Below are 56,215 nucleotides of genomic sequence, written 5' to 3' on the forward strand. Positions count from 1 at the left end.
GAGCGAGGTCATGGGTTCCTGGAAGACCATCGCGATGCGGTTGCCACGAATGCCCCGCAGTTTGTTCTCGGGTAGTTTCAGCAGGTCCTTGCCGGCGTAGTGGATGCTGCCGCTCGGGTGGCGGGCGAGCGGGTAGGGCAAGAGGCGCAGGATGGAGTGGGCGGTCACCGACTTGCCGGAGCCGCTTTCGCCTACCAGCGCCAGGGTCTCGCCCTTGCGGATGTCGAAATTGATGCCTTCGACTACGCGTTGGGCCTTGTCGCCGCTGACAAACTCGACGGAGAGGTCGCGGATTTCGATCAGGTTCTCGCTCATCTCACTTCCTCGGGTCGAAGGCATCGCGCGCGGCTTCGCCGATGAAAACCAGCAGGGTCAGCATGGCCGCCAGCACCAGGAAGGCGGAGATGCCGAGCCAGGGCGCCTGCAAGTTGGATTTGCCCTGGGCCACCAGCTCGCCGAGGGAGGGCGCTCCTGGCGGCAGGCCGAAGCCGAGGAAGTCCAGTGCGGTGAGGGTGCCGATTGCGCCGGTCAGGATGAACGGCATGAAAGTCATGGTGGACACCATGGCGTTGGGCAGGATATGGCGGAACATGATGGCGCCGTTCTGCATGCCCAGGGCGCGCGCAGCACGCACGTATTCCAGGTTGCGGCCGCGGAGGAACTCGGCCCGCACCACGTCCACCAGGCTCATCCAGGAGAACAGCAGCATGATGCCCAGCAGCCACCAGAAGTTCGGCTGCACGAAGCTGGCCAGGATGATCAGCAGGTAGAGCACCGGCAGGCCGGACCAGATTTCCAGGAAACGCTGCCCGACCAGGTCGACCCAGCCGCCATAGAAGCCCTGCAGGGCGCCGGCGATCACGCCGATGATCGAGCTGAGCAGGGTCAGGGTCAGGGCGAACAGAACCGATACGCGGAAGCCGTAGATTACCCGTGCCAGCACATCGCGGCCCTGGTCGTCGGTTCCCAGCCAGTTGTCCGCCGAGGGCGGCGCGGGGGCCGGCACCTTGAGGTCGTAGTTGATGGTTTCGTAGCTGAACGGGATGGGCGTCCAGATCATGCTGCCGCCCTTGGATTCGATCAGTTCGCGGATATAGGGCGTCTTGTAGTTGGCTTCCAGCGGGAATTCGCCACCGAAAGTGGTTTCCGGGTAGCGCTTGAGGAAGGGGAAATACCACTGGCCGTCGTAGTTGACCGCCAGAGGCTTGTCGTTGGCGATCATCTCGGCACCCAGGCTCAGGACAAAGAGGATCAGAAATAGCCACAGTGACCACCAGCCGCGCTTGTTGGCCTTGAATCGCTCGAAGCGCCGCTGGTTGATGGGGGAGAGGGCCATGCTCAACCCTCCCGGCTTTCGAAGTCGATACGCGGATCGACCAGGGTGTAGGTGAGATCGCCAATCAGTTTCACGACCAGCCCCAGTAAAGTGAAGATGAAGAGCGTGCCGAAGACCATGGGATAGTCGCGGTTCAGGGCTGACTCGAAGCTCAACAGGCCCAGCCCATCTAGGGAGAAGATCACCTCGATCAGCAGGGAGCCAGTGAAGAAGATGCCGATGAAGGCCGACGGGAAGCCAGCGATGATCAGCAGCATCGCATTGCGGAATACGTGGCCGTAGAGCACGCGATTTTCCGACAGGCCCTTGGCGCGGGCGGTGACCACGTACTGCTTGTTGATCTCGTCGAGGAAGCTGTTCTTGGTCAGCAGTGTGAGCGTGGCGAAGTTGCCGATCACCAGGGCAGTCACCGGTAGCGCCAGGTGCCAGAAGTAGTCGGCAATCTTTTCGGTGAAGCTAAGCTCGTCGAAGTTGTTCGAGGTGAGCCCGCGCAGTGGGAACCAGTCGAAATAGCTGCCGCCGGCGAAAAGCACGATCAGCAGGATGGCGAACAGGAAGGCAGGAATGGCATAGCCGACGATGATGGCGGTGCTGCTCCAGACGTCGAAGGCGCTGCCGTGGCGTACCGCCTTGGCGATTCCCAAGGGAATGGACACCAGGTACATGATCAGGGTGCTCCAGAGCCCGAGGGAGATGGACACCGGCAACTTCTCGATGATCAGGTCGATAACCTTGGCGTCACGGAAGAAGCTCGTCCCGAAGTCCAGCTTCAGGTAGCTCGTGATCATCAGCCAGAAGCGTTCCGCGGCGGGCTTGTCGAAGCCGTACATCTTCTCGATCTCGGCCACCAGTTCCGGGTCGAGGCCTTGGGCTCCGCGGTAGTTGGAGCCAGCAGTGGCAACTTCCGAACCACCTCCGGAGATCCGACCGGTGGCGCCGCCCGCGGCGGCATCGAAGCCTTCCAGCTTGGCGATCATCTGCTCGACCGGACCGCCGGGAGCGGCCTGGATGATGATGAAGTTGATCAGCAGGATGCCGAACAGCGTTGGAATGATCAGCAGCAGTCGACGGAGTATGTAGGCGAGCATTTACTGTGCATCCGGCTCGGAGGTGGGTTGCTCAGACTGGCTAGCAGTTTCCGTGCCCGGTTTCTGCCACCAGGTCATCAGGCCGAAGTCATACAGCGGTGTGCTGTCCGGGCGCTGGAAGTGGTTCCAGTAGGCGACGCGCCAGGTATCGACGTAGTAGTTGGGCACCACGTAGTGCCCCCACAGCAGTACTCGGTCCAGGGCGCGAGCGTGTTTCACCAGGCTCTGGCGCGAGTCGGCGCGGATCAGGCCTTCCACCAGTTTGTCGATGGCAGGGTCACGCAGGCCGATGAAGTTGCGGCTGCCGGCGCTGTCGGCACTGCGCGAATGCCAGTACTCCATCTGTTCGTTACCCGGCGAGTTGGACTGGCCCCAGGTGGCGGGAATCATGTCGAAGTCGCGCGAGCGCAGTCGATTGATGTACTGGGATACGTCCACGCGGCGGATCTGCAGGTCTATACCCAGTTCGGCGAGGTTGCGCTTGAAGGGGAGGATCACTCGCTCGAGGTTGGCCTGGGCGGTAAGGAACTCGAAGACCAGGGGCTTGCCGTCCGGGCCAACCATTTTGTCGTTCTCGATCTTGTAGCCGGCGTCCATGAACAGCTGGTAAGCGCGACGCTTTTGTTCACGGATGATGCCGCTGCCATCGCTGACCGGTGGCTGGAATACCTGGCTGAAGACTTCTGCCGGCACTTGGTCGCGCAGCGGTTCGAGAATCTTCAGTTCATCAGCGTCAGGCAGCTCGTGGGAAGCCATTTCCGAGTTCTCGAAGTAGCTGCTCGTGCGTTTGTAGGAGCTGAAGAAGAGTTGCTTGTTCGCCCATTCGAAGTCGAACAGCTGGGCGATGGCTTCGCGCACGCGACGGTCCTGGAATACTGGTCGGCGAATGTTGAAGGCGAAACCTTGCATGCCGGTTGGATTGTGGTTGGGGATAGCTTCCTTGAGGATCTTGCCGGCGCGCAGGGCGGGGCCTTCGTAGCCGGTGGCCCAGTCCTTGGCGGAATACTCCAGGTTGAAGTCGAACTGCCCGGCCTTGAAGGCTTCAAGGGAGACCGACATGTCGCGGTAGTAGTCCACTGTGATGGCGTCGAAATTGTAGTAACCGCGCGTCACTGACAGGTCCTTGGCCCACCAGTCCTTGACCCGCTCGTAGCGGATCGAGCGACCGGCGTCGACCTTGGCGATACGGTAGGGGCCACTGCCTACCGGGGGTTCCATGTTGGTCTTGCCGAAGTCGCGGCCTTCCCAGTAGTGCTTGGGCAGCACCTGGATCTGGCCGATGATCAGCGGCAGCTCGCGGTTGCCTGGATGCTTGAAATCGAAGCGCACACGTTGTTTGTCCTCCGCCTCCACCTTGGCGACGTCCGCATAGTAATGGCGGTACATGGGGTCGCCGTGCTCGACCAGGAGGTTGAAGGTGAAGACCACGTCTTCGGCGGTCACTGGCTGACCGTCATTGAAGCGTGCCTTGGGGTTCAGGTAGAAGCGCACGTAGCTGTTGTCCGGCGCTTTCTCGATCTTTTCAGCCAGCAGGCCGTACTCGGTGAAGGGTTCGTCCGGGGAGTGGAAGGTCAGGCTGTCGTAGATCAGGCCCAACTGGTCGGCTGAATTACCGCGGGGGATGAACGGGTTGAGACTGTCGAATCCGCCAACCCCGGCGAGGCGCAGTATGCCTCCCTTGGGGGCATCCGGATTGACCCAGGAGAAGTTCTTGAAGTTTTCCGGGTACTTGGCCGGCTCATCGTAAAGGGTGATGGCGTACTTCGGCTCGGCGATGGCGAGCCCGGCCAGGGATAGCAGCAGGGCGCCACAGCCTTGCAGGCAAAGGTTGCGTAGCGTTTTGCTCATCGGGCGTTCTCCGTGGGCTTCAGCCACCAGGCGCGCAGGCCCAGGGTGTAGGGCGGCGTGGTGACGAAGGCGAACCGGTTGCGGTACGCCAGGCGGTGATAGTTGATGTACCAGTTGGGGATGCCGTAGTGCTGCCACAGCAGGGTGCGGTCCAGTGCGCGTGCGGCGGCCAGCTGTTCGTCGCGGCTCTGGGCGCCGAGGAGTTTCTCGATCATCTCGTCGGCTACCGGGTTGGCGACGCCCGCATAGTTCTTGCTGCCCTTCACGCCTACCTGGCTGGAATGGAAGTAGAGGTATTGCTCCAGGCCGGGGCTCAGAGTCTGCGGCAGGGTCATGAGGATCATGTCGTAGTCGAAGTGGTCCAGGCGCTGCTTGTACTGGGCGCGATCCACCGTACGCAGGCTGACGTCGATGCCGATGCTGGCGAGATTTTCGCGGTAGGGCTGGAGGATGCGTTCAAGGTTCGGATTGACCAGCAGGATTTCGAAACGTAGCGGCTGGCCACGATCATTTACCAGGCGCTGGCCGGACAACTTCCATCCGGCTCCGGCCAATAGACCCAGGGCACGGCGAAGGGTTTCCCGCGGAATGCCTCGGCCTTCTGTGGTTGGCACCTGGAAAGGCTGAGTGAACAGTGGCTCGGGCAATTCCTGGCGATGCGGGGATAGGAGTAGCCACTCATGCCCCTCGGGCTTGCCCACGGCGCTGAACTCGCTGTTCGGGTAATAGCTGGCGGCGCGTATGTAGGCGTTGTTGAACAGCGTGCGGTTGGTCCATTCGAAGTCGAACATCAGCCCCATGGCTTCGCGGACCTTGCGGTCGCCGAACACTGCGCGTCGGGTGTTCATGAACAGGGCCTGTGTCTGGGTCGGGATCTGGTGCGGAATCTCCGCGCGGATCACATCCCCTCGGGCGATGGCTGGAAAACGATAGCCGTTGGCCCAGTTCTTCGCCTGGTGCTCGATGTAAAAATCGAACTCGCCGGCCTTGAAGGCTTCGAAGGCGACGTTGCTGTCTCGGTAGAACTCCACCTCAACCCGGTCGAAGTTGTACTTGCCGCGGTTGGCTGGAAGCTGTTCGCCCCACCAGTCCTTGACTCGCTCGAACACCAGGCTGCGCCCTGGCCTCACCTGGGTAATGCGATAGGGACCACTGCCCAAGGGCGGCTCGAAGCTGGTCGCCTTGAAGTCTCGGTTCTTCCAATAGTGCTGCGGCAGCACCGGCAGTTCGCCGAGGCGAAGAATCAGCAGCGGGTTGCCGGCGCGTTTGAGCACGAAACGGATGCGGTGGCGGTTGAGGATGTCGACCCGCTTTACTTCCTGAAGGCTGGTGCGGTACTGCGGGTGGCCATTCTTGATCAGGGTGCGGTAGGAAAAGGCTACATCGAAGGCGGTTATCGGCTTTCCATCGTGGAAGCGGGCTTCTTCGCGCAGGTTGAACACCACCCAGCTTCGGTCCTCGCTGTACTCGACGCTCTTGGCGATCAGGCCGTAGCTGGAGGCAGGTTCGTCGCCGGACGGGTCGTACTGGCCGGTGCCCACCATCAGCGGCTCGTTCAACTCGGTCACGCCGTACTGCTGGAAGTTCGGCGTGGACACCGGGCTGGTGCCCTTGAAGGTGTAAGGGTTGAGCGTGTCGAAGGTGCCGAAGGCCATCACCCGCAAGGTGCCGCCTTTGGGAGCGTTGGGGTTGACCCAGTCGAAATGGTCGAAATTGGCGGGGTATTTCAGGGCGCCGAACTGAGCGTAGCCGTGGCTTTCGGTCAGGTTGGCGAAGCAGGGTTGGGCCAGCAGGCCAATGAGCATGAACGCAAGACGACGCATCAGGCGGGGGTCCGATCCATGGATATCGTGTCGGGCATGTGGGTGCTGGCCTCGCTGGCGGGATGGCGCGGGCATCGGGCCGGCGAAATCGTGTCGGGGGTCACGCGCCGCGGGTGTCGGCGGTAACGGCTGGCAAGTACAGTAACAGCTTGTACAGGCAAGAAAAAAGGGCCAGCCTGCGGGTAGCTGGCCAGCATTCTGGCCACCATTCTGAATTTTGCGCAGGGGTGCCAATCTTGGGTGAACGCAGCCATGGTTTGCAGTCATGGATCGACCGCCTCAACGAGGCCGAATTACCCGCTCTGGCCGCGGTGGTGCAGGACCTGCACCAGATGGCCCAACAGGACAAATCCTCCGTTCAGCAGCTGGCAGATGTGCTGCTACGTGACGCGACGCTGACCTCCAAGGTGCTGAAGGTTGCCAACAGCGTCTATTACAACCCGTCCCAGGAAGCCATTCGCACGATCTCCCGCGCCATCGTGCTGATCGGTTTCGAGAACGTGCGCCTGATCGGCCTCTCGGTCAGTCTTATCGACAGCCTGCTGGCTCGAGGCCCGAGGGAGCAGTTACCGGAGATTCTGGCGCGCTCCTTTCACGCGGCGGTACAGGCCCGCAACATTGCCGGCTACCTCCTGGCGCGGAGCCAGGAAGAGGTGTTCATCGCCGCCCTGTTACACAACCTGGGTGAACTGGCGTTCTGGGGCTGTGGTGGCGAGCAGGCTGATGAGCTTGCTGCAGCGCTGGCGCAACCGGGAGTTGATGAAGAGCAGGCAGTGCGCGAAGTGTTGGGCACCAGCTTCCGCCAATTGACCCTGGGTCTGGTCCGCAGCTGGAACCTGGGTGAGCTGGCGAGTCTGGCGCATACCGGCTCCGCCCAGAGTGACCCGGCGGTGAAGGCCGTGAGCCTGGGGGTTCGGATCAGCGAGGCAGCCTTGCAGGGCTGGGACTCAGCCTCCATGACGCAACTTGTAGAGCAACTGGCCGGACTGGTCGGCCTGAGCCGGGAGGAGGCCATGCAGCAGGTGCTGGCCAGTGCCGATGAAGCGGTCAAGGTGGCCACCACATTTGGTGCCAGCAAGCTCTGCCACCTGATACCCCATACCGACCCGGAGCAAATCCGTCTGCAGAGAGAACAGCGCCAGGCGCGGCTGCTGCAACCGGATCTGCTGGTCATGCAGCAGGCCTTGCAGGAACTGGGAATGCTGGTGTCGCGCAAGGCGGACATCAATCTCGTGCTCGATACCCTGCTTCAGGGGTTGCACCAGGGGGCCGGGCTGGAGCGGGTGATGGTTGCAGTGCTGACCGACCAGCGCAGTCGCTTCACGGTGCGTCGGGCGGTGGGCGAGGGCAGCCAGCGCTGGCTCGACGGCTTCGTCCTGCCCGCCGGCCAATCAGAGCAACCCAATCTATTCAGCTACGTATTGCGTGCCCGCGAGACTCTCTGGATGGGTGTGCCCGCGAGTTATAGCCTGAGCGACCTGGTTACGCGGCCGATGCGCGAATGGCTGGGACAGGGGATGTTCTTCATTGCGCCGCTACTGGTGGGCAAGCGGGAGATCGGGGTGATCTACGCTGACTGCCGCCTTTCTGGACGGGCGTTACGGCACGAGCAGTTCGTGGCGTTCCAGCATTTCGCCCAGGCGGCGGGGCGCTGCCTGGAGGCGATGGCGCAGAAGAGTCAGGGCAGGTAGACCGTCAGGGTCTGGCCGGGCTTCAGGGCGCGGTCGCTGCGGGGGTTCCAGCGTTGAAGATGCTTCATCTCAACGTTGAAGCGCTTGGCGATCAGATAGAGGGAATCGCCCTGTTTGACCTTGTAGTAGGTCACTGACTCGCGGCCGTTGCTCTTGGACTTCCCCTTGCTGGTGGCGCTGGCGCTTGCGACCTGGGTGGCGCCGCCTTCAAGTTTCAGCACCTGGCCTGCCTTGAGGTGGTTGCCCTTGAGGTGGTTCCAGCGCTTGATGTCCTGCACAGTCACCTTGTACTGACGGGCGATGGTCGAAAGGTTGTCGCCCCTCTTGACCTTGTGGTTGCGTGCCGGGGTCGGCGCCGGGGCACTGGCGATGTTCTGGAAGAGCGGCTTGTCAGGTTTCAGTCCTGGCTCGACCGGGATGCTCAGCTGCTGGCCTACCCGCAGGTGGTTGCCGGAGAGGCCGTTGATCTCTTTCAGCGTCTTGACCGTGACGTGGTAACGGTTCGCGATGCCATGCAGGCTATCACCGTTGCGCACGCGGTACTGCTGCCAGTCCACCAGCATCTGGGGCTTCATCAGGGCAAGGTTGGCGGTCAGCAATTCGGCCTTGTCGGTGGGGACCAACAGGTGCTGCGGGCCATCCATGGTGATGCGTTTCTTGAAGGCCGGATTGAGCTGGTACATCTCATCGGCGTCCATGTCCGCCATCGCCGCCACGCGAGACAGGTCCAGGCGCTGCTGCTTGACTTCCACTACTTCGAAGTACGGCTCGTTGGCGATGGGGTTCAGGTTCACGCCATAGGCTTCCGGTGCCATCACCAGCTGCGACAGGGCCAGCAGCTTGGGTACGTAGTCCTGGGTTTCCTGGGGGAGCGGCAGGTTCCAGTAGTCGGTCGGCAGGCCGAGCTTCTGGTTGCGCTCGATGGCACGGCTGACGGTACCTTCGCCAGCATTGTAGGCAGCGAGGGCCAGCAGCCAGTCGCCGTTGAACATTTCGTGCAGGCGTTCGAGGTAGTTCAGGGCAGCGTTGGTGGACGCGGTGATGTCACGGCGGCCGTCGTACCAGTTGGTCTGGCGCAGGTTGAAGTGGCGACCGGTCGACGGAATGAACTGCCAGATGCCCACGGCATTGCTTCGCGAGTAGGCGAACGGGTTGTAGGCGCTTTCCACCACTGGCAGGAGGGCCAGCTCAAGGGGCATGTTGCGTTCTTCCAGGCGCTCCACAACGTAGTGGATATAAAGGCTGCCACGGTCGCTGGCGCTTTCCAGGAAGGAGGGCTTGCTCACGTACCAGAGGCGCTGGCGCTCGATGCGTGGGTTGACGCCGATCTCGTCTTGCAGCTTGAAGCCGTTGCGCATGCGTTCCCAGATGTCCTGGGGTTCGCGCTCGGTCTGCGCCTCTTCCAGCCACTGGGCCTGTTGCTGCATGGCCAGTGCGCGGTCGGTGTCGCGGCCCTGGTCATCGTCCTTCTGACCCGTGCCGGAGCAGCCGGCAATCGTGACGGCGCACACCACCACAAGCGCGCGCGCGGCTCGTGCCAATGCATCCAGGTCGAGATTTCTGATCGGCGAAGACAACATTGGCTGTGAGGTTTTTCCGGCAAAAAAGTCCGGCGATTCTAGGAATCGACCTATGGTTGGTCAAGTTTTCACCAATTCGCCAGAGCCTGACCGAGTGCTCAGAATTGGTCTTTCCAGGCTCGAAGGGTCGCGAAGACCTCGGCTGGCGTAGGGTTATCCCGACCCGCCCGCTCGTCGGCCATTTGTTTAACGGATGTTTCAGTCACCCGCAGGAAGGGGTTGGTCGCCAACTCGAGGGCGATGGTTGATGGCAGGCTGATACCGCCTTGCTCGCGCAGCCGGGTGACCTCATCGAAACGCTTGGAAGTGGCATGGTTGCCGGGCTCTACGGCTCTGGCGAAACGCAGATTGCTGAGCGTGTACTCGTGGGTGCAGAAGACCTGGGTGGCCGCCGGCAGCGCCGCCAGGCGATTGAGGGAGTGATGCATCTGCTCCGGCGTTCCTTCGAACAGCCGGCCGCAGCCGGCAGCGAACAGCGTATCGCCACAGAACAGCAGCGGTTGCCTGGTTTCCCCATGGTAGTAAGCGATATGGCCCAGGGTGTGGCCGGGTACTTCGATCACCTGGAACTCCAGTCCCAGTACCTGGACGGTGTCTCCGTCACCAAGCGCTTCGTCGCGGGCAGGAATCTTCTCCTGCACCGGGCCTAGTACGCGGGCGCCGGTTGCATCCTTCAGTCGCGCAACGCCGCCGACATGATCATGGTGATGATGGGTGACCATGATGTCGGTCAGCTTCCATCCGGGATGGGCTTCTAGCCAGGCCAGCACCGGTGCAGCGTCGCCGGGGTCGACCACGGCGCAGTGTCGGGTTGTGTCGTCCTGCAGCAGCCAGAGGTAGTTGTCGGAAAAGGCGGGGAGGGCATCGATCTGGATCATGAAGGGAGTCGCCAAGCAGAGAGCAATGGAGCATCTTAGGGCTCTCATGCAGGAGATTGCCATGACCGAAAAAGCATTCGCCCAAGCCGATGCCGACTGGCTGGAGCTGATCTCCGGGGCCCGCTCCTGGTTCTCCGGTCCCCTCGGTGGCCTGATGCTGTTCGAAGAGCAGCGCTTGCTGGAGGACGAGATGGCGCGCTACTTCGGCGGCTATCTGGTGCACTACGGACCCCGTGCGGAGTTGCCCCCAGGAGCCAAACAAATCCAGCGCTGCGTGCATCTCGGTGCGCCATTGCCCGGCGTGGAGATTGCCTGCGAAGAGTCCGCCTGGCCGCTCAGCGAACACGCCGCGGACGTGGTGGTGCTGCAACACGGCCTGGATTTCTGCCTTTCCCCCCATAGCCTGCTGCGTGAAGCCGCACGCAGTGTCCGTCCAGGCGGGCACCTGATCATCGTCGGGGTCAACCCATGGAGTGCCTGGGGCGTGCGCCACTACTTCGCTCGTGATGCCCTGCGCCGTGCCCGCTGCATCTCGCCGACACGGGTCAGCGACTGGCTGAACCTGCTGGGCTTCGCGCTGGAGAAACGCCGCTTCGGGTGCTATCGTCCGCCGCTTGCTTCGGCCGCCTGGCAAACACGCCTGGCTCGCCTGGAGCGCTGGGGCGCCGCCGGACAAGGGTTCGGTGCGGGCTTCTATCTATTGGTGGCGCGCAAGCTGGTGATCGGCCTGCGGCCACTGCGTCAGGCCCGGCGAGAGCCCATGGGCAAGCTGGTTCCCATGCCGGTGGCTAAGGTCAGCCGGTGCGATTCGAAACATGAGGCTTAAGTGAGCGATCTAGTCGAGATCTATACCGATGGCGCCTGCAAGGGCAATCCTGGTCCTGGCGGCTGGGGCGCCTTGCTGGTGTACAAGGGTGCCGAGCGCGAGCTCTGGGGTGGTGAGCGCGATACTACCAACAACCGCATGGAATTGATGGCCGCCATCATGGGGCTGGTAGCGCTCAAGCGTTCCTGCGAGGTGAAGATCATCACCGACTCCCAGTACGTGATGCAGGGCATCACCGAGTGGATGCCTAACTGGAAGAAGCGCGGCTGGAAGACCGCTGCCAAGCAGCCGGTGAAGAACGCCGACCTCTGGCAAGCCCTGGATGAGCAGGTCAATCGCCACACCGTGCGTTGGCAATGGGTACGCGGCCATACCGGCCACCCCGGCAACGAACGCGCCGACCAGTTGGCGAATCGGGGTGTCAGCGAACTCAACGCCCGTTAGAACCCGTTCACGATCAGTTGGGCGTCAGCCCTGCGGCGTTGAAAAGCAGTCTCGGAAAGTCGCTTGCGGCTAACGCGCTTCAGCGCGGCACGAAGGGGAGCGAAGCGAGTAATGCTCATTTACAGCTGTAAACTCCGCTTCCTCCCCTGTTTTTGCCTTGCATGGCCCTAGCTCGCAAGATCGTGAGCGGGCACTTAGAATTGCGCCCTTGCGGCAATCTCCTTCATAGGCCCTGAACATGCGTTTTGTAGTCCTCGATACTGAAACTACCGGCATGCCGGTCACCGACGGCCATCGCGTCATCGAGATCGGCTGCGTCGAGATGGAAGGCCGGCGCCTTACTGGTCGCCATTTCCACGTTTACCTGCAACCCGACCGTGAGGTGGATGAAGGCGCCATCGCGGTACACGGGATCACCAACGAATTCCTGGTGGGCAAGCCGCGCTTCAAGGACGTCGCTGACGAATTCTTCGAGTTCATCAAGGGCGCCGAGCTGATCATCCATAACGCGGCGTTCGACATCGGCTTCATCAACAACGAATTCGCCCTGCTGGGGCAGTCCGATCGCAGCGACGTCACCGAGCACTGCACCGTGCTCGACACCCTGATGATGGCCCGCGAGCGCCACCCGGGGCAGCGCAACAGCCTGGACGCCCTGTGCAAGCGCTACGACGTCGACAACTCCAACCGTGAACTGCACGGCGCATTGCTCGACGCCGAGATCCTCGCTGACGTCTACCTGGCGATGACCGGAGGCCAGACCAACCTGTCTCTCGCCGGCGAAGGTAGCGAGGGCAGCGGTGGTCGAGCCCAGGCTTCACCGATCCGTCGCCTGCCGGCCGATCGCACGCCCAGCCGGGTGATCCGCGCCAGTGAGGAAGAGTTGGCCGCCCACGCTTCGCGCCTGGCCGCCATCGAGAAAGCCGCCGGGGCTCCGGCTCTCTGGGTGCAGATGGACGCTCCACCAGCTTCCTGATTGCGACCTTTACGTACAGCCAGTGGCTGCGGGGGTACCACCCCTGTGATCGAGCTTCTACCCTGAGGGCATAGGCGGGCAGGCCCGCCCCTCAGGGAGCCACAATGTATAAAGAGCTCAAGTTCCCCGTCCTCATCGTCCATCGCGACATCAAGGCCGATACCGTTGCCGGTGACCGGGTTCGCGCCATCGCCCGAGAACTGGAGCAGGAAGGCTTCACCATCCTCTCTACCGCCAGTTCCGCCGAAGGCCGCATCGTCGCTTCCACCCACCACGGCCTTGCGTGCATTCTGGTCGCCGCCGAAGGCGCCGGGGAAAACCAGCGATTGCTGCAGGACATGGTGGAGCTGATCCGCGTGGCCCGCGTGCGTGCGCCACAGCTGCCGATATTTGCCCTGGGCGAGCAGGTGACCATCGAGAACGCACCCGCCGAGGCGATGGCAGACCTCAACCAGCTACGTGGTCTGCTTTATCTCTATGAGGACACGGTGCCCTTCCTTGCCCGCCAGGTGGCCCGAGCTGCGCGCAACTACCTGGAAGGCCTGCTACCGCCATTCTTCCGGGCGCTGGTGGAACACACCGCGCAATCCAACTATTCCTGGCACACGCCTGGCCACGGCGGTGGTGTGGCCTACCGCAAGAGCCCGGTGGGGCAGGCGTTTCACCAGTTCTTCGGCGAGAACACGCTGCGCTCGGACCTCTCGGTATCGGTGCCGGAACTGGGCTCGTTGCTGGATCACACAGGTCCCCTGGCCGAAGCCGAGGCCCGGGCCGCGCAGAACTTCGGCGCCGACCATACCTTCTTCGTGATCAACGGCACTTCGACCGCCAACAAGATCGTCTGGCATTCGATGGTTGGCCGCGACGACCTGGTGCTGGTGGATCGCAACTGTCACAAGTCGATCGTCCATTCCATCATCATGACTGGCGCCATCCCGCTGTACCTGACGCCGGAACGAAACGAGCTGGGCATCATCGGACCGATTCCGCTACGCGAGTTCAGCCGTGAGTCGATCAAGGCGAAGATCGATGCCAGTCCGCTCGCCAAGGGGCGCGAGCCGAAGGTCAAGCTGGCGGTGGTGACCAACTCCACCTACGACGGTCTCTGCTACAACGCAGAAATGATCAAGCAGGCACTGGGCGATTCGGTGGAAGTGTTGCACTTCGACGAGGCCTGGTACGCCTATGCAGCGTTCCACGATTTCTACGCCGGCCGCTACGGCATGTGCACCCAACGCGAGGAGCGCTCGCCGCTGGTATTCACCACCCACTCCACACACAAGCTGCTGGCAGCATTCAGTCAGGCGTCGATGATCCATGTACAGGACGGTGGCGCTCGCCGGCTCGACCGGCACCGCTTCAACGAAGCGTTCATGATGCACATATCGACCTCGCCGCAGTACGGCATCATCGCCTCGCTCGATGTGGCTTCCGCAATGATGGAAGGGCCGGCCGGGCATTCGCTGATCCAGGAAACCTTCGATGAGGCCCTGCGCTTCCGCCGCGCCCTGGCCAATGTGTGGCAGAACCTTGCGGCGGACGACTGGTGGTTCGACATCTGGGAGCCGCCCCTGGTCGAGGGAACCGATGCCGTCAGTACCGTGGACTGGCTGTTGCGCCCGGATGCGGACTGGCACGGTTTCGGCGATGTGGCAGACGACTACGTGCTGCTCGATCCGATCAAGGTCACCCTGGTAACGCCGGGCCTGACCGCTGACGGCAAGCTGGGCGAACAGGGCATTCCCGCGGCGGTGGTCAGCAAGTTCCTCTGGGAGCGGGGGCTGGTGGTGGAGAAGACCGGCCTCTATTCATTCCTGGTGTTGTTCTCCATGGGCATCACCAAAGGCAAGTGGAGCACCTTGCTCACTGAGTTGCTGGAGTTCAAGCGCGGTTACGACGCCAATCAGCCGCTGAGCGATGCGTTGCCCTCGATCGCCACTGGACATGGGGCCCGATATGCCGGCATGGGGCTGCGCGACCTCTGCGACGCGCTGCACGCCTGCTATCGCAACAGCGCCACACCCAAGGCGCTGCGACGCATGTACACCAAGCTGCCGGAGTTGGCGATGAAGCCGGCTGACGCCTATGACAAGCTGGTCCGTGGCGACGTGGAGCCGGTGCCCCTGGACAACCTGCAAGGGCGCATCGCCGCTGTGATGCTGGTGCCCTATCCGCCGGGCATCCCTTTGATCATGCCGGGCGAGCGCTTTACGGCTGAAACACGCGCGATAATCGACTATCTGGAGTTCGCGCGAACCTTCGACATCAGCTTCCCGGGCTTCGATATCGACGTCCATGGGCTCAACTGTCAGGAAAGTCCTACAGGTCGCTGCTATACAGTGGACTGCATCAGGGAATAAATCGGACTGCGGGGGAACGCGATGGCGACTGGGGAAGTGGCGAAGCCTCGCGGCAGAATGGGGTTCTGGACCTGCACCGCGCTGGTGGTGGGCAACATGATCGGCTCGGGCGTGTTCCTCCTTCCCTCGAGCCTGGCCGCCTACGGTGGCCTCAGCCTGTTCGGCTGGCTGATCTCCAGCACCGGAGCGGTGATCCTTGCGTTGACCTTTGCCCGTCTGGCGAGGCTCAACCCCTCGGCCGGGGGACCTTATGCCTATACCCGCGACGGATTTGGAAACTTTGCCGGCTACCTCTGCGCCTGGACCTACTGGAAGGCTGCGTGGATAGGCAATGCGGCCATCTCCGTGACCCTGGTGGGCTACCTGCAGGTCTTCATTCCCGCGCTGCGCGATCCGGTGCTGATGGTGGGCACCGCAATCGGCGCGATCTGGCTCTGCACCCTGATCAACCTGCGCGGCATCGGCGCATTCGGCCTGGCACAGAACATTCTTACCGCGCTCAAGCTCATCCCACTGCTGCTGGTGGGTATTCTCGGCTGGTTTTCCTTCCATCCCGAATACCTGCGAATTCCCGAGGTCAGCGAGCTGCCGCCAGGCGCTGGCGGATACGCCAATGCCATCGCCACCACGGCGGCACTCACGCTCTGGTCATTCATTGGCCTGGAGTCGGCGACCGTGCCGGCGGATGATGTCGACGACCCCAAACGCACCATCCCACGTGCCACGGTGTTTGGGACCCTGGTGGCGGCCGGGGTCTACATCCTTTCCATTACTGCCGTACAAGGCGTTCTGCCGCCCGACGTGCTGATGCATTCCACGGCGCCTTTCGCCGATGCAGCGCGGGTGCTGGTGGGGGAGTGGGGCTATCACCTGGTGGCCGGCGGCGCGGTGATCGCCTGCCTGGGCGCGCTGAATGGCTGGGTCCTGCTGCAGGGCCAGATTCCGATGGCCACCGCCCGCGATGGCCTGTTGCCTGAATCTCTGGCGCAGACCAACAAGTACGGCGTGCCGGCCCATGGCCTACTGGTTTCCGGTGTGTTGGTCACTGCGCTGGTGCTGGTGGATGGCCAGGGCGACCTGGTGGACGTGTTCAACGTCATCATCCTGCTCGGCACCATGACAGGCGTGGTGCCTTATGCCTTCTGCACCGCAGCGCTGCTGCAGCAACTGGCGGTGAAGCCCGGCGACTTCTCCGAGCGCGAACGTGGTCGGCTAGTGGCCATCGGCGTGTTGGGCTTCGTCTATTCCATCTGGGCCCTCTACGGCACCGGCGAGCAGGCCATCTTCTGGGGCTTCCTCGTGCTCATGGCCGGCATTCCGCTCTATACCTGGCGGCAGTGGCGCAATCGGGTGCAGGCCGAGGCGGCCGTCAGAGCCAATGGCTGACGGCCCACCAGCCGAGTACGCCCATTACGATGGTGTAGGGCAGGGCCATCCACACCATGCGGCCGTAGGACAGGCGCACCAGCGGTGCCACGGATGAGGTGAGCAGGAAGAGGAAGGCCGCCTGGCCGTTGGGCGTGGCGACACTGGGCAGGTTTGTACCGGTGTTGATGGCCACCGCCAGGGTGTCGAAATGCTCGCGGGTCATGTTCCCGGCATCCAGCGCGTTCTTCACTTCGGTGATGTAGATAGTGGCAACGAAGACGTTGTCGCTGATGGCCGAGAGCAAACCGTTGGCGATGAACAGCATCCCCGGTTGCTGGTCCACCGGCATCGCCAGTACCGCGTGGATGATCGGGGTGAACAGGTGCTGCTGCTGGATCACCGCCACCACCGCGAAGAAGGTCACCAGCAGGGCGGTGAAGGGCAGGGCGTCCTGGAATGCGCGGCCAATCTGGTGCTCGTCGGTGATGCCGTTGAAACTGGTGATCAGCACGATCACCAGCAGGCCGATCAGTCCCACTTCCGCCACATGCAGCGCCAGGCAGAGGATGAGAATCAGCGCTGCCACGCCCTGGACCATCAGCGCCAGACGCTGGTTCTGGGTGCGCCGCAGGTTCTCTTCATGGGCGAAGTCAGCCAGCACCTGCCGTACGCTGTCTGGCAACTGGGCGCCGTAACCGAACCAGCCCAGTTTCTCCAGCAGCACGCAAGTCAACAGGCCCGCCGCCAGCACCGGCATCGACACCGGCGCTACGTTCAGGAAGAAGTCCTTGAAGTGCCAGCCGGCCTCGTGGCCGATCAGCAGGTTCTGCGGTTCGCCCACCAGGGTGCAGACACCGCCCAGGGCGGTGCCCACGGCGGCATGCATCAGCAGGCTGCGGAGGAAGGCACGGAAGGTCTCCAGATCCTCGCGGCTGGAGTTGGCGACGTCGTGGTCGGAGTCGGGGCTGTGCTCATCGCCCGCACCCTTGCCGGAGGCTACGCGGTGGTACACGCCGTAGAACCCGAGGGCAACGCTGATGATCACGGCAGTCACGGTCAGCGCGTCAAGGAAAGCCGAAAGGAAGGCCGCCAGCAGGCAGAACATCAAGGCCAGCAGGGTCTTGCTGCGCACGCCGAGCAGCAGGCGGGAAAACAGCAGGAGCAACAGGTCCTTCATGAAATAGATACCCGCCACCATGAACATCAGCAGCAGGATCACTGGAAAGTTGTGCTTGAGCTCCTCGTAAACCGCGTCGGGTGTCGCCAGGCCGAGCAGTATTGCCTCCAACACCAGGAGCCCGCCCGGCAGCAGGGGATAGCACTTGAGAGCCATGCCCAAGGCGAAGATGAACTCACCTACCAGCAACCACGAGCACACCACCGGGCCGAGAAGCCAGAGCACTACGGGATTCAGCACCAGGAAGCCGATGATCGTCAGCTTGTACCAGCGCGGCGAGTTGCCGAGGAAATTGCGGCCGAGGGCGACGGCGGGCGAGGCGGGCATCGGGGTTGTCCTTGGACTTGTGGTTACAGATGGGCGCAGGGAAAGTGACAGCCTGGTCCCGGTAGATCAAGCGTTTAAGCCGGCTTTTCGATGTGAAGTGGCAATTGCATGGCGTGGCCTGCGTCACAGTGGGCAGCATCGACTTTTACTTCGTGCTTGTTATAGTTGCCGGGCTTCCTGAATGACACTTTTTCTGTGGCGCACGCCGAGGACTGACCCGTGCCTGATTACAAAGCCTTCCGCGTAGAGTTGGCAGACAAGATCGCCCATGTGCAGATCAATCGTCCGGAAAAGATCAACGCGATGAATGCCGATTTCTGGAAAGAGATCGTCGATGTATTCCGCGAGATCGAGGATAACGATGAAGTTCGGGTAGTGGTGCTTTCCGGCGCGGGCAAGCATTTCTCCTCGGGCATCGACCTGATGATGCTCGCCTCCGTCGGTGCCCAACTTGGTCCGGATGCTGGTCGCAACGCACGCGCCCTGCGCCGCAAGATTCTAGAGCTGCAAGCCTCGTTCAACGCTGTCGACAACTGCAGCAAACCGGTGATCGCGGCTATCCAGGGCTACTGCCTGGGTGGCGCCATTGACCTGATTTCAGCTTGCGACATGCGTTACTCGACCGCCGATGCGCAGTTCTCCATCAAGGAAATCGACATCGGCATGGCGGCTGACGTCGGCACCCTGCAGCGCCTGCCGCGCATCATCGGCGACGGCATGATGCGCGAACTGGCCTATACCGGCCGCACCATCGACGGTGAAGAGGCGCAGCGCCTCGGGCTGGTCAATCGAACCTACGCCGACCAGGTCGCCCTGCTCGACGGGGTGTTCGGCATCGCCCATCAGATCGCCGCCAAGTCCCCTATCGCCGTACGCGGAACCAAGGAAATGATCCGCTACATGCGCGACCACCGGGTCGACGATGGCCTCGAATACATCGCCACCTGGAACGCCGCCATGTTGCAATCGGCCGACCTGCGCGTGGCCATGACAGCCCACATGAGCAAGCAGAAGCCAGAGTTCGCTGACTAATGCGATTCCGCACACTCGCGCGGGAGGCGCATTAAGGCATGGTCACTGGAGTCACTTCGCTGGGGCTGGTGCGCGACGAACTGTTCGCCACCATGGAGCATGCGGAACAGAGCCTCGAGCAATTCATTGCCGAGCGTCAGAACGGCAGCCTTTTGCAGCTGGCCGTGGAAGCCATGCACCAGGTACGTGGAACGCTCAACCTGATCGAGCTCACCGGCGCCGAACTGCTGGCCCAGGAGCTGCTGGACCAGGCCACCGACATTCCCACGGGAGCGGGCGAGGAGCGCGACGTCCAGCTGGCAGCGCTGAGCAATGCACTGCATGTGCTGCGCCGCTACCTGGAGAATCTCGACCTGCATCGCCAGGAAATGCCGGAGCTGCTGCTGCCCGCCATCAACGACCTGCGTCAGGCTGGCGGCCAGCCGCCACTGCCGGAGAGTTACTTCTTCAGCGTCCGCCTGGACCAGGCGCGTCGTGTCGCGGTGGAGGTTCGGTTGCCGGAAGGTGCCGATCCCGACGCCCTGGCCCGGCGTTTCCGTCAGGCCTATCAGCAAGGGCTGCTCGGCTTCCTGCGCGGACAAAAGGTATCCAGTGCGCTGCGCACGATGGAGCGCGCACTTGGTGGCCTCGAACGCCTGTATGGCGATCAGCCCCGTGGCCGCCTGTGCTGGATCGGTGCGGCCGCAATCGAGTCGCAACTGGCCGGCCAACTGTTGGCGCGCAAGTCGCGCAAGCAGCTGTTTTCGCGGCTGGACCGTGAGCTGAAGTCGCTGCTGGCCAACGCCGCCTACGAGGCGCCGCGTAATCTGCAGAAGGAACTCCTCTACCTGGTTGCGTTGGCCGACAGCCAGGCACCTCGCTCCCAGGAACTGCGCGAAGTCTTCGGCATGACCGCGCTGCCTTTTACCGACCAGCTCCTGGAGCAGGAATACCAGCGTCTGTCCGGCCCTGGTCAGGCGGTTATGCGTTCGCTGTCCTCGGCCATCTTCGAGGAGCTGAACAGCGTCAAGGATATGATCGACCTGATCGAGCGCGGCACTGCGCCGGGCGAGTCCTTTGGAAGCCTGCACGCTCTGCTCGGAAAGCTGGCCAAGACGCTCGTCATGGTCGGCCTGAACTCCCCCGGCAATGCCTTGCAGGTACAGCTGCCGATGGTGGCGGCCTGGGGCGCAAGCAAACCAGTCGATTCCAGCGAACTGCTCAAGCTCGCCGATGCGGTGCTTTATGTGGAAAGCATGGTGGCCGGCCTCGATAGCGGCGAGCGCCGAGGCGTGCGCCAGGCCGTCGAGCCGGGGCATGAAGCGGAGTCCTTCGCCAATCATCAACTGGCCGAAGCGCGTATCGTGGTGCTGGATGAAGCCCAGGCGGGGCTGTCCCTGGCCAAGCGGGCCATCACTGCGTATCTCGAATCGAACGGCGACAAATTGCACCTGGCCAACGTACCGGTAAGTCTGCAAGCCGTGCGTGGCGGGCTGTGGTTCCTCGGTCAGGAGCGCGCCGCCGCCCTGGTTGCCGCCTGCGCGGAATACATCCAGCAGCAGATGCTGGAAACCTCCTTGATGCCTTCGGAGCAGATGCTTGAAACCCTGGCAGATGCCCTGACCAGCCTCGAGTATTACCTCGAAGGCGGCGCCGGCATGCGTCGTGGCTTCCAGACCGATGTGCTCGACCTGGCCGCCAATAGCGTGCGCGCCCTCGGCTTGCCGGTGGCGGCCTGATATGGCGGGCGAGCGCTGGCAGTCGGGCTTGCTGGATGCCTCGGCACCTGGTGGCTGGGCCGTGGCCCACTGCCGCCAGCAGTTCCTCACTGACAGCAATGGCGTGCTGTTTCCCCGTGAGTGGCTGAAGCGCCAGGAGTTGCCGGTGCTCGCCGAGCATGGCATCGGTCACTTCGATGGTGACCCTATCTACCTGCTGGAGCTGGCTCACCCGGCCGACGTGGCTGGCTGCTTCTGGCAGGGTCTGCGCCAGGTGATGTTGCAGGGTGATCCGGATACCTTCCGCATGCTCGGTTACGCCAGCCAGATTGGTACCTGGGCGGACCAGAACCGTTTCTGCGGCAGCTGTGGTCAGCGTATGGAGCAGGTCACGGGCGAGCGTGCAATGCGCTGCCCGAGCTGTGAAGTTCACCATTATCCGCGGCTGTCACCGAGCATGATCGTGCTGGTGAGTCGTGGCGACGAGTTGTTGCTGGCGCGCTCGCCACGCTTCGTCAGTGGCGTCTACAGCACGCTGGCGGGTTTCGTCGAACCCGGCGAGTCCGTGGAAGAGTGCGTGGCTCGCGAGGTGCGGGAAGAGGTCGGCGTAGAAATCGGCAATATCCAGTACATCTCCAGCCAGAACTGGCCGTTCCCGCATTCGCTGATGCTTGGCTTCCACGCCGAATACCGTAGTGGTGAGATCGTGCCGCAGCCCGGTGAGATCGAAGATGCCCGCTGGTTCCCCGTGGATGCGCTGCCGCCATTGCCGGCGCAGCGCTCCATCGCGCGTTACCTCATCGACCTCTACGTTGCGCGTCGTCTCGGCCTAGCCGATCCAGTGTTGCCACACTAGACGCGCGGTCAGCGCCAGTACCACCAGGATGAACACCGGGCGGATGAACTTGGCGCCGCCCTTGATGGCGGTGCGTGCGCCGAGGAAGGCACCAGCCATCAGCGCCACCCCCATGCTGATACCCAGTGCCCAGGCGACCTGGCCGGCGGCGATGAAGACCACCAGGGCCATGGCGTTGCTGACGAAGTTCATGCTGCGGGCGACGCCGCTGGCGCGCACCAGGTCCAGGGGATAGAGCAGCAGGCTGCTGACGGTCCAGAAGGCGCCAGTGCCAGGGCCGGCCACACCGTCGTAGAAACCCAGTCCGAGGCCCTGGGGCCATTGGCAGTCACGGGGTATCGGTGCGTCCTGGCTGTGCTCGACATCCGGCGTCTTGCCGAACAAGAGGTAGAGGCCACATCCGAAGACCACCACCGGCAGCATCTGGTTGAGCCATGCAGCGGGTAGCCAGTGAGCGATCACCGCGCCCAGTGCGGCGCCGATGGCCGTGGCGATCAATGCGTTGCGCCATTTCGATGGGTCGAACAGCTTGCGCCGGTAGAAGGTGTAGCTGGCGGTGGCGGAGCCGAAGGTGGCGCAGAGTTTGTTGGTGCCCAGCACCAGGTGGGGCGGCAGACCCGCAGTGAGCAGGGCGGGGATGGTCAGCAGGCCGCCGCCGCCCGCGATGGCATCGATGAATCCGGCAAGAAAGGCAACGGCGGCGAGAATCGCCAGGGTGGCGGGATCGACCGCCAGCTCGAAGGGGATTGGCATGGAAAACGAGGTCCGTGTCTACAACTGCCGCGTGGCTTGTGGCTGCGGCTTTGGGAGTTGCGCATAATGCCGGCATTTTCACGCATAAGGAATGGGCTCCATGCAGTATGACGGCCTGGCCTGGGCTACTGCCCTGCTGGCGGTGTTGGTCGCGGTAGTGGCGGGACGCATTCTCTTCGACCGCAGCTGGTTCCTCGGCTGGCTCCGTGGCACCTGTGGGCTGGCATTCCTCGCCCTGGCGTTGCTGGTAGCGTTGGTGGCCCGGGATCTGTGGAGCTACAGCACGCTACCCGAAGACAAGCCATTGGTGACCCTGAGCTTCAAATCCATGGGGCCGCAGAGCTATCAGGTCACCTTGCTCGAGGGGGCTACCGAGCGCGAACTGCTGCTGGATGGCGACCTTTGGCAGCTGGATGCGCGCCTGTTCAAGTGGAAAGGGTTGGGCAACCTGCTGGGGCTTCAGCCGGGATACCGCCTGGAGCGGTTGTCGGGTCGCTTCCTGGCCATCGAGCAGCAAGCCCTGGCCCAGCACCCGCGCGCGCAACTGGCGAGCAGCCCCTACGGCGTCGATCTTTGGCGCTGGCTGCGTCTGGCACAGCGCGACTTCTTCCTTTTCGTGCCTGAGGCTCAGCGTGTGACCTATCTGCCGATGGCTGACGGTGCGGTGTATTCCGTGAGTCTGTCACCCACAGGCCTGCTGGCCCAGCCACTGAACCAGGTGGCCAAGGAAGCGTTGAAGGACTGGCGCTGATTCCAGGACATCTCACTGCGGGAGCGAATTCACTCCCACAGAATCCTGGACATGAAAAAGGGAGCCCTCGGGCTCCCTTTTTCATGGGCGTGAGCCTCAGGAGAGGAAGCCGCCGTCGACGTTCAGTGCAACGCCGGTGGTGTAGCTGGAGGCATCGCTGGCCAAATACAGAACGGTGCCAGCCATCTCGCTCGGGTCGGCAACGCGCTTGAGCGGGATGCGCTGCAGGGCGACGTTGAGGATGGCATCGTTCTTCACCAGGGCCGAAGCGAACTTGGTGTCGGTCAGGCCCGGCAGCAGGGCGTTGCAGCGGATGCCGAACTGGGCGCATTCCTTGGCGAAGACCTTGGTCATGCTGATCACGGCGGCCTTGGTCACGGAGTAGATGCCCTGGAACTCGCCTGGGGAAACGCCGTTGATGGAAGCGACGTTGATGATGCTGCCACCACCGTTCTGCTTCATCAGCTTGCCGCCTTCGATGGACATGAAGTAGTAGCCACGGATGTTGACGTCCACGGTCTTCTGGAAGGCCGACAGGTCGGTGTCCAGCACGTTGCAGAACTGTGGGTTGGTCGCGGCGTTGTTGACCAGGATGTCGAGGCGTCCGAACTTCTCGCGGATCTCGGCAAAAACGTTCTGGATCTGTTCCATCTCGCCGATGTGGCAGGCGATGGCGGTGGCCTTGCCGCCTTCGGCGATGATGGCATCGGCGACGGCCTGGCAGCCCTCGATCTTGCGGCTGGAAACGATCACGTGGGCACCTTGCTGGGCCAGCAGCTTGGCGATGGCTTCACCGATGCCGCGGCTGGCGCCTGAAACGAAGGCGATCTTGCCGTCGAGGTCGAACAGGTTGGTCTTGGACATGGGGTTCCCCTTGTTGTAAGCCGGTTTACAGCCGTGATTGGTTGATGACCTGCAGGCTCATCTGCTCCAGCAGCTTGTTCATGTGGATGAACTGGGCGAAGCGCTTGTCCTGGGTCTGGCCGTGGAAGTAGCGGTAGTAGATCTGCTGCACGATGCCGGCCAGGCGGAACAGGCCGTAGGTGTAGTAGAAATCGAGGTTGGTAATGGGCGGCAGGCCGGCGCGCTCGGCGTAGTAGTCGGCGAACTCCTGGCGGGTCAGCATGCCCGGCAGGTGGCTCGGCTGGCGGCGCATCAGTTGCACCGGCGCTGGGTCCTTGGCCTCGATCCAGTACGCCAGGGTGTTGCCCAGGTCCATCAACGGATCACCGATGGTGGTCAGCTCCCAGTCCAGTACGCCGATGATCTTCAGCGGGTCATTCGGATCGAGAATGACGTTGTCGAAGCGGTAGTCGTTATGCACGATGGCCGGCTTGTGGTGGTCTGCGGGCATCTTGTCCTTGAGCCAGGCCTTCACCGGTTCCCAGGTCGGGGCGTCCGGAGTCGTGGCCTTCTCATAGCGGTCGGTCCAACCCGCGATTTGGCGCTGCACGTAGCCTTCCGGTTTGCCCAGGTCGCCCAGGCCGCAGGCGTTGTAGTCGACCTTGTGCAATTCGACCAGCTTGTCGATGAAGCTCAGGCAAAGCTCACGGGCCTGGCCTTCCTCGAGCTTCATGTCGGCTGGGAGGTCGGCGCGCAGGATCACGCCCTTCACCCGCTCCATCACGTAGAACTCAGCACCGATCACCGATTCGTCAGTGCAGTGCACGTACGCCTTCGGGCAGTAGGGGAAGCCGGAATTGAGCTGGTTGAGGATGCGAAACTCACGGCCCATGTCATGGGCGGATTTCGCCTTGTGGCCGAAGGGTGGACGGCGCAGCACGAACTCCTGGTCGGGGTATTCCAGCAGGTAGGTCAGGTTGGATGCACCGCCAGGGAACTGGCTGATGCGCGGGGTGCCGGTCAGGCCTGGAATGTTGGCCTTCAGGTATGGGTCGATAACAGCGGCGTCGAGCTCTTCGCCTTCGCGGATGCGGGTGGACTGATCAGTAAGCGTCATGCTTATCCCTTCTACTTATGATGGGGGCCCGAGACTATTCGCTAATCTAATGCCGCCTTGGCGGCGTCACAAGCTGAACGAGCCGTTATAGACAAAGGTGTTGCAGCACAATCAGGCTGCCTGATTCGCCTGTGCCGTCTGCATCGGGCGAAAAAAAAACCGGAGCCCTGGGACTCCGGTTTCTTGTTCGTGATCTGAGCGTTGAGCTTAGACCGGGAACAGTTCGCCGAGCTTCATCGCCAGCATCATGTCGCCTTCGGCGCGCAGCTTGCCGGCCATGAAGGCCTGCATGCCGTCGGTTTCGCCGGTCATGATGCCGACCAGGGTGGCGCTGTCCATGATCAGGGTGACGTTCGGATTCGGGGCATCACCCTGCTGTACGTCGCAGGTGCCATCCTTGACTACCAGGTAGTGGTTGTCGCCATCTTCGATGTTGAACTGGAATACCAGGTCCAGGCCAGCGGCGGCACCGGCGTTGAACTTGGACTGCATGGTTTTGACGATGTCAGCAACGTTGGTCATGGTGTTTTCCTTTTTCTAGGGTTTTATCCAGCGGCCCTTCCGGCCGCGGTGGGCCGGACTCAGCGATAAGTGATGAGTTCCGGCGCCTTCAACAGTTCCAGATGCACATGACTGTTGAAGGAAGCCAGGGTCACTTCGCTTCCACGGAACTTCAGGCGGCTGAGCGAGGTGTTTACGATCTGCCAATTGAGGCTGAAGGCGCTGTCGGCCGGTACACCCGCTACCAGGTGGAGCAGGGCGGTGATGGTGCCGCCCGAGGTGAACACGGCAATGTTCTGCTTGCTGTCAGCGTCGGCCAGGACACGTTCAAGACCACCACGGACCTGCTCGACGAAGGCGGACCAGCTCTGTAGGCCAGGCTTGTCGTACTCACCGGAGACCCAGCGCAGCACCAGCTTGGAGAACAGGCGCTGGAACTCGGCGCGGTTCTGCACGGCGTTGCGCAGCACGTGCAGCGCTTCGGGTTCTTCTGGAAGCAAATCCGGGAGCAGGGCGCGAATCACCGCGTCGGCATCGAATTCGTTGAAGGCTGGATCGATCTGGATTGCAGGAGCGCCAAGACCGGCAGCGTCGAACTGTGCGAGTGCGGCCTGGGCGGTATGCTGCTGGCGACGCAGGTCGCCGCTGTAGCAACGATCCAGACGCAGGCCCAGTTGGGCAAGGTGGGCGCCGAGTACTTCGGCCTGGCGGATGCCGGTGGGCGAGAGGACATCGTAGTCATCGGCGCCGAAGGAGGCCTGGCCATGTCTTATCAGATAGATGCTGCCCACGTACTGGCGTCCCGTGAGGTTGAAAGTTCCGCGAGGGTATGAGGAAGCCAGGGGGCTGTCAACGAAAAAACATACGCTTGTTTGAATGCATTCCCACTGTTTATGCAGACGTTTCCGTTAACTGGCGAGCCGGGAATGGCGCCGTTATGCTTGCGGGTCTTCGCGCCACCGAAAGGCCGGTGCCAGTTGGGATAACAAAGGGGATTCAAGTGGAGTTCTTTGCCGAGTACGCAGGTTTTCTGGCCAGGACCGTGACTGTGCTGGTGGCCATCCTTGTCGTGCTGGTGGCCATCGCGGCGTTGCGTGGCCGCAACCGTCGTGTGGCCAGCGGTCATCTGGATGTACGCAAGCTCAACGACTTCTACAGGGACCTGCGCGAGCGCCTGGAGCACTCGGTGCTGGACAAGTCGCACGTGAAAGCCGCGCGCAAGGCTGAAGCCAAGGCAGCGAAGAAAGCCAAGAAGACGGCCGAGATGAAGCCACGGGTCTTCGTGCTGGACTTCGATGGCGACATCAAGGCTTCGGCAACTGATCACCTTCGCCATGAAGTGACCGCACTGCTGTCGATGGCCACGGACAAGGACGAAGTGGTGGTGCGACTGGAAAGCGGGGGTGGCATGGTACACAGCTACGGCCTGGCTTCGTCGCAACTGGCGCGCATTCGCGATGCTGGCGTACCGCTCACGGTCTGCGTGGACAAGGTCGCGGCCAGTGGTGGTTACATGATGGCGTGCATCGGCAACAAGATTCTCGCAGCGCCTTTCTCCATCATCGGTTCCATCGGTGTCGTTGCGCAGCTGCCAAATGTGCATCGACTGCTGAAGAAGCACGATATCGACTTCGAGGTGCTTACCGCCGGCGAGTACAAGCGCACGCTGACTGTGTTCGGCGAAAACACCGATAAGGGCCGGCAGAAGTTCCAGGAGGACCTGGAAACTACTCATGAGCTGTTCAAGGGCTTCGTCGGGCGCTATCGCCCGCAGCTGGATATGGCTGAGATCGCCACGGGCGAGGTCTGGCTGGGCATGGCGGCGCGGGACAAGCAACTGGTGGACGAGCTGAGTACCAGTGACGAGTACCTTGCCACGCGGGCCAAGGAAGCAGAACTGTTCCATTTGCACTTTGCCGCTCGCAAGAGCTTGCAGGAGCGCGTAGGGCTTGCCGCCAGTGTGACGATCGATCGTGTGCTGCTGAGCTGGTGGGAGCGGCTGAGCCAGCAGCGTTTCTGGCAGTAAACCCGATCTGCGCCAGGCCCTCTCAACCGCCTGCATTGAGCGACTCGGTTTCCCAAAAGCGAGTCGCCGCGTGTTTTTGTCGCACGCTGCCCCCCTCATCTCTCTCCTTCACTACCGTCGGCAAGATCTTGGCTAACTCCAGTTACCGACGGAGAAGTGCCGCCACGACTGCCGATAGTGGAGACAGAAGCAAGCGCAAGGAAACCCGGTTGTTCCTTTTCCTGGTGGCGTGTCTGTTTCCCATCCTTGCCGTGATGATCGTCGGCGGATACGGCTTCATCGTCTGGATCTACCAGATGATCGCCGGGCCCTCCTGTGTAAAGGGCTGATCGACCGCCGGCTCAGTGCGTCCCAGGTCAAGGTCGCGGTGCTTTCCACGTTCCGGCACCGCAGCTTCGACCTTGCCGACATACCCATGGTGTTCAAACCGCAGAGCGACCTGTTCATCCTCAACTACATCGCCAACCACATCATCCAGAGCGGCGCGGTCAATCAAGACTTCATCGACAAGCACGTCAGGTTCGCCCAGGGCGCCGAAGTCATCGGCTACGGGCTGAGGCCTACCGACCCGCTGGAACAAAAGGCGAAGAACGCGGCCAAGGCCAACACCTGGTCCGACATCGTTTTCGACGAGTTCGCTGCTTACGTGAAGCTCTATACCCTCGAGCGTGCGGCCAAGGAATCCGGGGTTTCCGCCGCGCACCTGAAAGCCCTGGCCGAGATGTATGCCGACCCGAAGCGCAAGGTGGTGTCGTTCTGGACAATGGGTTTCAACCAGCACACGCGTGGGGTCTGGGCGAATAACCTGATCTACAACATTCATCTGCTCACCGGGAAGATCAGCGGAGCCGGTAATAGTCCATTTTCTCTCACCGGCGCGCTGGCTTCGGGCGAGGCTACCTGCATCGACTGTCACAAGGGGATCGCACACCACCTCCCTGACATGACTGGTGTGAAAGGGTGGCAGTAGCGCTCCAGGTTGGTGGTTATCAGGTCAGCTCGGGCAGCAACACGCTCTTCCACAGGGACTGTTCGTACTGCGGTTTGAAGAATCCGAAGTGGCCGATGTTCTGCTCGCCCACATCGGCGGGCGCGATGCGTTTGAAGCGTTTCTCTGCCTGGCGATAGAAGCTGTGCAGCGACTCGGTGTTGCGCCCGGACATCATCTCGTCGTCGGTAAAGGAGATCGAGGTGATGGGCGTACGTACCGCGGAAAAAGCCTCCCTCACTTCTTCGCCTTCAGCGCCCACGGCGTACTCCGGGTCCAGGCACCAGCGCCGCCACTGATTGATTACTCCCTTGGGCAGGTCGCCCACCATCCCCAAGCGCTTGCCGGGGAAGTAACCGGCCAGAGGCGTAACCAGCGGGGCGACCAGGAACCACAGGAGCCAGACGCGGCGGCGCAGTTCGGCGGTGTTCTCGCGCCAGTAGCCGCTACCCGTAGCAATGGTCAGCACTTTGCTGATGCGTTCTGCCCCTTCGACGAAGGGCAGGATCTGTCCTCCCAGGCTGTGACCGATCCAGTACAGTGGCTTGCTGCCGGCCGCATTGGCCACCAGTGAGAGCATGGTGCTGCAGTCATGGCGGGCCCAGTCGAGGATGTCCACGTTCAGGTTGCGCAGATGGCCATTGCGCGACTGGCCCATGCCGACATAGTCGAACGTGGCGACCAGGTAGCCCCGGTCCGCCAGCCAGGTGGCGAAAGGGGCGTAGTAGCGTTGCGGCACACCCATGGCAGGTACTATCAGCACTGCAGCCTGGACCTCGCCTTTGGGGCGGAACCAGTTGGCGCTGATGAAGTGGCCGTTGCCGTTGTCGATCCGGGTTTCTGTCGAGCTGCTCATTGCATCCATCCTGACGTCGAGAGGCTTCTGGAAAAGCGTGAACCCGGGCAGTATACGAAAGCTAGAAAAGTATTCTAGAAAAATATTCTAGTCTCATCAAAGGACATTCATGAGCCGTCCCTCGCGCAAAGACGACATTCTCCAGGCCGCCTTGGCCTGTTTCAGTGAACAAGGGGTGGATGCCACCACCATCGAGATGATTCGTGATCGCTCGGGTGCCAGCATCGGTAGCCTCTATCACCATTTTGGTAACAAGGAGCGGATCATCGCTGCGCTCTACCTGGAGGGGGTCAGCGGCTATGCGCGCTTGCTGGAGGCAGGCTTCGCCAAGGTCGATAGTGCCGAGGGTTGCATCAAGCTGCTGGTGGCCTGCTACGTCGATTGGGTGCTGGCGAACCCGGATTGGGCTCGTTTCATTCTGCACAGCCGGGGGAGGGTAGAGGCGAGCGAGTTGGGCGAGCAGCTTCGCGAAACCAATCGCTTGCACCACGGGCGAATCGACGAGGTTCTGCGGCCCTACCGCGAACAGGGTGCCTACCGTGAAATGCCTCGTGACTGCTTCGTTTCCGTCGTCATCGGCCCGGTACAGGATTTCACCCGCAATTGGTTGGCCGGGCGCACCCGCACGAGCCTGGCCGATTGCCGCGAGTTGTTCATGCAGGTGGCATGGGACGCGGTTCGCGCCTAGTCCTTGGTGGAAAATGTACTTGTGGAGCGAATTCATTCTTGAATGAATGCGCCCCACAAACACCACACCCAACAAAAAGCCCCGCAGATGCGGGGCTTTTTATCGGCGCGTCACTCAGGCCGTGCGGCGGCGGAACAGCGGCAGGGGCTGATCGCTGGACGCCTGGTAGACCTCGGAGAACTCCTCGAAGGCCTTGAGGGCGTCGTACGGGTCCTTGTCCGCACGCAGGGCGAAGGCGTCGAAACCGCAACGCTTGAGGGCCCAGAGCTGGTCGCGCAGCACATCGCCAATCGCGCGCACTTCGCCCTTGTAGGCGTAGCGCTGGCGTAGCAAATAGGCGGTAGAGGAGTGACGGCCGTCGGTGAAAGCCGGGAAGTTCAGGGCGATGACCTGGAAGTGCTCCAGGTCATCAGCGATTTCCTCGATTTCCTCATCGCTGTCCAGCCAGACGCCCAGGCCGCCATCGCGTGCCTTCAGCGCATGGGCGTGATCGCGCCAGAGCGCGAGCGGAATGATGATGTCGTCGCAGTTGGGGATGCCGTCGAGGGTCGCGTCCTTGGCCAGCAGATGCCAGGTCTCGTCGATGACCTGGCCGTTCTTAATGATTCGCTGCATATACGCGCTCCTTGAACGGATCGATACCGATACGGCGGAAGGTGTCGAGGAACTGCTCGTCCTCGGTGCGCTGTTCCACGTAGACCTTGATGATTTTCTCGATCACATCGGCCATTTCATCCTGGGCGAAGGACGGACCGAGGATCTGTGCCAGGCTGGCATCACGGCCGGCGCTGCCGCCGAGGGACACTTGATAAAACTCCTGGCCCTTTTTGTCCACGCCGAGAATGCCGATGTGGCCGACATGGTGGTGGCCACAGGCGTTCATGCAACCGGAGATGTTCAGGTCCAGGTTGCCGATGTCGAACAGGTAATCCAGGTCGTCGAAGCGACGCTGGATGGCTTCGGCCACCGGGATCGACTTGGCGTTGGCCAGGGAGCAGAAGTCGCCGCCCGGGCAGCAGATGATGTCGGTCAGCAGGCCCACGTTCGGCGTGGCGAAGCCAAGCTCACGCAGTTCTCCCCACAGGGCGAAGAGCTGGGACTGCTCGACGTCAGCGAGGATGATGTTCTGGTTATGGCTGTTGCGGACTTCACCGAAACTGTAGCGGTCGGCCAGGTCGGCGATGGCGTCCAGTTGCTTGTCGGTGACGTCGCCGGGGGCCACGCCGGTGGGCTTCAGTGACAGGGTCACAGCCACGTAGCCGGGCTTCTTGTGGGCCACGACGTTACGGGTGCGCCAGCGGCCGAAGCCGGGGTGCTCGGCATCCAGGGCTGCGAGGGCGGCGTCCTGGTCTTCCAGGGCCTTGTAGGTCGGGTCGACGAAGTGCTTGGCGACGCGAGCTACTTCAGCTTCGGTCAGGGTGGTGGGGCCATCCTTCAGGTTGGCCCACTCGGCATTCACGCGCTCGGCGAAGACTTCAGGGGTGAGTGCCTTGACCAGGATCTTGATGCGCGCCTTGTACTTGTTGTCACGGCGGCCATAGCGGTTGTACACGCGCAGGATGGCGTCGAGGTAACTGATCAGGTGCTGCCAGGGCAGGAACTCGTTGATGAAGCTGCCCACGATCGGGGTACGGCCCAGGCCGCCACCGACGGATACACGGAAGCCCAGTTCGCCGGCATCGTTCTGCACCGCTTCCAGGCCAATGTCATGGACTTCGATGGCCGCGCGATCGCTTACGGCACCATTGACGGCGATCTTGAACTTGCGCGGCAGGTGGGAGAATTCCGGATGGAAAGTGGACCATTGGCGGATGATCTCGCACCAGGGGCGCGGGTCGACGAGCTCGTCACGGGCAACGCCGGCGAACTGGTCGGTGGTGGTATTGCGGATGCAGTTGCCGCTGGTCTGGATGGCGTGCATTTGCACGGTGGCCAGCTCGGCGAGGATTTCCGGCACATCTTCCAGCTCCGGCCAGTTGTACTGGACGTTCTGGCGGGTGCTGATGTGGGCGTAGCCCTTGTCGTAGTCGCGAGCGATCTGCGCCAGCTTACGCACCTGGACCGAAGAGAGCAGGCCGTAAGGCACGGCAACGCGCAGCATGGGCGCGAAGCGCTGGATGTACAGGCCGTTCTGCAGGCGCAGCGGGCGGAATTCCTCACCCGAGAGCTCGCCTTCCAGATAGCGGCGGGTCTGATCGCGGAACTGCTTTACGCGGTCCTCGACGATCCGTTGATCGTACTCGTCGTATACGTACATGAAATGTCCTGTTGTCAGGCTGCTTACAGCTTTTCTGCGCGCACGGCCGCGCACTCCCCGCGGAGCCGGAGGAAGATACCAGTTCGGGGTTATGCGCAAAAGTGATGTTTGAGTATATGTAAAGAACCAAAAGTTATTGTTTGGCGGGGGTGCATAACCCTTCGGCTTGAGCCTTTGCAGGGGCTGGTCTTTACTCGATGTGCAAGCCGCCTATAACCACAACAAATGGGGGACGCCATGACCGATCATTCCGAGGACTCCAACCGTGACAGCAAGGTTGACGCCTGGGCCATCTTTTTCCTGATTCTGATCGCCGTTTCCACCGCTGTTTTCTGGGTCAGCCACCAATAAAGAAGGCGTAAAGCGGGCCAGCTTCCACTGGCCCGCTTCGTCGCGCCCGAATGCCCTGCAAGAAGTGGTTATACTTCGCCGCTGCTTTTTCAGGGTGATCGAATGAAAGGTCGCTACTCCTCCCTTCTTTTTGGCTTATGCCTGGCGTTCAGCCAGTCGCTGAGTGCCGCATCCGTGGTGTTTCTCAATCCGGGCCGTACTGGCGAGCCCTTCTGGGCCAGCTATGCGCAGTTCATGGAAGCCGCTGCCCGCGACCTGGGTATGGGTCTCGAGGTCCGATATGCCGAGCGCGATATGAACCTGATGCTTGAGCAGGCCCGCGAAGTGCTTCAGGGCGAGAATCGGCCCGATTACCTGCTGTTCGTCAATGAGCAGTATGCGGGACCGGAAATCCTGCGCCTGGCCCGAGGCAGCGGGGTCAAGCTGTTCACGGTGAACAGCAACCTGACACCCGACCAGCAGATGCTCACCGGGGCCACCCGGGAACGCTATCCCGACTGGATCGGCAGCATGGTCGCGAACGATGAGGAAGCCGGGTACCTGATGGCGCGTACGCTCCTGGATCTGCAGGAACAGCGTACGCCCGGTCAGCCCTTCGATGTGCTGGCATTCTCCGGCGTCAAGCAGACTCCCGCTGCGCAGCTACGCGAGCAGGGGCTCATGCGCGCCCTGGCGGAGGCTCCCAATGCCCGCTTGAGGCAGTTGGTCTATAGCGAATGGAATCGCGATCGTGCCTACACCCAGGCGTTGCAATTGTTCCAGCGCTATCCGGAGGCCAAGGTGGTGTGGTCGGCCAATGATGAGATGGCCTTTGGTGCAATGAGGGCTGCCATTGAGCTTGGGCATGAGCCTGGAAAGGATGTGCTGTTCTCCGCCTTGAACAATTCCACGGAAGTCCTGCACACCTATCTCGATGGGAAGATCAACGCCCTGGTCAGTGGCCACTTCACCATCGGCGGTTGGGCCATGGTGCTGCTCCACGACTATGACGCCGGACTGGATTTCGCCAGGCATGGTGGCAAGGACCGGGAAGTGCGGTTGTTCATGTCGCTGGATCGGGACAAGGCGACACGCCTGCTGCGGCGTTTCGAGCGACAGGGTTTCGATCTCGATTTCCGAAAATTCAGCCTGGTCGGCAAGAAGGCTGCCGGCGATTACCGATTCTCCCTCGAGCCGTTGATCGACTGAGGCTCACACGCCAGCGAAGTGAAGCACCAACTTCACCAGCCCATAGAGCACCAGCACGAAGATCGCCGTGAAGAGCACGCCCAGGATGATGAAGTGACTGGGCTTGCCGCGGCTGAAGTCGCGAGCGCGGTTCTTCCCGCTCTGCACGCCGAAGGCGGCCGCCAGCACGCTTTGCAGCATTTCCCGGAAGCTCAGGGGTTGGTCGTGATTCTTGTCGTCCATGGAGCACCTCCTGGCCTGAGCTTAGCTCGTTGGGCCGGATTTGCCGTTGGTCGTTTCAGGACGTGGGGCGGTGCAGGTGGCGGGTGTTGACCAGTTCCACTGCGCGGGCACGCAATTGTCCACAACCGCCCTCGACGTCCTGCCCGGCAGAGTTGCGGACCTTGGTGAGCACCCCGCGACTGTGCAGGTAGCGCACTATCTGCACGATGCGGTCACCGTCAGGGCGCTGGTATTCGTCCGTGTCCAGGCTGTTGTAGGGAATGAGGTTGAGCACCGCGTACTTGCCCTTGAGCAGACGCAGGATGCCATCCATTTCCTCCTGACTGTCGTTGATGCCCTTGAGTAGCGTCCATTGGTACTGGATCGGATAACCGATGGTGCGGGCATAGGTTTCGCCCAGCTCCACCAGTTCGTCCGGGGTGATGCGCGGTGCCTTGGGCAACAGCTGTTCGCGAAGATCGGCGCGGGTGGTATGCAAGGACAGGGCGAGGGCAGGCTTGACCCGCTCGCGAGGTAGTCGCTCGAACACGCGCATATCGCCCACGGTCGAAAACACCAGGTTCTTGTGGCCGATGCCGCCGTCGGTGCCTAGCAGGTCGATCGCTTCCAGCACGTTCTCCAGGTTGTGGGCGGGCTCGCCCATTCCCATGAACACCACCTTCTTCACCGGTCGGAAGCGGCGCGCGAGGGCGACCTGGGCAACGATTTCGGCACTGCCTATCTGACGAAGCAAACCGCTCTTGCCAGTCATGCAGAATACGCACCCCACAGCACAGCCAACCTGGGTGGAAACGCAGAGGCCGTCTCTGGGCAGTAGCACGCTCTCCACCATCTGGCCGTCGCGCAGCGCTACCAGCAGGCGGGCAGAGCCGTCGGAACCAGGGTGCTGGGAGTCCAGTCGCACCAGCGCGTCCAGCTGTTCGGCCAACGCAGGTAGGCCGTCGCGGACGCTCAGAGGCAGGAAGTTTTCAGTGTGCTGGCGACGGGTGCCGCTATCCAGGGGTTTGCCTTGCAGCCAGGCACGCACCACCCGTCCGCTGTGGACGGGGAGGGCGCCGAGGTCGGCCAGCTGTTGATGGATATCGCTGATACGCATGGGGCGCGCATCCTACCACTGTCCCCGAAGGCGTGGCAGGACCGCCAGGCGTCCAGCTTGCCGGCTTCAGGGAGCCTCTACGGTGATAGCCAATGCGGAGGTCATCCGGATAACCACTTCCTGATTGAGATAGGAAGGCTTTAGCTCGATGTCGGGGCGCACCCTCACGACCTTGCGGGTGCCATCGTCGAACTCCAGCGTGGCGGTGTGCTGTGTGGTGTCGATGGCTTTGACCACTGCAGTGACTTCCACGGTATTGGCCGCCAGCATGCCCGGTTTGTCGCCTTCGGGAGCGGTTGCGACCAGGCCGGCAGCGCCATCTTCATGGGCTTCGCCAGGCGCGCGCAGCTGGATTACCCGCTCGTGGGTCACCACTGCATTGACCCGGTCTCCGATTTTCAGCTGCGGGAAATTGCGCATTTCCGGCACCGCGTTGAAGGTCTGGCGATTGCCCTTTTCGTCTTCAAGAGTGAAGGTCCGCTTCTGATGATCGATGGCCGTAACGACCGCCGAGACTTGCTCCGTCTCCGTGACGACGCTACCTGGGACACCCTGGGCGTAGGCTTCGCCTGTGCTGGTGGTCGCGTCCAGACCATCATTCTCGGCATGACTGCTGCACGCTCCGAGCAGGCTGAGTGTGATCAAGAGCGCAGGGATATGGCTGGAGTGAGGCATGTCGTGTCCACCTTGTTTGATCGGCTTCCAGAATGATTGGATGCGCGGCAGGCGGTCGTCCATTTTTATCCGGGCATCCCGCCTGGTCGGCTTCTTCAGCGTAGGCGAGGCGACGACATTTGCCTCCGTGGTATTCTGGCGCGCTGTTCGATCCAGTGATCCAGGAGCTGTAAATGAAGTTCATCCATCAACGCGAGCACCTCAACGAGGGCGACCTGGTCGTCATCCAGTGCTCGCAGACCTGCAACATTCGCCTGATGAGTGATGCGAACTTCCGCAGCTTCAAGAACGGCGGCCGTCACAGTTATCACGGCGGCGCGTTCGACCGTTTCCCGGCGAAGATCGTGATCCCCAGTACCGGCTTCTGGAACGTCACTCTCGACACCGTTACCCGTCGCGCCATCAGCGTCACGCGCAAGCCTAACTTCGAGTGGTCGATCAAGTTCGTGAGACGTACCAAGGGTTGAGCCCAATGCATGGTAGGCCAGGCTAGTTGGTCTGGTCGCCGCTCAGTAGCAGCTCTGCAAGTCTGGCCGCGTGTTGACGCAACTCTGGCACCGCGGTCGCTTCCCAGTAACGGGCACGGAGCATGGGGCTCAGCAGGAACAGGCGCTCATGGGCGTCGTTGTCTCTGCCGATCAGGCGATAGTCCGCTGTGGCCTCCACGCCCAATCCTTCGTCGTCTCGTCGTACAACGCCACGGGCGTGTAAACTGTTCAACAGCGGCTCGTCCAGTCTTGTGAGGTCACTACAGGGCCCCGTGCAGTTGATGATGTGGTCGACCTCGAAGCGTTTCGTCTGCTGCTTTCCGCGCAGCTTCAGATCCAGTATCAGCGCCTCTTCGGAGGCCTTTGCCGTTCTCACGCATCCGGCGACTACCTCCAGATGGCGATGCTGTAGCATTGCTTCGATTCGCGCGGAGACTTTCGGTGCAGCTCTGTGTCGATGAACCTCCCAATATGGCTGCAAGTGGCGCAGAAAGCGTCTGCGCTCGCTGCTATCCAGCTGCTGCCAAAGCATTGGCGTCGCAGGGCGCAGCGCTGCGAGCGCTTCACGCCAGTCATAACCATCACGCTGGGCAGCGCGCACGTATGCCCGGATGCCGGACAGCAAGTGCCTAGTCCTGGCCCGACGGAGCAGCGAATCGGGTACCGCCGGAAGGTTTGGTGATTCCAGATTGGAGCGGTGGGCCTGAGGCAGAAGCGCCCGCCGTGAAAATGCTTGCAGCGTGCCGTTGTGGCCTTGGTCTTGAAGGGCCAGCGCCACGTCGAGCATGGTAAGTCCGGTGCCGATCAACAGGACCCTTGCATTCCGCTCGATTGGCCCGAGCGCGTGGGGCCGCCACGGGTCGCGAATGAATCGTGAATCTGAGGCAATGCTGGCGAGTGGAGCGGGTACCGCTGGTGCGAAGTTCCCCGTGGCAATCACTGCCTGTGTGCTTTCCAGGCGACGGCCGTCCAGCAAGGTCAGGACGACCTGGTCGGACGCCATGTCGATATCGATGACCTGGGCTACGACATGCTCGAACGAAACTACCGGAGATTTGCAGGCAATAGCCTCCGCCAAGCGCTGCTCCAGATAATCCCCATAGAGGCTCCGAGGCAGAAAGTCGCCCATCCGCGCGCTGGGCAATTTGGACTGGGCGTACAGGAGGAAATCGTCATGGCGTTCCGGGAACAGGCTCATGCGTCCTGCGGGAACGTTGAGTAGGTGGCTGGTCGAACGGGTGCCGTAGGCCAGTCCTCTCGCCAGGCGTCCTGAGCGATTGATCAGCTGAACATGCAGTGGTCCTCTAGCGTGGTTCAGCAACTGGACGGCCAGCGCCGTCCCACAGAATCCGCTGCCAATGATGCTGATGTGCTGATGCACTCTCATGCCTATCCCCCAATACGTCCTTCGGGCACACTGCTGCAACGGATCAGATCAATTGCAATGATGCAACGCGTGCCTTTTCTAGTTCTCGTAGCCGAGGTTCGGCGACAGCCAGCGCTCGCTTACGGTCTGGTCCTGAGCCTTGCGTTTACTGTAGCTCTCGATCTGGTCGCGCTCGACTTTGCCCACGGCAAAATACTGAGCCTCGGGGTGGGCGAAGTACCAACCGCTGACCGCGGCCGCCGGGAACATCGCGTAGTGCTCGGTGAGGGTGACGCCGGAAGCGCCTTGCGGATCGAGCAGGCGGAAGAGGGTGCCTTTCTCGGTGTGGTCCGGGCAGGCCGGGTAGCCGGGAGCGGGGCGAATGCCCTTGTACTGCTCCTTGATCAGCGCCTCGTTGTTCAGTTGCTCGTCGGCGGCGTAGCCCCAATATTCCTTGCGCACACGCTCGTGCAGCCACTCGGCGCAGGCTTCTGCCAGGCGGTCAGCCAGTGCCTTGACCATGATCGCGCTGTAGTCGTCGCCCTTGGCTTCGTACTGCTTGGCCAGTTCTTCGGCACCGATGCCGGCGGTGGTGATGAAGCCGCCGACGTAGTCGGTGATGCCGCTTTCCTTGGGCGCGACGAAGTCGGACAGGCAGAAGTTTGGCTTGCTGTCAGGTTTGATGGTCTGCTGGCGTAGGTGGTGCAGTCGGGCGAGGGCCTTGCCGTGGTTGTCGTAGACCTCGATGTCATCGTGGTCCACCTGGTTGGCCGGCCAAAAGCCGAATACCGCGCGGGCCTTGATCTGCTTGCCCTCGATCAGCTGCTTGAGCATGGCCTGGGCGTCGTTGAACAGCGAGGTGGCCGCTTCGCCCACGACCTCATCGGTAAGGATGCGCGGGTACTTGCCGGCCAGGTCCCAGGAAATGAAGAAGGGTGTCCAGTCGATGTACTGGGCCAGTACGGCCAGGTCGATGTCTTCCAGTACCTGGGCGCCAGTGAAGCTCGGCTTGGCTGCGCGGTAGCTGTTCCAGTCGAACTGCGGCTTGTTGGCCAGGGCGTCGGCATAGGCCAGGCGCTCTGTACGGGAAGCTCGATTGGCTGTGCGTTCGCGGACTTCGGCGTACTCGATGCGGGTCTTCTCGACGAAGCCGGCCTTGAGTTCCTTCGACAGCAGCTGAGTGGCAACGCCCACGGCGCGGGAGGCGTCGGTCACGTAGACCACCGCATCGTTGCTGTACTGCGGGTCGATCTTCACGGCGGTGTGGGCCTTGGAGGTGGTGGCGCCGCCAATCATCAGCGGCAGCTTGAAGCCCTGGCGCTGCATTTCCTTGGCGACGTGGACCATCTCGTCCAGCGACGGGGTGATCAGGCCGGAGAGTCCAATGATGTCGCACTTCTCGGCGATGGCGGTCTGCAGGATCTTCTCCGCCGGCACCATCACGCCCAGGTCGACGATGTCGTAGCCGTTGCAGCCGAGCACCACACCGACGATGTTCTTGCCGATGTCATGCACGTCGCCTTTCACGGTAGCCATGAGGATCTTGCCCTTGGCTTCGGGCTTGTCGCCTTTTTCCGCTTCGATGAAGGGAATCAGGTGCGCCACGGCCTGCTTCATCACGCGCGCCGACTTGACCACCTGGGGCAGGAACATCTTGCCCGAGCCGAACAGGTCGCCGACCACGTTCATGCCGCTCATCAGCGGGCCTTCGATGACTTCGATCGGGCGCGCGCATTGTTGGCGGCACTCTTCGGTGTCTTCGACGATGAAGGTGGTGATGCCCTTGACCAGCGCATGCTCCAGACGTTTGCCGACCGGGTAGTTGCGCCACTCTTCGTTCTCGGCCTCCTTCACCGCGCCGCCGCCCTTGAAGTTGTCGGCAATGGCGAGCAGGGCCTCGGTGGAGTCGGGGTTGCGGTTGAGCACCACGTCTTCGACCTTTTCACGCAGCTCGGCCGGGATCTCGTCATAGATCTCCAGCTGGCCGGCGTTGACGATGCCCATCGTCAGGCCGTTCCTGATCGCATGGTAGAGGAACACCGAGTGGATGGCTTCGCGCACCGGGTTGTTGCCGCGGAACGAGAACGACACGTTGGACACGCCGCCAGATGACAGCGCGTAGGGCAGATGGTCGCGGATGTAGGCGCAGGCTTCGATGAAGTCCACGGCGTAGTTGTTGTGCTCTTCGATACCGGTAGCTACGGCGAAGATGTTCGGGTCGAAGATGATGTCTTCAGGCGGGAAGCCCACTTCGTTGACCAGGATGTCGTAGCTGCGCTGGCAGATTTCCTTCTTGCGCGCGGCAGTGTCGGCCTGGCCGACCTCGTCGAAGGCCATGACCACCACGGCGGCACCGTAGCGCTTGCACAGGCGGGCGTGGTGCTTGAATTGCTCGACGCCTTCCTTCATGGAAATCGAGTTGACGATGCCCTTGCCCTGGATGCACTTCAGGCCAGCTTCGATCACTTCCCACTTGGAGGAGTCGATCATGATCGGCACGCGGGAGATGTCCGGCTCACCGGCGATGAGGTTGAGGAACTTCACCATCGCCGCCTTGGAGTCGAGCATGCCCTCGTCCATGTTGATGTCGATCACCTGGGCGCCGGCTTCCACCTGCTGCAGGGCGACTTCCAGGGCTTCTGTGTAGTTCTCTTCGCGGATCAGCCGGGCGAACTTGGCGCTGCCGGTAATGTTGGTGCGCTCGCCGACGTTGACGAACAACGAGCGGCGATCGATGGTGAACGGCTCCAGACCAGAGAGGCGACAGGCCCTGGGGATTTCCGGAATGACGCGTGGCGGGTACTTGGCCACGGCCTCTGCAATCGCCTTGATATGCGCCGGGGTGGTGCCGCAGCAGCCGCCGATGATGTTGAGGAAGCCGCTCTTGGCGAACTCTTCCACCACTTCGGCCATTTGCTCTGCGGTTTCGTCGTACTCACCGAAGGCGTTGGGCAGGCCGGCGTTGGGGTGGGCGGAAACGTGAGTGCCGGCCTTGGCTGCGAGCTCGGCCAGATAGGGGCGCAGGTCGGCGGCGCCAAGGGCGCAGTTGAGGCCGACGGAAATCGGCTTGGCGTGACTTACCGAGTTCCAGAAGGCTTCGGTGGTTTGTCCGGACAGCGTGCGGCCGGAGGCGTCGGTGATGGTGCCGGAAATCATGATCGGCAGTTCGAAGCCGACTTCCTCGAATACGCCCTGCACCGCGAAAATCGCTGCCTTGGCATTGAGGGTGTCGAAGATGGTTTCGATCAGGATCAGGTCGGCGCCACCCTCGATCAGGCCCTTGGTGGCCTCGGTGTAGTTCTCCACCAGTTCGTCGAAGGTGACGTTGCGGTAGCCGGGGTCGTTGACGTCCGGGGAGATCGAGCAGGTGCGGCTGGTCGGGCCGAGCACGCCGGCGACGAAGCGCGGGCGATCCGGGGTTTCCAGCGTCTTGGCGTCGGCGACCTTGCGAGCCAGTCGCGCACCTTCGACGTTCAGTTCGTATACCAGTGACTCCATGCCATAGTCGGCCTGGGACACCTGGGTGGCGTTGAAGGTGTTGGTTTCCAGGATATCGGCGCCGGCGTCCAGGTAGGCTTTCTCGATGGCACCGATCACGTCCGGGCGGCTCAGGATCAACAGGTCATTGTTGCCTTTGACGTCCTGCGGCCAGTCGGCGAAGCGCTCGCCGCGGTAGTCCTCTTCCTGCAGCTTGTAGCTCTGGATCATGGTGCCCATGCCGCCGTCGAGGATCAGGATGCGCTCTTTGAGCGCCTGTTGCAGGGCTTGCTGGCGGGCGATGCGGTCGGACATGGGAACTACCTGAGGGGTGGCGTGAACAAAGGCGAGGATGATAGCAAAACCTTAGTATTTTTTAGCTTGTTCGCCGTTTCCATGAATTTTGTTCATGTTGGTGTTGGGGCCGGTTCGCCGGCCTGTCCCGTAAGTCAGTAAAATCCGCCCATTTGCTCCTCATGGACCGAGTCATGTCGTTGCGTACCTGCGCCACCCTGTTTGTTCTGTTCATGCTGTGGATTCGCCCGACAGCGGCGGAGGAGTTGTCCTACAGTCGCGACGTCCAGCCGATCTTCACCCAGAAGTGTGTGGCCTGCCACGCCTGCTATGACTCGCCGTGCCAGCTCAACCTGGGCAGTGCCGAGGGCGCCGCGCGTGGGGGCAGCAAACTGCCGGTGTATGACGGCGGCCGTACCAGGGCCCAGGCGACCACTCGCTTGTACTTCGATGCCCAGGGAGCCGACGCCTGGCGGCGCAAGGGCTTCCATTCCGTGCTGGACGCCAATGGCGCCCAGGCTGCCCTGATGGCCCGGATGCTGGAGCTGGGTCGCAGCAATCCGCCCGAGGCCAATGCAAAGCTGCCCGCCGAGCTCGATATCGGCATCAATCGACAGAATCAGTGCCCCTTGCCCGGAGAGTTCGACGACTACGCCCGCAAGCACGCGCAAGCCGGTATGCCGTTCGCCGTCACCGGTCTCAGCGAGGCGGAGTACCAGACCTTGCAGCGCTGGTTGGCACAGGGTGCGAAGGTGGAGGAGCAGGCCGTGCAGCCCAGCGATACGGAGGTCCGCCAGGTAGCCGAGTGGGAAGCGCTATTGAATGCCCCAGGGGCGCGTGAAGTGCTGGTGGGGCGCTGGCTGTTCGAGCACCTGTTCCTTGCCCATCTCTATTTTGAAGGGAGTGAGTCTGGCCATTTCTTCCAGCTGGTACGCTCGCGTACCCCCAGCGGTCAGCCCATCGACCCCATTGCCACGCGTCGTCCCAATGACGAGCCGGGCAATACCTTCTATTACCGGCTTTGGCCTATCCAGGGCGTGATTGTCCATAAGACCCACATCACTTATCCGCTGAGCGCGAAGAAGCTGGCGCGGGTCAAGGAGCTCTTCTATTCCGGTGCCTGGGTGGCTGATCAGGTTCCTGGCTACGGAGCCCAGCGCCGTGCCAATCCTTTCGAAACTTTCCAGGCCATCCCGGCACAGGCCCGCTACCAATTCATGCTGGATAACGCCGAGTATTTCGTGCGTACCTTTATTCGTGGCCCGGTCTGTCGTGGCCAGATCGCCACCGACGTGATTCGCGATAACTTCTGGGCGTTGTTCCAGGCCCCGAGTCACGACTTGTACATCACCGATGCCAGCTACCGCGAGCAGGCAACCCCATTGCTGGCGATGCCGGGGCAGTTCGATGACATCGGTGACCTGCCTAGTCTGTGGCGCGCCTACCGCAACAAGCGCAACCAGTACGAGGCGCTGCGCATGGAAGCCCACGCCGACGCGCCATTTCCGAGTTGGTCGCACATCTGGACCGGTAACGACAATGCACTGCTATCGATCTTCCGCCAGCACGACAGCGCTTCGGTGCGCAAAGGCCTGATCGGCGAGATCCCGCAGACCATCTGGTGGATGGACTACCCGCTGCTCGAGCGGACGTACTACCAGCTGGTGGTCAACTTTGACGTGTTCGGCAACGTTTCCCACCAGGCGCAGACGCGGCTGTACTTCGACCTGATCCGCAATGGTGCCGAGGTCAATTTCCTTCGCCTGATGCCGGCAGAGTCCCGCGCGGCGCTGCTCGGCGACTGGTATCAGAAGAGCGGCAAGGTGAAGATGTGGCTGGACTACCAGAGCATCGACAACGACACCCCCACAGCGCTGGCACTGCCTGAAAAAGACCCCAAGCGCGCGTTTGCCCAGGAATTGCTGATGCGCTACGCCGGCCTGAATGCCCGGCCCGACCCGATCAATCGCTGCCGTGATGGACGTTGCTACAGACCGGGCATAGCACCTGAACTGCAGGGTGCCGAGCAGGTTCTGAGCAGGCTGGTGAGCCGGCCAGCGGCTGGGCTCAAGGTCATCGACCAACTGCCGGAGGCGACCCTGCTCCGGGTGGAGTTGAATGACGGTAGTCGCGAGATCTACAGCCTCCTACGCAACCGCGCCCACAGCAATGTGGCTTTCATGCTCGGCGAGGAACTGCGCTACCAGCCGGGCCTGGACACCCTGACGTTGTATCCGGGCGTGCTATCCAGCTACCCGAACTTCATCTTCAGTCTCAAGGCGGGGGAAGCTGAAACCTTCGTCGCTGCCTTGGAACAGGCGAAGGATGGAGCAGCGTTCGACAAGGTGGTGGAGCGCTGGGGCATTCGTCGCACTCACCCACGGTTCTGGACCTATTTCCACGATCTGGCGGGCTATATCCGCGAAACCGAGCCCGTCGAGGCAGGTGAGCTGGATATGAATCGCTATCGGAATCTGTGAACCACTGGACGAGAATAATTCCTACTAATTTGGTAAGCCTTTAACCCCCGTTCCCCTTTGGCGTACACTGCGCCCATGTTTGCGAGGAGTTGCCATGAGCGCCATCACCATTACCCAAGCTGCCCAGGATTATCTGGCTGACCTGCTGGAGAAGCAGAACACCCCGGGCATCGGCATTCGTATCTTCATTACCCAGCCCGGCACCCAGTACGCCGAAACCTGCATCGCCTACTGCAAGCCGGGCGAGCAGAAGCCTGAGGACAACGCTGTTGCCCTGGCTGCTTTCACTGCCTGGATCGACGGCGTGAGCGAGCCGTTCCTGGATGATGCCGTGGTGGACTACGCCACTGACCGCATGGGCGGCCAACTGACCATCAAGGCGCCAAATGCCAAGGTCCCGATGGTCAACGAAGACAGCCCGCTCACCGAACGCATCAACTACTACCTGCAGACCGAAATCAATCCCGGTCTGGCTAGCCACGGCGGCCAGGTCAGTCTGGTGGATGTGGTCGAGGAAGGCATTGCGGTGCTGAAGTTCGGCGGCGGTTGCCAAGGCTGCGGCATGGTCGACATGACGCTCAAGGACGGCGTCGAGAAGACCCTGATGGAGCGCATCCCGGAGCTGAAGGGTGTACGCGACGTCACCGATCACAGCAATCGGGAAAACGCCTACTACTGAGGCGTACGCGAAATTAGAAAGGCGACCTTCGGGTCGCCTTTTTCGTATCCAGTTGCGAATGAGTCCGCTCTCACAACGAGCCTTGTGGGTTGCGGCTGGAATAAGCTCAGTCCGGGAAGTCCTGAGCACCGATGTTTGGGCTCGCTGCGTTTGGCGCCTGCGGAGTCCAGGCGCTGGCAATTCAGCCTGCCGCCAGTCTGCGCCGTAATGGCAGCAGCATCAGCAGGGCAACCACCAGCAGTGGCAGCATGCCCAGGTTCACGGCGTTCCAGCCGATACCGCTGATCAGTGCACCCGAGGTGAACGAGGCGCAAGCTGCCACCAAGCCATTGCCCAGCTCCATAAGGCCTTGGGCCTGGCCACGTTCGTTGGCGTTGTGGCCTTCGCCCAGAAGAGTGGTACCTGCCACCAGCATCAGGTTCCAGCCGATGCCCAGAAGAAATGAACTGGCCAGGAAATGACTCTGCTGCAGGCCTGTGAGGGCTATTGCGGCACTTCCCAGCAGGATCAGGCTGCCAAGTACAGCGATTCGTCGACTGCCGAGACGGTCCACCAGCGGGCCGGCAATGAAGGCGGGCAGGAACATGCCTAGCATGTGCCAGCGGATCACCTCTGCGGCTGATTCCAGCGGTAGGCCGCAAAAATTCATCGCCAGGGGTGTGGCGTTCATTACCAGCATCATCAGGCCGTGGCCAACGGCGGTAGTGGCCAGCGCGGCGCGCACCAATGGCCGTGACAGCAGGACACGAGCCTGACTCCAGCCAGCACGGGGAGGACGTGGCGCTTCACCTTCGCGCAGGCGTGACATCAGCAGCAGGGCGATCAGCGCCAGCGCCGCAATGAGTAGGTAGGCGCCGACGAAAGGTGCGTCCAGGGCATCGCGCGACCATAGGGACAGGTTTGGGGCAAAAAGCGCGGCGCAGACACCGCCTCCGATCACATAGGAAGTCGCTCGGCCTTTCTGGGCATTGCCCACTGCCTCCAGGGCGGCGAAACGGTAATACATGGCCGATGCCTGGTAGCCGCCTATAGCCAGGGCGCCCAGGCAGAACAGGACGAAGTCCCATAGCCAAACGCCTACAGCGCTCAGCATCCCGCCCAGCACTCCGCAGCTTGCGCCCAGCATCAGACCTGAGCGCCGACCGTGGCGCTGCATGAAAAGTGACAGCGGTTGCACGGCCAGCAGATTGCCCAGGATCAGCAGCGTGAGAGGCAGCGTCGCCAGGGCATTTAACGGTGCCAGTTGCAGACCTGCCAGGGAGGTAAGCGTGATGCCGATCATCGAGCAGCTCCAGTAGAGCGCCTGGCCGGCGAAGAGCACTCGGAGGGTAGGGTTGTTCAGCAGCATGGTGCTTCCTTGAGAGGTCGTTTCAGCTCGGGCAACCGTCAGGCTTGAGGACGCGCTGGGCGGAGGCGGGGAATTTCGCCAGTTTCGCCATGGGACGTATTGGCCGTCGCACGAGTTCACCGCCGCAGTTGGGGCAGGTGCCATGCAGGCGCTGGTCGGAGCAGTCCCGGCAGAAGGTGCATTCGAACGAGCAAATGAGCGCCTGCTCGGAGTCGGGTGGCAAGTCCTTGTTGCAGCATTCGCAGTTGGGGCGCAGTTCGAGCATGACCGGCTCCTCAGTTGTGAGTGGGGCGTCCGAAGCGTTGCGCGTATTCCTGCGGACCAACGGACAGGTGCTTGTGAAAGGTGCGGCGCAGGTTTTCGGGGTGACCGAAGCCGGTCAGGCGCGCCACAGTGGCGATGGAGGCCTGGGAGTCCTGCAGCAGGGTGCGAGCCGCTTCCAGCCTGACCCGCTCCACATACTTGCCCGGGCCCACGCCCAATTCCTGGGCGAACGCGCGTGACAGGCTGCGCGGCGCCATTTTTGCCTGGGCGGCTAGTGCTTCCAGCGACAGGTCGGCGCCTAGGTTCGCCGGAATCCATGCCAGTAGCGCCGCCAGCTTTGGCGTGCGGCAGGGCTCCGGTGTGAGCAGCGCACTGAACTGCGTTTGACCGCCCTGGCGGCGCAGGAACAGGACCAGTCGCCGGGCGATCGCCAGTGCCATCGGACGACCAAGGTCGGCTTCGACCAACGCCAGTGCCAGATCGATGCCAGCGGTGACGCCAGCAGAGGTGAAAATGTGGGGGTCGCCATCCTGACCCGCGGGGTCGTAAGTGTGCAGCCGATCGCCCGTCACCTCGATGCCCTCGTGGCAGCTCAGGGCTTCCACGTCCGACCAGTGGGTGGTGGCCTGGCGGCCATCCAGCAATCCGGCTGCCGCAAGAATCAAGGCGCCCGAGCAGATGGAGCCGAAGCGTCGTACCTGTGGTTCCGTACTGCGCAACCAGTCCAGCAGTTCCTGGTCCCTGCATTGGATTTGCATGTCCATGCCACCTGGAACGAGCAAGGTGTCCAGGCTTGCCGGGTCGACCTCACGCCACGCCCGGTCGGCCATCAGAGCAAAGCCGGCCGAGGTCTTCACAGGTCCCGCTTCGGGTCCCAATAGGTGGATCCCGTAACTCGGCGGAAGGCCCTGGCGCGCGCGTTCGTCGTTGGCTGACGCGAATACCTGCAGAGGGCCGGTCACGTCCAGGCTCATGACATCAGCAAAGGCCAGGCAGGCGATGTGACGAATCGATTCCATGACGATCTCGGAGAAGGCGATGGCGTCAGTCTGCAGTCAAAGGTGGGTGGCAACAATGACAATAAGCCCACAGATCTCGCCAAATAAGTGCGAATGTAGGGCCTACTGAGTATTCAGTCGCTGCGGGGAATCGATTGGAAGGTAGGGGAGAGGGGAAAACTGTGGCCGGGCGAGCAGTAGGACCTGCTCGCCGCGCATTGGGCACTGGCGCTGAAGCGTTTACTCAGGCATCGACCAGGGTTCGAGGTCGTAGCCCTTGCGGCTCAGCTCCTCACGGGACTGCTTGAGGATGTTGGCCAGTTGCTCCGGGTCGGAATAGGTGCTGCTGGGAATCTTCGAGCGGCCGAGAAGACGGGTGTTGGTGCGGTCGATCACGCTGATGCTGAGTTCGCCGGTGCCGTCTTGCAGGGCCCAGGCAACGCACTGGAACGGTTTGAATGCACGGCCAGTAATGATCAGTGCTTCGTTGAAACGTAGCGGAGTGTTCATGGGAGGGGGTCTCTCCATATTGTGCCCAATGAAGGTGACAGCGCGGCTAAGGCCTTTGTTGCGCTGTCGTGAATGTGGATGGCGAGACCCGACCGATAAGTCACAGCACGTCGTGAAAAACTAAGTTTTTGTCGCTGAAATGAATGGGTAAGCCATTTTTGTATCGGCCGTTGTGCGTTTTTATCGTGGGATAGGGTATACAGGTCGCCTTCGGTATTGTCCCGAATCGGGTCCAGCCCCTCTCGCGATGTACCGCCCGGGCTGCTGCCAGTATGATCATCGGCCGTTCGAGGTTGCCTACAGCGAGTGTTGCCGTGCCCGTCCTGAACCGCCTGTTCCGTCCCATCCTTGTCGCCACCTGCATTGCCGTGTTGGCCGGCTGTGGCGCCCAGTCGCTGTCCCCCAAGCTGCGCTCGGGGCCGGAGCGAGTCGAGTTAAGCGGTGTCCCGTTCTTCGCCCAGAACGCCTACCAGAGCGCACCGGCTTCGTTGGCGGCCTTGCTGACCCAGCAGGGAGACGAGGTCACGCCAGGCATGATCGAAAAAGAGCTGCAGTTGCCGCAGAAGGAAGCCTCCCTGCGGGATGGGTTGGCGATGACGGCACGCCAGCATGGCCTTGTGGTCTATCCCCTGGGCAGCCGGATGGACGACTTGCTGGAACAAGTAGCTGCGGGCAATCCGGTGCTCGTGCACCTGCGCGAAGGCTTCGGCTGGATGCCCTCTTGGCGCTACGCGCTGCTGATCGGTTACGACCGTAAAAACCGGCAGGTTCTGCTGCGACATGGTCACGAGCGTCGCGCCGTGATGAGTTTCGGTGCATTCGAGGCGGGCTGGACGGAGGCGGGTAATTGGGCGGTGCTGGTGCAGGCGCCGAATCAGTTACCGGCACCGGTGGAGCGGGCTCGTTGGCTGAAAGCGGCCGATGAGCTTGCGGCGGCGGGGCAGGTTAATGCAGCGAAAATGGCACGCTTGCAGATGCCTTGATCGGCAGTTACTGAAATGAAAAACGGCGCCCTTGGGCGCCGTTTGTGTTTGCAGGCGGATCAGACGCCCAGCTTGTCGCGCATGGTGTAGTACCAGGCACCCATCGCGGTGAAGGGCACGCGGAACACGCGACCACCCGGGAAGGGGTAATGCGGCAGGCTGGCAAAAGCGTCGAAGCGCTCGGCCTGGCCACGCAGGGTCTCGGCGATCACCTTGCCGGCGATGTGGGTGTAGGTCACGCCGTGGCCGCTGCAGCCTTGGGAGTAGTAGATGTTGTCGCCAATCCGACCGACTTGGGGCAGGCGCGACAAGGTCAGCAGGAAGTTGCCGGTCCAGGCGAAGTCGATCTTCACATTCTTCAGCTGCGGGAAGGTCTTCAGCATCTTCGGCCGGATGATGGCTTCGATGTTCGCCGGGTCGCGGGCGCCGTAGACCACGCCGCCGCCGTAGATCAGGCGCTTGTCGCCGGAGAGACGGTAGTAGTCCAGCAAGTAGTTGCAGTCCTCGACGCAGTAATCCTGGGGCAGCAGGGAATTGGCCATTTCATCCGAGAGCGGCTCGGTGGTGACCACCTGGGTGCCGCAAGGCATGGACTTGCTGGCCAGTTCGGGAACCAGGTTGCCCAGATAGGCGTTGCCGGCTACCACCACGAACTTGGCTTTCACGCGGCCTTTCGGGGTGTGCACCACCGGGTTGGCGCCACGCTCGATGCGGATTGCCGGACTCTGCTCGTGAATCACGCCACCCAGGGATTCGATGGCTGCGGCTTCACCCAGTGCCAGGTTGAGCGGATGGATGTGACCGCCGCTCATGTCCAGCATGCCGCCAATATAGTTGTCGGTCGCCGCCACTTTGCGGATGCCCTTGGCATCCAGCAATTCAAGCTGGTTGTGGCCGAAGCGCTCCCAAAGTTTCTTCTGGGCTTCCAGGTGACCCATCTGCTTCTTGGTGAAGGCAGCGAATACACCGCCATCCTTCAGGTCGCACTGGATGTTGTACTTGCTGATGCGGTCGCGAATGATGCGGCCGCCTTCGAACGCCATGTCAGCCATCAGTTTGGCGTTCTTGGGGTTCGCGGTACGCTCGATCGAATCGATGTCGCGGCTGTAGCTGTTGACGATCTGGCCGCCGTTACGACCGGATGCGCCGAAGCCCACCTTGGCGGCTTCCAGGATGGTGACCTTGAAGCCGTTCTCCAAGAGGAAGAGGCCGGTGGAAAGACCGGTATAGCCTGCGCCGATAATGCAAACGTCAGTTTCGATCTCGCCTTGCAGTTCCGGGCGAGCCGGTACCGGGTTGGCCGAGAACGCGTAATAGGACTGGGGGTAGGGAGTGTGCGTCATAATGGAATCTCTGTTTTTTATTTTTTACAGATGTGACGATGCTACCTGAGTTGAAACGGGTCGGCTAGCCTCTGTGCAAAATATTAAACGAGGCGATGAACAGTAAAAAATCCACTTTTTCAGAGAGTTAGCGAAAAAAGGTGTTGACAGGGAAAAGTTAGTCCGTAGAATGCGCACCCATCGAAGGCACATAGCTCAGTTGGTTAGAGCACCACCTTGACATGGTGGGGGTCGTTGGTTCGAGTCCAATTGTGCCTACCAAATTCGATAAAAAGGGTCACTCAGGTGACCCTTTTTTATTGGGCGCTTGTCGGGGCTTTGGCTTTCTGCAAGCATCCCGCTCTTTATTACCTCCAGTGACTCTGGTTCGGCTCTGGTTGGCTGCAAGGCTCCTGCCATCGTACGGCGGGCATACCACCGAATCGCGTACTGGCTCATCCCAACCCATGTGGCCTTTGGTAGAGGTCACCACTAGGAGAGGAGGCGCCATGCCCATCATCACTCTTCCTGACGGCAGTCAGCGTACTTTCGATAAACCCGTATCCGTGCTCGAGGTGGCTCAGTCCATCGGTGCGGGGCTGGCCAAGGCGACCCTGGCTGGCAAGGTAAATGGCAGGCTGGTAGACGCTTGCGACCTGATCGAAGACGATGCCTCGCTGCAGATTGTGACCCCCAAGGACGAAGAAGGGCTGGAGATCATCCGCCATTCGTGTGCGCACCTGGTCGGCCATGCCGTCAAGCAACTCTATCCGACCGCCAAGATGGTTATTGGGCCGGTCATTGAGGAAGGCTTCTATTACGACATCGCCTTTGAGCGCTCCTTCACGCCGGAAGACATGGCGGCCATCGAAAAGCGCATGGCTGAGCTGATCGAGAAGGACTACGACGTCATCAAGAAGATGACTCCGCGGGCCGAGGTCATTGAGCTGTTCAAGGCGCGTGGCGAGGAATACAAGCTGCGTCTGGTCGATGACATGCCGGACGAGAAGGCCATGGGTCTGTACTTCCATGAGGAGTACGTGGACATGTGCCGTGGCCCTCACGTGCCGAATACCCGTTTCCTTAAGGCGTTCAAGCTTACCAAGATTTCCGGTGCCTACTGGCGCGGCGACTCGAAGAACGAGCAGCTGCAGCGTGTGTATGGCACTGCTTGGGCGGACAAGAAGCAGCTGGCTGCCTATATCCAGCGCATCGAAGAGGCCGAAAAGCGTGACCATCGCCGTATCGGCAAGCAGTTGGACCTCTTCCACCTGCAGGAAGAAGCGCCGGGCATGGTTTTCTGGCACCCGAGCGGCTGGACCGTCTATCAGGTGCTCGAGCAGTACATGCGCAAGGTCCAGCGTGACCACGGCTATGTAGAAGTGCGCACTCCCCAGGTAGTCGATCGCATCCTTTGGGAGCGCTCGGGTCACTGGTCTAACTACGCCGAGAACATGTTCACCACTTCGTCGGAAAGCCGCGATTACGCCGTCAAGCCGATGAACTGCCCGTGCCACGTTCAGATCTTCAATCAGGGCCTGAAGTCTTACCGTGACCTGCCGCTGCGCCTGGCTGAGTTCGGTGCCTGCCACCGCAACGAGCCGTCCGGCGCCCTGCACGGCATCATGCGCGTGCGCGGCTTCACCCAGGACGACGCCCACATCTTCTGCACTGAAGATCAGGTAAAGAAAGAGGCGGCTGATTTCATCAAGCTGACCCTGCAGGTCTATTCCGACTTCGGTTTCAGCGATATCTCAATGAAACTGTCCACTCGTCCGGTTAAGCGGGTGGGTTCCGACGAGCTGTGGGATCGTGCCGAAGGAGCTCTGGCGGATGCGCTGAACGAGTCCGGCCTGTCCTGGGAATACCAGCCGGGAGAGGGTGCTTTCTACGGCCCGAAGATCGAATTCACCCTGAAAGACTGCCTCGGTCGTAACTGGCAGTGCGGCACCCTGCAGTACGATCCGAACCTGCCGGAGCGTCTGGATGCCAGCTATATCGCCGAAGATAACAACCGTAAGCGCCCGGTGATGCTGCATCGCGCGATCCTTGGTTCCTTCGAGCGCTTCATCGGCATGCTGATTGAACACTACGCGGGCGCGTTCCCGGCATGGCTGGCGCCTACCCAGGCGGTGATCATGAATATCACCGACAAGCAGGCCGATTTCGCCGTCGAGGTCGAGAAAGCCCTCAACGAAAGCGGGTTCCGTGCCAAGTCCGACTTGAGAAACGAAAAAATCGGCTTTAAAATCCGCGAGCATACTTTGCTCAAGGTTCCCTATCTCTTGGTTATTGGAGACCGGGAGGTTGAGACTCGATCCGTTGCTGTGCGCACCCGCGAGGGTGTCGATTTGGGTTCCATGCCCTTCGAAAGCTTCTCTGAATTGCTCGCACAAGCGGTTTCCCGGCGTGGTCGCCAAGAATTGGAGTAATCACTATTAAGCGTGAAATGAGACAGGACAAGCGGACTCAACCGAAGGCCCCGATCAACGAGAATATCTCGGCTCGTGAGGTGCGGTTGATTGGTGCTGACGGCCAGCAGATTGGCGTCGTCTCGATTGATGAAGCGCTTCGCGCTGCTGAAGAAGCCAAGCTGGATCTGGTAGAAATTTCTGCCGATGCCGTGCCGCCTGTTTGCCGGATCATGGATTACGGCAAGCACCTCTTCGAGAAGAAGAAGCAGGCTGCCGCAGCGAAGAAGAACCAGCACCAGCAGCAGATTAAAGAAATCAAGTTTCGTCCAGGGACGGAAGAAGGGGATTACCAGGTAAAACTACGCAACCTGGTACGTTTCCTTAGTGATGGGGACAAGGCCAAGGTATCCCTGCGATTCCGCGGTCGTGAGATGGCCCACCAGGAGCTGGGTATGGAGCTATTGAAGCGGGTCGAAGCTGACCTCGCCGAATATGGCACCGTAGAACAGCATCCTAAGCTGGAAGGACGCCAGCTGATGATGGTCATCGCCCCCAAAAAGCGAAAATAACCCCCAGGGCACTGGCAGGCCTTGCGGTTATATGTATTGATTGAATGCGGAGTATCCGAACATGCCAAAAATGAAAACCAAGAGCGGTGCTGCGAAGCGCTTTAAGAAGACTGCTTCCGGCTTCAAGCACAAGCACGCTTTCAAGAGCCACATCCTGACCAAAATGACTACCAAGCGTAAGCGTCAGCTGCGCGGTTGCACCCTGGTGCACCCGTCTGACGTCCGCAAAGTAGAGCGCATGCTGCGCGTTCGTTAATCGGTCAAGATTCTAGAGGAAATTACTCATGGCTCGTGTTAAGCGTGGCGTCATCGCTCGTAAGCGTCACAAAAAGATTCTGAAACTCGCCAAAGGCTACTACGGTGCACGCAGCCGCGTGTTCCGCGTTGCCAAGCAGGCGGTAATCAAGGCTGGCCAATATGCCTACCGTGACCGCCGTCAGCGCAAGCGTCAGTTCCGCGCTCTGTGGATCGCTCGTATCAACGCTGGTGCTCGTCAGAACGGTCTGTCCTACAGCCGTCTGATCGCTGGCCTGAAAAAAGCGGCCATCGAGATCGACCGTAAGGTTCTGGCCGACCTGGCAGTGAACGAAAAAGCGGCGTTTGCTGCGATTGTCGAGAAAGCTAAGGCCGTTCTGGCTTAAGTCCCCGACAATCACCGGGCTTGCCCGGTGCTAAACGTCACCGATAGGGGAAGGGCCTTGCGCTCTTCCCCTATTTCGTATCTGGAGTCAGTAAATGGAAAATCTGGATGCGCTGGTCTCGCAAGCGCTTGAGGCCGTGCAGCAAACTGAAGACGTGAATGCCCTGGAGCAGATTCGCGTTCACTACCTTGGCAAGAAAGGCGAGCTGACCCAGGTGATGAAGACCCTGGGCGATTTGCCGGCTGAAGAGCGTCCCAAGGTCGGCGCCCTGATCAACGCTGCCAAGGAGCGCGTTCAGGATGCTTTGAACACCCGCAAAGAGTCGCTTGAGCAGGCTGCCCTGACCGCCAAGCTCGCGGCCGAACGAATTGATGTGACCCTGCCGGGGCGCGGTCAGGTTTCCGGCGGCCTGCACCCGGTAACCCGCACCCTCGAGCGTGTCGAGCAGTTCTTCACTCGGATAGGCTACGGCATTGCCGAAGGCCCCGAGGTCGAAGACGACTACCACAATTTCGAAGCGCTCAACATTCCTGGCCACCATCCGGCCCGGGCAATGCACGACACCTTCTATTTCAACGCGAACATGCTGCTGCGCACCCATACTTCTCCGGTACAGGTGCGCACCATGGAGTCGCAGCAGCCGCCTATCCGCATCGTCTGCCCTGGTCGCGTCTACCGCTGCGACTCAGATATCACCCACTCGCCGATGTTCCACCAGGTCGAAGGCCTGCTGGTCGACGAAGGCATCAGCTTCGCCGACCTCAAGGGCACCATCGAAGAATTCCTCCGTGTGTTCTTCGAGAAGGACCTTGGTGTACGTTTCCGTCCGTCTTTCTTCCCCTTTACCGAGCCGTCGGCTGAAGTCGACATGCAATGCGTGATGTGCTCTGGCAAAGGTTGCCGCGTATGCAAGCAGACCGGCTGGCTGGAAGTGATGGGCTGCGGCATGGTGCACCCGAACGTGCTGCGCATGTCCGGCATCGACCCTGAGAAATACCAGGGCTTCGCCTTCGGGATGGGCGTGGAGCGCTTGGCCATGCTGCGTTATGGCGTCAACGACTTGCGCCTGTTCTTCGACAACGACCTGCGCTTCCTCGCGCAATTCCGCTAGGTCGTATTGTCCGAAACGAATCCCTTAGGAGAGCAGGATGAAATTCAGTGAACAATGGCTGCGGAGCTGGGTCAGCCCGCAGGTTTCCCGTGATGAGCTGGTCGCTCGTCTATCCATGGCCGGCCTCGAAGTCGACAGCGTTACTCCCGTAGCCGGTGCATTCAGTGGCGTTGTCGTGGGCGAGGTGCTAAGCACGGAACAACACCCCGACGCCGATAAACTGCGCGTCTGCCAGGTGAGTAACGGTAGTGAGACGCTTCAGGTTGTGTGTGGTGCGCCGAATGTGCGCCCCGGTCTGAAGATCCCCTTCGCCATGATCGGTGCTGAACTGCCGGGCGACTTCAAGATCAAGAAGGCCAAGCTGCGTGGCGTTGAGTCCAATGGCATGCTCTGCTCGGCCTCCGAGTTGCAGATCAGCGATGACCATGACGGTCTGATGGAGCTGGCTGACGATGCTCCGGTAGGCCAGGACATTCGTGCCTACCTGGGCCTGGATGATGTGATCATCGAGCTGGGCCTGACCCCCAACCGCGGCGATTGCCTGAGCCTCTCCGGCCTGGCCCGTGAAGTGGGTGCGCTCTACGCTGCTCCGGTCACCCGTCCGCAAATTGCTGCTGTTGCTCCTGCCCACGACGAAGTGCGTCCGGTCGAAGTGACTGCTCCGGCTGCCTGCCCGCGCTACCTCGGTCGCGTAATCCGCAACGTCGACCTGTCCCGCCCGACCCCGCTGTGGATGGTCGAGCGCCTGCGTCGTTCCGAAGTACGCAGCATTGACGCCGCAGTCGACATCACCAACTACGTGATGCTCGAGCTCGGTCAGCCCATGCACGCCTTCGACCTCGCCGAAATCAACGGCGGCATCCGCGTGCGCATGGCGGAGGAGGGCGAGAAGCTTGTCCTGCTGGATGGCCAGGAAGTTAGCCTGCGCGCTGACACTCTCGTCATCGCCGACCACACTCGCGCCCTGGCCATCGCCGGTGTTATGGGTGGTGAGCACAGCGGCGTAAGCGACAAGACTCGCGACCTGTTCCTTGAGGCCGCTTTCTTCGACACCATCGCCGTTGCCGGTAAGGCCCGTTCCTATGGCCTGCATACTGATTCCTCGCATCGCTTCGAGCGTGGTGTCGACTTCCAGCTGGCCCGCGAAGCCATGGAGCGCGCCACTGGCCTGCTGCTGGAAATCGTCGGTGGCGAAGCGGGTCCGATCATCAAGGCCGTCAGCCAGGAAAGCCTGCCAAGCGTAGCTCCGGTTACCCTGCGTGCCGAACGCATCACCCAGATGCTCGGCATGGAAATGGACGCCGCCGAAATCGAGCGTCTGCTCACCGCGCTGGACCTCAAGGTCACCGCCGATGGTGCCGGCCAGTGGCGTGTCGATGTGCCGAGCCACCGCTTCGACATCAGCCTTGAAGTGGACCTGATCGAAGAGCTGGGCCGTCTCTATGGTTACAACCGACTGCCGGTTCGCTACCCGCAAGCCCGTCTGGCTCCGCGTGCGCGCGCTGAAGGTGCCATTGAGCTGCCGGCCCTGCGTCGTCTACTGGTCGCCCGTGGTTACCACGAAGCCATTACCTACAGTTTCATCGATCCGAAGCTGTTCGAGTTGTTCAATCCGGGCGTGAAGCCGCTGATGCTGGCCAACCCCATCTCCG

Annotated in this window: 50 protein-coding genes, 1 tRNA gene and 2 pseudogenes (2 of these 53 running past the window's edge); 27 read left to right on the top strand and 26 right to left on the bottom strand. The window is 61.6% G+C overall.

The window, feature by feature from the left end; genetic code table 11:
• The 5 genes in view from D6Z43_RS02905 to D6Z43_RS02925 are tightly spaced (at most 2 nt apart) and all read right to left on the bottom strand, a layout consistent with a single transcriptional unit that may run on beyond the window.
• Positions 1-315: the start of an ABC transporter ATP-binding protein gene (locus D6Z43_RS02905; RefSeq protein WP_120650292.1), read on the bottom strand. The gene continues 1,293 nt to the left of window position 1, outside the view; only the first 315 of its 1,608 coding nucleotides appear in the window; the start codon lies at positions 313-315; its stop codon lies beyond the left edge, outside the window.
• A gap of 1 nt (position 316) precedes the next feature.
• Entirely contained in the window at positions 317-1,336 is a 1,020-nt protein-coding gene (locus tag D6Z43_RS02910) for an ABC transporter permease (protein WP_120650294.1), read from the bottom strand.
• Positions 1,337-1,338: 2 nt separating this feature from the next.
• The gene (locus tag D6Z43_RS02915; RefSeq protein ID WP_120650296.1) at positions 1,339-2,424 is read right to left on the bottom strand and encodes a microcin C ABC transporter permease YejB; all 1,086 of its coding nucleotides are present in this window, start codon (positions 2,422-2,424) and stop codon (positions 1,339-1,341) included.
• Positions 2,425-4,272 (bottom strand): extracellular solute-binding protein, encoded by a 1,848-nt coding sequence (locus D6Z43_RS02920; protein WP_120650298.1) that lies wholly within the window; start codon positions 4,270-4,272, stop codon positions 2,425-2,427.
• Positions 4,269-6,095, bottom strand: coding sequence for an extracellular solute-binding protein (locus D6Z43_RS02925; protein ID WP_120650300.1), 1,827 nt, complete (start codon positions 6,093-6,095; stop codon positions 4,269-4,271). The genes D6Z43_RS02920 and D6Z43_RS02925 overlap by 4 nt, the downstream gene beginning before the upstream one ends.
• 236 nt (positions 6,096-6,331) lie before the next feature.
• Between D6Z43_RS02925 and D6Z43_RS02930 the strand changes: the two genes are divergently transcribed.
• The gene (locus D6Z43_RS02930) at positions 6,332-7,786 is read left to right on the top strand and encodes an HDOD domain-containing protein (RefSeq protein ID WP_120650302.1); all 1,455 of its coding nucleotides are present in this window, start codon (positions 6,332-6,334) and stop codon (positions 7,784-7,786) included.
• On the opposite strand, the gene D6Z43_RS02935 is transcribed toward D6Z43_RS02930, so the two are convergent.
• Both D6Z43_RS02935 and gloB read right to left on the bottom strand, forming a co-directional pair.
• A complete protein-coding gene (locus D6Z43_RS02935) occupies positions 7,774-9,366 on the bottom strand; it encodes a LysM peptidoglycan-binding domain-containing protein (protein ID WP_120650304.1) in 1,593 nt (530 codons plus the stop codon). The genes D6Z43_RS02930 and D6Z43_RS02935 overlap by 13 nt on opposite strands.
• A 98-nt stretch (positions 9,367-9,464) precedes the next feature.
• Entirely contained in the window at positions 9,465-10,244 is a 780-nt protein-coding gene (gloB, locus tag D6Z43_RS02940; protein WP_120650306.1) for a hydroxyacylglutathione hydrolase, read from the bottom strand.
• A gap of 61 nt (positions 10,245-10,305) precedes the next feature.
• Between gloB and D6Z43_RS02945 the strand changes: the two genes are divergently transcribed.
• The 5 genes from D6Z43_RS02945 to D6Z43_RS02965 all read left to right on the top strand — a co-directional run bounded on the left by D6Z43_RS02945 (position 10,306) and on the right by D6Z43_RS02965 (position 16,236).
• Positions 10,306-11,070 carry a methyltransferase domain-containing protein gene (locus D6Z43_RS02945; RefSeq protein ID WP_120655170.1) on the top strand — a complete coding sequence of 255 codons (765 nt, stop codon included), beginning with the start codon at positions 10,306-10,308 and terminating at the stop codon, positions 11,068-11,070.
• Entirely contained in the window at positions 11,071-11,514 is a 444-nt protein-coding gene (rnhA, locus tag D6Z43_RS02950) for a ribonuclease HI (protein WP_120650308.1), read from the top strand.
• A gap of 238 nt (positions 11,515-11,752) precedes the next feature.
• Positions 11,753-12,490, top strand: coding sequence for a DNA polymerase III subunit epsilon (gene dnaQ, locus D6Z43_RS02955; RefSeq protein WP_120650310.1), 738 nt, complete (start codon positions 11,753-11,755; stop codon positions 12,488-12,490).
• Between the two features lie 104 nt (positions 12,491-12,594).
• The gene (locus D6Z43_RS02960) at positions 12,595-14,850 is read left to right on the top strand and encodes an arginine/lysine/ornithine decarboxylase (protein WP_120650312.1); all 2,256 of its coding nucleotides are present in this window, start codon (positions 12,595-12,597) and stop codon (positions 14,848-14,850) included.
• A 21-nt stretch (positions 14,851-14,871) separates the two neighbouring features.
• Positions 14,872-16,236, top strand: coding sequence for an amino acid permease (locus D6Z43_RS02965; RefSeq protein WP_120650314.1), 1,365 nt, complete (start codon positions 14,872-14,874; stop codon positions 16,234-16,236).
• On the opposite strand, the gene nhaB is transcribed toward D6Z43_RS02965, so the two are convergent.
• Positions 16,220-17,722, bottom strand: a complete 1,503-nt coding sequence (gene nhaB, locus D6Z43_RS02970) for a sodium/proton antiporter NhaB (RefSeq protein ID WP_120650316.1) — start codon at positions 17,720-17,722, stop codon at positions 16,220-16,222. The two genes, D6Z43_RS02965 and nhaB, sit on opposite strands and share 17 nt — an antisense overlap.
• A 219-nt stretch (positions 17,723-17,941) precedes the next feature.
• Here nhaB and D6Z43_RS02975 point away from each other — a divergent pair, with 219 nt between their 5' ends.
• The 3 genes from D6Z43_RS02975 to nudC are packed head-to-tail and all read left to right on the top strand — an operon-like array spanning position 17,942 to position 21,307.
• The gene (locus D6Z43_RS02975; protein ID WP_120650318.1) at positions 17,942-18,754 is read left to right on the top strand and encodes a crotonase/enoyl-CoA hydratase family protein; all 813 of its coding nucleotides are present in this window, start codon (positions 17,942-17,944) and stop codon (positions 18,752-18,754) included.
• A 38-nt stretch (positions 18,755-18,792) separates the two neighbouring features.
• The gene (locus D6Z43_RS02980) at positions 18,793-20,472 is read left to right on the top strand and encodes a ferrous iron transporter B (RefSeq protein ID WP_120650320.1); all 1,680 of its coding nucleotides are present in this window, start codon (positions 18,793-18,795) and stop codon (positions 20,470-20,472) included.
• Position 20,473: 1 nt separating this feature from the next.
• Positions 20,474-21,307, top strand: a complete 834-nt coding sequence (gene nudC, locus D6Z43_RS02985) for an NAD(+) diphosphatase (protein WP_120650322.1) — start codon at positions 20,474-20,476, stop codon at positions 21,305-21,307.
• Here the strand turns inward: nudC and D6Z43_RS02990 are convergent.
• The gene (locus D6Z43_RS02990) at positions 21,281-22,054 is read right to left on the bottom strand and encodes a TSUP family transporter (protein ID WP_162945885.1); all 774 of its coding nucleotides are present in this window, start codon (positions 22,052-22,054) and stop codon (positions 21,281-21,283) included. The genes nudC and D6Z43_RS02990 overlap by 27 nt on opposite strands.
• Positions 22,055-22,160: 106 nt before the next feature.
• Between D6Z43_RS02990 and D6Z43_RS02995 the strand changes: the two genes are divergently transcribed.
• Positions 22,161-22,811 (top strand): hypothetical protein, encoded by a 651-nt coding sequence (locus D6Z43_RS02995; RefSeq protein WP_120650326.1) that lies wholly within the window; start codon positions 22,161-22,163, stop codon positions 22,809-22,811.
• A 96-nt stretch (positions 22,812-22,907) separates the two neighbouring features.
• Here the strand turns inward: D6Z43_RS02995 and D6Z43_RS03000 are convergent, their stop codons facing one another.
• From D6Z43_RS03000 to D6Z43_RS03015, 4 genes are all read right to left on the bottom strand, one after another.
• Positions 22,908-23,675, bottom strand: a complete 768-nt coding sequence (locus D6Z43_RS03000; RefSeq protein WP_120650328.1) for an SDR family oxidoreductase — start codon at positions 23,673-23,675, stop codon at positions 22,908-22,910.
• Between the two features lie 25 nt (positions 23,676-23,700).
• A complete protein-coding gene (locus tag D6Z43_RS03005; RefSeq protein WP_120650330.1) occupies positions 23,701-24,771 on the bottom strand; it encodes a phosphotransferase family protein in 1,071 nt (356 codons plus the stop codon).
• Between the two features lie 207 nt (positions 24,772-24,978).
• Entirely contained in the window at positions 24,979-25,293 is a 315-nt protein-coding gene (locus D6Z43_RS03010) for an SCP2 sterol-binding domain-containing protein (protein WP_077526001.1), read from the bottom strand.
• A 59-nt stretch (positions 25,294-25,352) separates the two neighbouring features.
• The gene (locus tag D6Z43_RS03015) at positions 25,353-26,063 is read right to left on the bottom strand and encodes a histidine phosphatase family protein (protein WP_120650332.1); all 711 of its coding nucleotides are present in this window, start codon (positions 26,061-26,063) and stop codon (positions 25,353-25,355) included.
• Between the two features lie 209 nt (positions 26,064-26,272).
• On the opposite strand from D6Z43_RS03015, the gene sohB reads away from it, so the two are divergent.
• From sohB to D6Z43_RS28070, 4 genes and pseudogenes are all read left to right on the top strand, one after another.
• Positions 26,273-27,298, top strand: a complete 1,026-nt coding sequence (gene sohB / locus D6Z43_RS03020; RefSeq protein WP_120650334.1) for a protease SohB — start codon at positions 26,273-26,275, stop codon at positions 27,296-27,298.
• A gap of 128 nt (positions 27,299-27,426) precedes the next feature.
• Positions 27,427-27,627 carry a periplasmic nitrate reductase, NapE protein gene (gene napE, locus D6Z43_RS03025; RefSeq protein ID WP_120655171.1) on the top strand — a complete coding sequence of 67 codons (201 nt, stop codon included), beginning with the start codon at positions 27,427-27,429 and terminating at the stop codon, positions 27,625-27,627.
• 38 nt (positions 27,628-27,665) lie between these two features.
• Positions 27,666-28,112 (top strand): annotated as a pseudogene (locus D6Z43_RS03030) (periplasmic nitrate reductase subunit alpha); the annotation flags it as partial.
• Between the two features lie 63 nt (positions 28,113-28,175).
• A pseudogene (locus D6Z43_RS28070) lies at positions 28,176-28,268 on the top strand (NapC/NirT family cytochrome c); the annotation flags it as partial.
• 19 nt (positions 28,269-28,287) lie between these two features.
• On the opposite strand, the gene D6Z43_RS03035 reads toward D6Z43_RS28070, so the two are convergent.
• On the bottom strand, positions 28,288-29,142 hold the full coding sequence (locus D6Z43_RS03035; protein ID WP_120650336.1) for an alpha/beta fold hydrolase: 855 nt from the start codon (positions 29,140-29,142) through the stop codon (positions 28,288-28,290).
• Positions 29,143-29,251: 109 nt separating this feature from the next.
• On the opposite strand from D6Z43_RS03035, the gene D6Z43_RS03040 reads away from it, so the two are divergent.
• On the top strand, positions 29,252-29,830 hold the full coding sequence (locus D6Z43_RS03040; RefSeq protein WP_120650338.1) for a TetR/AcrR family transcriptional regulator: 579 nt from the start codon (positions 29,252-29,254) through the stop codon (positions 29,828-29,830).
• A 114-nt stretch (positions 29,831-29,944) separates the two neighbouring features.
• Here the strand turns inward: D6Z43_RS03040 and D6Z43_RS03045 are convergent, their stop codons facing one another.
• Together D6Z43_RS03045 and D6Z43_RS03050 are read right to left on the bottom strand one after the other, a co-directional pair.
• Entirely contained in the window at positions 29,945-30,445 is a 501-nt protein-coding gene (locus D6Z43_RS03045) for a DUF934 domain-containing protein (protein ID WP_120650340.1), read from the bottom strand.
• Positions 30,429-32,087: a nitrite/sulfite reductase gene (locus tag D6Z43_RS03050; RefSeq protein WP_120650342.1), complete on the bottom strand. Its 1,659-nt coding sequence runs from the start codon at positions 32,085-32,087 to the stop codon at positions 30,429-30,431. Before D6Z43_RS03050 ends, D6Z43_RS03045 begins: the two co-directional genes overlap by 17 nt.
• Positions 32,088-32,540: 453 nt before the next feature.
• On the opposite strand from D6Z43_RS03050, the gene D6Z43_RS03055 reads away from it, so the two are divergent.
• Positions 32,541-33,626 (top strand): ABC transporter substrate-binding protein, encoded by a 1,086-nt coding sequence (locus D6Z43_RS03055; RefSeq protein WP_120650344.1) that lies wholly within the window; start codon positions 32,541-32,543, stop codon positions 33,624-33,626.
• A gap of 3 nt (positions 33,627-33,629) precedes the next feature.
• On the opposite strand, the gene D6Z43_RS03060 is transcribed toward D6Z43_RS03055, so the two are convergent.
• From D6Z43_RS03060 to D6Z43_RS03070, 3 genes are all read right to left on the bottom strand, one after another.
• Positions 33,630-33,848, bottom strand: a complete 219-nt coding sequence (locus D6Z43_RS03060; protein ID WP_120650346.1) for a DUF2970 domain-containing protein — start codon at positions 33,846-33,848, stop codon at positions 33,630-33,632.
• 55 nt (positions 33,849-33,903) lie between these two features.
• A complete protein-coding gene (locus D6Z43_RS03065) occupies positions 33,904-34,944 on the bottom strand; it encodes an RNA methyltransferase (protein ID WP_120650348.1) in 1,041 nt (346 codons plus the stop codon).
• 66 nt (positions 34,945-35,010) lie between these two features.
• Positions 35,011-35,682 (bottom strand): hypothetical protein, encoded by a 672-nt coding sequence (locus tag D6Z43_RS03070; RefSeq protein WP_174235568.1) that lies wholly within the window; start codon positions 35,680-35,682, stop codon positions 35,011-35,013.
• A gap of 110 nt (positions 35,683-35,792) precedes the next feature.
• Here D6Z43_RS03070 and D6Z43_RS03075 point away from each other — a divergent pair, with 110 nt between their 5' ends.
• A complete protein-coding gene (locus tag D6Z43_RS03075) occupies positions 35,793-36,086 on the top strand; it encodes a DUF1883 domain-containing protein (protein ID WP_069084458.1) in 294 nt (97 codons plus the stop codon).
• A gap of 22 nt (positions 36,087-36,108) precedes the next feature.
• Here D6Z43_RS03075 and D6Z43_RS03080 read toward each other — a convergent pair whose 3' ends face one another.
• Positions 36,109-37,488, bottom strand: coding sequence for an FAD/NAD(P)-binding protein (locus tag D6Z43_RS03080; RefSeq protein WP_162945794.1), 1,380 nt, complete (start codon positions 37,486-37,488; stop codon positions 36,109-36,111).
• 84 nt (positions 37,489-37,572) lie between these two features.
• A complete protein-coding gene (gene metH, locus D6Z43_RS03085; RefSeq protein ID WP_120650351.1) occupies positions 37,573-41,265 on the bottom strand; it encodes a methionine synthase in 3,693 nt (1,230 codons plus the stop codon).
• A gap of 173 nt (positions 41,266-41,438) precedes the next feature.
• On the opposite strand from metH, the gene D6Z43_RS03090 reads away from it, so the two are divergent.
• Both D6Z43_RS03090 and nfuA read left to right on the top strand, forming a co-directional pair.
• Positions 41,439-43,724: a fatty acid cis/trans isomerase gene (locus tag D6Z43_RS03090; protein ID WP_120650353.1), complete on the top strand. Its 2,286-nt coding sequence runs from the start codon at positions 41,439-41,441 to the stop codon at positions 43,722-43,724.
• 94 nt (positions 43,725-43,818) lie between these two features.
• On the top strand, positions 43,819-44,403 hold the full coding sequence (gene nfuA / locus D6Z43_RS03095) for a Fe-S biogenesis protein NfuA (RefSeq protein WP_120650354.1): 585 nt from the start codon (positions 43,819-43,821) through the stop codon (positions 44,401-44,403).
• A gap of 181 nt (positions 44,404-44,584) precedes the next feature.
• Here the strand turns inward: nfuA and D6Z43_RS03100 are convergent, their stop codons facing one another.
• The 4 genes from D6Z43_RS03100 to D6Z43_RS03115 form a co-directional block, all read right to left on the bottom strand.
• Positions 44,585-45,751 carry an MFS transporter gene (locus tag D6Z43_RS03100; RefSeq protein WP_120650356.1) on the bottom strand — a complete coding sequence of 389 codons (1,167 nt, stop codon included), beginning with the start codon at positions 45,749-45,751 and terminating at the stop codon, positions 44,585-44,587.
• Between the two features lie 22 nt (positions 45,752-45,773).
• Positions 45,774-46,016, bottom strand: coding sequence for a DUF1272 domain-containing protein (locus tag D6Z43_RS03105; protein ID WP_120650358.1), 243 nt, complete (start codon positions 46,014-46,016; stop codon positions 45,774-45,776).
• A gap of 10 nt (positions 46,017-46,026) precedes the next feature.
• Positions 46,027-47,034: a GlxA family transcriptional regulator gene (locus D6Z43_RS03110; RefSeq protein WP_120650360.1), complete on the bottom strand. Its 1,008-nt coding sequence runs from the start codon at positions 47,032-47,034 to the stop codon at positions 46,027-46,029.
• A gap of 219 nt (positions 47,035-47,253) precedes the next feature.
• The gene (locus D6Z43_RS03115) at positions 47,254-47,523 is read right to left on the bottom strand and encodes a hypothetical protein (RefSeq protein ID WP_120650362.1); all 270 of its coding nucleotides are present in this window, start codon (positions 47,521-47,523) and stop codon (positions 47,254-47,256) included.
• A 314-nt stretch (positions 47,524-47,837) separates the two neighbouring features.
• Here D6Z43_RS03115 and D6Z43_RS03120 point away from each other — a divergent pair, with 314 nt between their 5' ends.
• Entirely contained in the window at positions 47,838-48,506 is a 669-nt protein-coding gene (locus D6Z43_RS03120) for a PA2778 family cysteine peptidase (protein WP_120650365.1), read from the top strand.
• A 59-nt stretch (positions 48,507-48,565) separates the two neighbouring features.
• On the opposite strand, the gene D6Z43_RS03125 is transcribed toward D6Z43_RS03120, so the two are convergent.
• On the bottom strand, positions 48,566-49,849 hold the full coding sequence (locus D6Z43_RS03125; protein WP_120650367.1) for an FAD-binding oxidoreductase: 1,284 nt from the start codon (positions 49,847-49,849) through the stop codon (positions 48,566-48,568).
• A 184-nt stretch (positions 49,850-50,033) separates the two neighbouring features.
• Between D6Z43_RS03125 and D6Z43_RS03130 the strand changes: the two genes are divergently transcribed.
• The 7 genes from D6Z43_RS03130 to pheT form a co-directional block, all read left to right on the top strand.
• Positions 50,034-50,110: transfer RNA gene (locus D6Z43_RS03130), tRNA-Val, on the top strand.
• 227 nt (positions 50,111-50,337) lie between these two features.
• Positions 50,338-52,260 (top strand): threonine--tRNA ligase, encoded by a 1,923-nt coding sequence (thrS, locus tag D6Z43_RS03135; RefSeq protein ID WP_120650369.1) that lies wholly within the window; start codon positions 50,338-50,340, stop codon positions 52,258-52,260.
• Entirely contained in the window at positions 52,260-52,811 is a 552-nt protein-coding gene (infC, locus tag D6Z43_RS03140) for a translation initiation factor IF-3 (protein ID WP_174235599.1), read from the top strand. Before thrS ends, infC begins: the two co-directional genes overlap by 1 nt.
• Before the next feature lie 61 nt (positions 52,812-52,872).
• Positions 52,873-53,067: a 50S ribosomal protein L35 gene (gene rpmI, locus D6Z43_RS03145; RefSeq protein ID WP_016493509.1), complete on the top strand. Its 195-nt coding sequence runs from the start codon at positions 52,873-52,875 to the stop codon at positions 53,065-53,067.
• A 28-nt stretch (positions 53,068-53,095) separates the two neighbouring features.
• Positions 53,096-53,452, top strand: coding sequence for a 50S ribosomal protein L20 (rplT, locus tag D6Z43_RS03150; RefSeq protein ID WP_016493508.1), 357 nt, complete (start codon positions 53,096-53,098; stop codon positions 53,450-53,452).
• A 94-nt stretch (positions 53,453-53,546) separates the two neighbouring features.
• Entirely contained in the window at positions 53,547-54,563 is a 1,017-nt protein-coding gene (pheS, locus tag D6Z43_RS03155) for a phenylalanine--tRNA ligase subunit alpha (RefSeq protein WP_120650372.1), read from the top strand.
• A gap of 37 nt (positions 54,564-54,600) precedes the next feature.
• Positions 54,601-56,215: the 5' portion of a phenylalanine--tRNA ligase subunit beta gene (gene pheT, locus D6Z43_RS03160; protein ID WP_120650374.1), read on the top strand. 764 nt of this gene lie beyond the right edge of the window; 1,615 of the gene's 2,379 nt are visible here — the first part of the coding sequence; its start codon is at positions 54,601-54,603; the stop codon falls past the right edge of the window.

The sequence above is a fragment of the Pseudomonas sp. DY-1 genome (genome assembly GCF_003626975.1).
Taxonomy (GTDB): Bacteria; Pseudomonadota; Gammaproteobacteria; order Pseudomonadales; family Pseudomonadaceae; genus Metapseudomonas.

What these genes read in the sequence shown, in the direction of transcription:
- D6Z43_RS02910 (WP_120650294.1), bottom strand. Translation starts at nt 1,336, where the DNA reads ATGGCCCTCTCCCCCATCAACCAGCGGCGCTTCGAGCGATTCAAGGCC.
- D6Z43_RS02915 (WP_120650296.1), bottom strand. Translation starts at nt 2,424, where the DNA reads ATGCTCGCCTACATACTCCGTCGACTGCTGCTGATCATTCCAACGCTG.
- D6Z43_RS02920 (WP_120650298.1), bottom strand. Translation starts at nt 4,272, where the DNA reads ATGAGCAAAACGCTACGCAACCTTTGCCTGCAAGGCTGTGGCGCCCTG.
- D6Z43_RS02925 (WP_120650300.1), bottom strand. Translation starts at nt 6,095, where the DNA reads ATGCGTCGTCTTGCGTTCATGCTCATTGGCCTGCTGGCCCAACCCTGC.
- D6Z43_RS02935 (WP_120650304.1), bottom strand. Translation starts at nt 9,366, where the DNA reads ATGTTGTCTTCGCCGATCAGAAATCTCGACCTGGATGCATTGGCACGA.
- gloB (WP_120650306.1), bottom strand. Translation starts at nt 10,244, where the DNA reads ATGATCCAGATCGATGCCCTCCCCGCCTTTTCCGACAACTACCTCTGG.
- D6Z43_RS02945 (WP_120655170.1), top strand. Translation starts at nt 10,306, where the DNA reads ATGACCGAAAAAGCATTCGCCCAAGCCGATGCCGACTGGCTGGAGCTG.
- dnaQ (WP_120650310.1), top strand. Translation starts at nt 11,753, where the DNA reads ATGCGTTTTGTAGTCCTCGATACTGAAACTACCGGCATGCCGGTCACC.
- D6Z43_RS02960 (WP_120650312.1), top strand. Translation starts at nt 12,595, where the DNA reads ATGTATAAAGAGCTCAAGTTCCCCGTCCTCATCGTCCATCGCGACATC.
- D6Z43_RS02965 (WP_120650314.1), top strand. Translation starts at nt 14,872, where the DNA reads ATGGCGACTGGGGAAGTGGCGAAGCCTCGCGGCAGAATGGGGTTCTGG.
- nhaB (WP_120650316.1), bottom strand. Translation starts at nt 17,722, where the DNA reads ATGCCCGCCTCGCCCGCCGTCGCCCTCGGCCGCAATTTCCTCGGCAAC.
- D6Z43_RS02980 (WP_120650320.1), top strand. Translation starts at nt 18,793, where the DNA reads ATGGTCACTGGAGTCACTTCGCTGGGGCTGGTGCGCGACGAACTGTTC.
- nudC (WP_120650322.1), top strand. Translation starts at nt 20,474, where the DNA reads ATGGCGGGCGAGCGCTGGCAGTCGGGCTTGCTGGATGCCTCGGCACCT.
- D6Z43_RS02995 (WP_120650326.1), top strand. Translation starts at nt 22,161, where the DNA reads ATGCAGTATGACGGCCTGGCCTGGGCTACTGCCCTGCTGGCGGTGTTG.
- D6Z43_RS03000 (WP_120650328.1), bottom strand. Translation starts at nt 23,675, where the DNA reads ATGTCCAAGACCAACCTGTTCGACCTCGACGGCAAGATCGCCTTCGTT.
- D6Z43_RS03005 (WP_120650330.1), bottom strand. Translation starts at nt 24,771, where the DNA reads ATGACGCTTACTGATCAGTCCACCCGCATCCGCGAAGGCGAAGAGCTC.
- D6Z43_RS03010 (WP_077526001.1), bottom strand. Translation starts at nt 25,293, where the DNA reads ATGACCAACGTTGCTGACATCGTCAAAACCATGCAGTCCAAGTTCAAC.
- D6Z43_RS03035 (WP_120650336.1), bottom strand. Translation starts at nt 29,142, where the DNA reads ATGAGCAGCTCGACAGAAACCCGGATCGACAACGGCAACGGCCACTTC.
- D6Z43_RS03040 (WP_120650338.1), top strand. Translation starts at nt 29,252, where the DNA reads ATGAGCCGTCCCTCGCGCAAAGACGACATTCTCCAGGCCGCCTTGGCC.
- D6Z43_RS03045 (WP_120650340.1), bottom strand. Translation starts at nt 30,445, where the DNA reads ATGCAGCGAATCATTAAGAACGGCCAGGTCATCGACGAGACCTGGCAT.
- D6Z43_RS03050 (WP_120650342.1), bottom strand. Translation starts at nt 32,087, where the DNA reads ATGTACGTATACGACGAGTACGATCAACGGATCGTCGAGGACCGCGTA.
- D6Z43_RS03055 (WP_120650344.1), top strand. Translation starts at nt 32,541, where the DNA reads ATGAAAGGTCGCTACTCCTCCCTTCTTTTTGGCTTATGCCTGGCGTTC.
- D6Z43_RS03060 (WP_120650346.1), bottom strand. Translation starts at nt 33,848, where the DNA reads ATGGACGACAAGAATCACGACCAACCCCTGAGCTTCCGGGAAATGCTG.
- D6Z43_RS03065 (WP_120650348.1), bottom strand. Translation starts at nt 34,944, where the DNA reads ATGCGTATCAGCGATATCCATCAACAGCTGGCCGACCTCGGCGCCCTC.
- D6Z43_RS03070 (WP_174235568.1), bottom strand. Translation starts at nt 35,682, where the DNA reads ATGGACGACCGCCTGCCGCGCATCCAATCATTCTGGAAGCCGATCAAA.
- D6Z43_RS03075 (WP_069084458.1), top strand. Translation starts at nt 35,793, where the DNA reads ATGAAGTTCATCCATCAACGCGAGCACCTCAACGAGGGCGACCTGGTC.
- metH (WP_120650351.1), bottom strand. Translation starts at nt 41,265, where the DNA reads ATGTCCGACCGCATCGCCCGCCAGCAAGCCCTGCAACAGGCGCTCAAA.
- D6Z43_RS03090 (WP_120650353.1), top strand. Translation starts at nt 41,439, where the DNA reads ATGTCGTTGCGTACCTGCGCCACCCTGTTTGTTCTGTTCATGCTGTGG.
- nfuA (WP_120650354.1), top strand. Translation starts at nt 43,819, where the DNA reads ATGAGCGCCATCACCATTACCCAAGCTGCCCAGGATTATCTGGCTGAC.
- D6Z43_RS03100 (WP_120650356.1), bottom strand. Translation starts at nt 45,751, where the DNA reads ATGCTGCTGAACAACCCTACCCTCCGAGTGCTCTTCGCCGGCCAGGCG.
- D6Z43_RS03105 (WP_120650358.1), bottom strand. Translation starts at nt 46,016, where the DNA reads ATGCTCGAACTGCGCCCCAACTGCGAATGCTGCAACAAGGACTTGCCA.
- D6Z43_RS03110 (WP_120650360.1), bottom strand. Translation starts at nt 47,034, where the DNA reads ATGGAATCGATTCGTCACATCGCCTGCCTGGCCTTTGCTGATGTCATG.
- D6Z43_RS03115 (WP_120650362.1), bottom strand. Translation starts at nt 47,523, where the DNA reads ATGAACACTCCGCTACGTTTCAACGAAGCACTGATCATTACTGGCCGT.
- D6Z43_RS03125 (WP_120650367.1), bottom strand. Translation starts at nt 49,849, where the DNA reads ATGACGCACACTCCCTACCCCCAGTCCTATTACGCGTTCTCGGCCAAC.
- thrS (WP_120650369.1), top strand. Translation starts at nt 50,338, where the DNA reads ATGCCCATCATCACTCTTCCTGACGGCAGTCAGCGTACTTTCGATAAA.
- rpmI (WP_016493509.1), top strand. Translation starts at nt 52,873, where the DNA reads ATGCCAAAAATGAAAACCAAGAGCGGTGCTGCGAAGCGCTTTAAGAAG.
- rplT (WP_016493508.1), top strand. Translation starts at nt 53,096, where the DNA reads ATGGCTCGTGTTAAGCGTGGCGTCATCGCTCGTAAGCGTCACAAAAAG.
- pheS (WP_120650372.1), top strand. Translation starts at nt 53,547, where the DNA reads ATGGAAAATCTGGATGCGCTGGTCTCGCAAGCGCTTGAGGCCGTGCAG.